The 43,231-nt window shown below is 60.1% G+C and carries 26 protein-coding genes and 15 pseudogenes; 22 read left to right on the top strand and 19 right to left on the bottom strand.

Annotated elements, in window-relative coordinates; all coding sequences use genetic code 11:
* Positions 1 to 1,141, top strand: a 1,141-nt coding sequence (locus ACLFKU_RS36160) for an ATP-binding domain-containing protein (RefSeq protein ID WP_410852353.1), incomplete at its 5' end; no start/stop codon positions are given.
* A gap of 328 nt (positions 1,142 to 1,469) precedes the next feature.
* A complete protein-coding gene (locus tag ACLFKU_RS36155; RefSeq protein WP_410852352.1) occupies positions 1,470 to 2,189 on the top strand; it encodes an IS6 family transposase in 720 nt (239 codons plus the stop codon).
* 33 nt (positions 2,190 to 2,222) lie between these two features.
* Here the strand turns inward: ACLFKU_RS36155 and ACLFKU_RS36150 are convergent, their stop codons facing one another.
* Both ACLFKU_RS36150 and ACLFKU_RS36145 read right to left on the bottom strand, forming a co-directional pair.
* On the bottom strand, positions 2,223 to 3,146 hold the full coding sequence (locus ACLFKU_RS36150; RefSeq protein ID WP_410852351.1) for a hypothetical protein: 924 nt from the start codon (positions 3,144 to 3,146) through the stop codon (positions 2,223 to 2,225).
* Positions 3,147 to 3,819: 673 nt separating this feature from the next.
* A pseudogene (locus ACLFKU_RS36145) lies at positions 3,820 to 4,299 on the bottom strand (IS6 family transposase); the annotation flags it as partial.
* Between the two features lie 42 nt (positions 4,300 to 4,341).
* On the opposite strand from ACLFKU_RS36145, the gene ACLFKU_RS36140 reads away from it, so the two are divergent.
* From ACLFKU_RS36140 to ACLFKU_RS36120, 5 genes and pseudogenes are all read left to right on the top strand, one after another.
* Positions 4,342 to 5,087, top strand: a protein-coding gene (locus ACLFKU_RS36140) for an IS6 family transposase (RefSeq protein WP_410852350.1) whose coding sequence is annotated in 2 segments (ribosomal slippage) — positions 4,342 to 4,912 and positions 4,912 to 5,087 — 747 coding nt in all. Because the reading frame shifts where the segments join, the coding sequence is not laid out codon by codon here.
* A gap of 55 nt (positions 5,088 to 5,142) precedes the next feature.
* A pseudogene (locus ACLFKU_RS36135) lies at positions 5,143 to 5,379 on the top strand (ATP-binding protein); the annotation flags it as partial.
* A 218-nt stretch (positions 5,380 to 5,597) separates the two neighbouring features.
* Positions 5,598 to 5,834, top strand: a complete 237-nt coding sequence (locus ACLFKU_RS36130) for a hypothetical protein (RefSeq protein ID WP_410852349.1) — start codon at positions 5,598 to 5,600, stop codon at positions 5,832 to 5,834.
* Complete coding sequence (locus tag ACLFKU_RS36125; RefSeq protein ID WP_410852348.1) at positions 5,831 to 6,091, top strand: hypothetical protein; 261 nt, start codon at positions 5,831 to 5,833, stop codon at positions 6,089 to 6,091. Before ACLFKU_RS36130 ends, ACLFKU_RS36125 begins: the two co-directional genes overlap by 4 nt.
* A gap of 104 nt (positions 6,092 to 6,195) precedes the next feature.
* Positions 6,196 to 6,543 (top strand): HU family DNA-binding protein, encoded by a 348-nt coding sequence (locus tag ACLFKU_RS36120; protein ID WP_410852347.1) that lies wholly within the window; start codon positions 6,196 to 6,198, stop codon positions 6,541 to 6,543.
* Between the two features lie 36 nt (positions 6,544 to 6,579).
* On the opposite strand, the pseudogene ACLFKU_RS36115 reads toward ACLFKU_RS36120, so the two are convergent.
* Positions 6,580 to 6,949 (bottom strand): annotated as a pseudogene (locus ACLFKU_RS36115) (calcium-binding protein).
* Positions 6,950 to 7,188: 239 nt separating this feature from the next.
* Here ACLFKU_RS36115 and ACLFKU_RS36110 point away from each other — a divergent pair.
* From ACLFKU_RS36110 to ACLFKU_RS36090, 5 genes and pseudogenes are all read left to right on the top strand, one after another.
* Positions 7,189 to 8,289 (top strand): annotated as a pseudogene (locus ACLFKU_RS36110) (IS5 family transposase); the annotation flags it as partial.
* Between the two features lie 197 nt (positions 8,290 to 8,486).
* Positions 8,487 to 10,706: pseudogene (locus ACLFKU_RS36105) on the top strand (Tn3 family transposase); the annotation flags it as partial.
* Between the two features lie 251 nt (positions 10,707 to 10,957).
* Positions 10,958 to 12,073, top strand: a complete 1,116-nt coding sequence (locus tag ACLFKU_RS36100; protein ID WP_410852346.1) for a tyrosine-type recombinase/integrase — start codon at positions 10,958 to 10,960, stop codon at positions 12,071 to 12,073.
* 20 nt (positions 12,074 to 12,093) lie between these two features.
* Positions 12,094 to 14,145 carry a tyrosine-type recombinase/integrase gene (locus tag ACLFKU_RS36095; RefSeq protein ID WP_410852345.1) on the top strand — a complete coding sequence of 684 codons (2,052 nt, stop codon included), beginning with the start codon at positions 12,094 to 12,096 and terminating at the stop codon, positions 14,143 to 14,145.
* A pseudogene (locus ACLFKU_RS36090) lies at positions 14,118 to 14,915 on the top strand (Tn3 family transposase); the annotation flags it as partial. The gene ACLFKU_RS36095 and the pseudogene ACLFKU_RS36090, both read left to right, overlap by 28 nt.
* Before the next feature lie 168 nt (positions 14,916 to 15,083).
* On the opposite strand, the gene ACLFKU_RS36085 reads toward ACLFKU_RS36090, so the two are convergent.
* From ACLFKU_RS36085 to ACLFKU_RS36065, 5 genes are all read right to left on the bottom strand, one after another.
* Complete coding sequence (locus ACLFKU_RS36085) at positions 15,084 to 16,586, bottom strand: tyrosine-type recombinase/integrase (RefSeq protein ID WP_410852344.1); 1,503 nt, start codon at positions 16,584 to 16,586, stop codon at positions 15,084 to 15,086.
* Positions 16,583 to 17,572, bottom strand: coding sequence for a DNA-binding protein (locus ACLFKU_RS36080; RefSeq protein WP_410852343.1), 990 nt, complete (start codon positions 17,570 to 17,572; stop codon positions 16,583 to 16,585). Before ACLFKU_RS36080 ends, ACLFKU_RS36085 begins: the two co-directional genes overlap by 4 nt.
* 443 nt (positions 17,573 to 18,015) lie before the next feature.
* Entirely contained in the window at positions 18,016 to 18,534 is a 519-nt protein-coding gene (locus ACLFKU_RS36075; protein WP_410852342.1) for a DUF6398 domain-containing protein, read from the bottom strand.
* Between the two features lie 21 nt (positions 18,535 to 18,555).
* Positions 18,556 to 18,909, bottom strand: a complete 354-nt coding sequence (locus ACLFKU_RS36070; RefSeq protein WP_410852341.1) for a hypothetical protein — start codon at positions 18,907 to 18,909, stop codon at positions 18,556 to 18,558.
* 28 nt (positions 18,910 to 18,937) lie between these two features.
* Positions 18,938 to 19,651, bottom strand: a complete 714-nt coding sequence (locus tag ACLFKU_RS36065; RefSeq protein WP_410852340.1) for a UPF0149 family protein — start codon at positions 19,649 to 19,651, stop codon at positions 18,938 to 18,940.
* Positions 19,652 to 19,908: 257 nt separating this feature from the next.
* Here ACLFKU_RS36065 and ACLFKU_RS36060 point away from each other — a divergent pair, with 257 nt between their 5' ends.
* A complete protein-coding gene (locus ACLFKU_RS36060; protein ID WP_410852339.1) occupies positions 19,909 to 20,610 on the top strand; it encodes an IS6 family transposase in 702 nt (233 codons plus the stop codon).
* A 408-nt stretch (positions 20,611 to 21,018) separates the two neighbouring features.
* Here ACLFKU_RS36060 and ACLFKU_RS36055 read toward each other — a convergent pair.
* Positions 21,019 to 21,954: pseudogene (locus ACLFKU_RS36055) on the bottom strand (IS4 family transposase); the annotation flags it as partial.
* Positions 21,955 to 22,088: 134 nt separating this feature from the next.
* On the opposite strand from ACLFKU_RS36055, the pseudogene ACLFKU_RS36050 reads away from it, so the two are divergent.
* Positions 22,089 to 22,544, top strand: a pseudogene (locus ACLFKU_RS36050) (ISAzo13-like element transposase-related protein); the annotation flags it as partial.
* 91 nt (positions 22,545 to 22,635) lie between these two features.
* A pseudogene (locus tag ACLFKU_RS36045) lies at positions 22,636 to 22,770 on the top strand (IS5/IS1182 family transposase); the annotation flags it as partial.
* 22 nt (positions 22,771 to 22,792) lie between these two features.
* Here ACLFKU_RS36045 and ACLFKU_RS36040 read toward each other — a convergent pair.
* Positions 22,793 to 23,026, bottom strand: a pseudogene (locus ACLFKU_RS36040) (IS5/IS1182 family transposase); the annotation flags it as partial.
* 194 nt (positions 23,027 to 23,220) lie between these two features.
* Here ACLFKU_RS36040 and ACLFKU_RS36035 point away from each other — a divergent pair.
* Positions 23,221 to 24,446 (top strand): annotated as a pseudogene (locus tag ACLFKU_RS36035) (ISL3 family transposase).
* 127 nt (positions 24,447 to 24,573) lie between these two features.
* Here ACLFKU_RS36035 and ACLFKU_RS36030 read toward each other — a convergent pair.
* From ACLFKU_RS36030 to ACLFKU_RS36015, 4 genes and pseudogenes are all read right to left on the bottom strand, one after another.
* Positions 24,574 to 27,636, bottom strand: a complete 3,063-nt coding sequence (locus ACLFKU_RS36030) for an efflux RND transporter permease subunit (RefSeq protein WP_410852338.1) — start codon at positions 27,634 to 27,636, stop codon at positions 24,574 to 24,576.
* A 12-nt stretch (positions 27,637 to 27,648) separates the two neighbouring features.
* On the bottom strand, positions 27,649 to 28,800 hold the full coding sequence (locus ACLFKU_RS36025) for an efflux RND transporter periplasmic adaptor subunit (protein ID WP_410852355.1): 1,152 nt from the start codon (positions 28,798 to 28,800) through the stop codon (positions 27,649 to 27,651).
* A gap of 94 nt (positions 28,801 to 28,894) precedes the next feature.
* Complete coding sequence (locus tag ACLFKU_RS36020) at positions 28,895 to 30,382, bottom strand: efflux transporter outer membrane subunit (RefSeq protein ID WP_410852354.1); 1,488 nt, start codon at positions 30,380 to 30,382, stop codon at positions 28,895 to 28,897.
* A gap of 1,267 nt (positions 30,383 to 31,649) precedes the next feature.
* Positions 31,650 to 32,153, bottom strand: a pseudogene (locus ACLFKU_RS36015) (IS6 family transposase); the annotation flags it as partial.
* Between the two features lie 413 nt (positions 32,154 to 32,566).
* Here ACLFKU_RS36015 and ltrA point away from each other — a divergent pair.
* Both ltrA and ACLFKU_RS36005 read left to right on the top strand, forming a co-directional pair.
* Entirely contained in the window at positions 32,567 to 33,874 is a 1,308-nt protein-coding gene (gene ltrA / locus ACLFKU_RS36010) for a group II intron reverse transcriptase/maturase (protein ID WP_410852337.1), read from the top strand.
* Positions 33,875 to 34,022: 148 nt separating this feature from the next.
* Positions 34,023 to 34,412 (top strand): annotated as a pseudogene (locus ACLFKU_RS36005) (IS4 family transposase); the annotation flags it as partial.
* A 404-nt stretch (positions 34,413 to 34,816) separates the two neighbouring features.
* Here the strand turns inward: ACLFKU_RS36005 and ACLFKU_RS36000 are convergent.
* From ACLFKU_RS36000 to ACLFKU_RS35985, 4 genes and pseudogenes are all read right to left on the bottom strand, one after another.
* A pseudogene (locus tag ACLFKU_RS36000) lies at positions 34,817 to 35,182 on the bottom strand (helix-turn-helix domain-containing protein); the annotation flags it as partial.
* Positions 35,183 to 36,027: 845 nt separating this feature from the next.
* Positions 36,028 to 36,774 carry a hypothetical protein gene (locus ACLFKU_RS35995; RefSeq protein ID WP_410852336.1) on the bottom strand — a complete coding sequence of 249 codons (747 nt, stop codon included), beginning with the start codon at positions 36,772 to 36,774 and terminating at the stop codon, positions 36,028 to 36,030.
* A gap of 9 nt (positions 36,775 to 36,783) precedes the next feature.
* On the bottom strand, positions 36,784 to 37,443 hold the full coding sequence (locus tag ACLFKU_RS35990) for a hypothetical protein (RefSeq protein WP_410852335.1): 660 nt from the start codon (positions 37,441 to 37,443) through the stop codon (positions 36,784 to 36,786).
* 17 nt (positions 37,444 to 37,460) lie between these two features.
* Entirely contained in the window at positions 37,461 to 38,069 is a 609-nt protein-coding gene (locus ACLFKU_RS35985; RefSeq protein WP_410852334.1) for a hypothetical protein, read from the bottom strand.
* A gap of 632 nt (positions 38,070 to 38,701) precedes the next feature.
* On the opposite strand from ACLFKU_RS35985, the gene ACLFKU_RS35980 reads away from it, so the two are divergent.
* Positions 38,702 to 38,995, top strand: coding sequence for a hypothetical protein (locus ACLFKU_RS35980; RefSeq protein WP_410852333.1), 294 nt, complete (start codon positions 38,702 to 38,704; stop codon positions 38,993 to 38,995).
* Between the two features lie 460 nt (positions 38,996 to 39,455).
* Here the strand turns inward: ACLFKU_RS35980 and ACLFKU_RS35975 are convergent, their stop codons facing one another.
* Entirely contained in the window at positions 39,456 to 40,118 is a 663-nt protein-coding gene (locus ACLFKU_RS35975) for a hypothetical protein (protein WP_410852332.1), read from the bottom strand.
* 288 nt (positions 40,119 to 40,406) lie between these two features.
* Here ACLFKU_RS35975 and tnpA point away from each other — a divergent pair, with 288 nt between their 5' ends.
* The 3 genes and pseudogenes from tnpA to tnpC all read left to right on the top strand — a co-directional run.
* Positions 40,407 to 40,910 carry an IS66-like element accessory protein TnpA gene (gene tnpA / locus ACLFKU_RS35970; protein WP_410852331.1) on the top strand — a complete coding sequence of 168 codons (504 nt, stop codon included), beginning with the start codon at positions 40,407 to 40,409 and terminating at the stop codon, positions 40,908 to 40,910.
* Positions 40,886 to 41,239 carry an IS66 family insertion sequence element accessory protein TnpB gene (gene tnpB / locus ACLFKU_RS35965; RefSeq protein WP_027821158.1) on the top strand — a complete coding sequence of 118 codons (354 nt, stop codon included), beginning with the start codon at positions 40,886 to 40,888 and terminating at the stop codon, positions 41,237 to 41,239. Before tnpA ends, tnpB begins: the two co-directional genes overlap by 25 nt.
* A 31-nt stretch (positions 41,240 to 41,270) precedes the next feature.
* Positions 41,271 to 42,290 (top strand): annotated as a pseudogene (gene tnpC, locus ACLFKU_RS35960) (IS66 family transposase); the annotation flags it as partial.
* Positions 42,291 to 43,231 lie beyond the last annotated feature (941 nt).

Raw genomic sequence — 43,231 nt, 5'->3', positions numbered from 1 at the left:
CCAACGTCCTGGAGCCGGAACTCGACCAGAACTGACAAGGAAATCTACAATCGACACCGCGCAACGCCCAACCCCGCCGAATCGGTCACGTTCCCGAAATCGGCGGTCACGTTCGCCGAAATCCGCAAAAGCGGCCGATTGGCTGCGAGACGGATTGCGTCCGTATGTTGGGCGTCTGTGGAGTGAGAGCATCGATCCGCGCGGCCGCAGTGCGATTATTCCTGACGTCTACCTGAAGGTCTGGGCGCAAACGGACCCGTGCATAGAATCTGATTTCATCCTGTTCGATGAGGCACAGGATAGCGACGGAGTGATGCTGTGGCTCCTTGATCGACAACGGCACGCGCAAATCGTCTTCGTTGGCGATCCATATCAACAGATATACGAATGGCGTGGTGCAGTTAACGCAATGGCGCAGATAAATGCACCCGAATACGCCCTGACAGAGTCGTTCCGTTTCGGTCCCGCGATTGCCTCGCTGGCCAGTCGGCTGCTGGCATTGATGGGCGAGCAAACACCCGTTCGCGGCCAGGAAGCGATCGGCTCGATCGGGGTTGAAGACCCGTCTGTCTCACCACCCGTCGATGCCATCCTATGTCGCAAGAATGTGTCAGCAATCTGGCATCTTGCCGCAGGGGTAGAGGCAGGCCACAGACCGTCGATCCGCATGAGTTCAGCAGAAATCGTCGCGTATGCGGACGGCGCCGATGCACTGCTCGCGGGACGTCGTGCTTTCAGGCCTGCAGCGTTTTCCCTGTTTGAGACGTGGAAGGACGCGCAGTCTTTCGCTCGCAGTGTGGCTGGTGCGGATCTGCTGCCGATCGTGCGAATTGTGGACGAGCTGGGAACAGGTTATCTGCGCTCGTTGGCGCAACGGATAGCGCCCGAGACAGATTCCGACTACGTTATCTCAACCGTGCATAGAGCCAAGGGTCTCGAATGGAAGCGGGTCAAGGTCGTCAATGATTTCTTGTTCAAGTACGTCGACGGCCGTCTGACGGTCGAGGACGACGAACTGCGACTACTTTACGTCGCCTTCACACGCGCTCAGCACTTGCTGGATGTCTCGGATCTTCGCGAAGAACTCTTGCGGCTGCTTGCATCGCGGCGACAGAATCTCAAGCTGCAGGAGGGCGAATAACCCGTCCGTTTGCATTGAGCCTCCCTAGCGGCTCGAGGCTTCGCAAGTAACGACGCGACCGCGGGCACTTTCCGTTTTCATCACCTGGTTAAATCGGACGGCTAGGCAGGAATCGACTTTGCTGCTCGTGGTCTCATCATCGGGAGGTTAGAAATGACTTACGGAAAACCAGACGAACTCCTCCGGTTGACTATCGGGAACCGGCCCCTACCGAAAAACGACCTGGGTCACACCGCGCTGGACGACTTTGACCATTTCTGGGCTCTGGTGCAAATAGGGCCGGCGAATGGGTTAGAGTTGTCGGAACAAAACGAACCGACGAGCCGCGATGAGCAAGCTGAAGAGTCCGGAGAAGTTGTTCGACGGACGCCATTTTGATCGGGAGATCATCATTCTGTGCGTTCGCTGGTACCTGCGCTACAAGCTCAGCTTTCGCGATCTGGTCGAGATGATGGCCGAACGGGGATTGTCGCTGGCTCACACGACGATTCTGCGCTGGGTGAGGCGTTATACACCCGAGTTCGTCAAACGCTGGAACCGCTTTGCTACACCTGCGGGTCGCTCGTGGCGTGTCGATGAGACTTACCTGAAGATTCGCGGCAGGTGGGTCTACCTGTACCGGGCAGTGGATCGGGCTGGCCAGACGGTGGACTTCATGCTCAGAGCCCGACGCGACGTGGCTGCGGCCAAAGCCTTTTTCAGCCAGGCTATCAAGCGTCAGGGCCAGCCGCCGGAGACCATCACGCTCGACGGCTATGCCGCATCGCACCGCGCGGTGCGCGAAATGAAGGCCGATGGTCTGCTGCCTGAAGACACGAAGGTCCGGTCCTCAAAATATCTGAACAACGTGATCGAACAAGACCATCGCTACATCAAGTCCAGAACGAACGTGATGCTTGGGTTCAAGCGATTCGGGAGCGCCGCGAGCACGATTTCAGGAATCGAGTTGACGCATCGCATTCGCAAGGGGCAGTTCGATCTCGCGAAGCTCGGCCTCAAGGAGGCCGCTGCGCCCGCCGTATGGAATGCGGTCCTGTTTGATCGATAAGCTTTCCTACCTATATGAGCTTTCTCAACCCGCCTACCTATTTGCACCAGAACCGGCGTAATCAATACCAGTGAGCACCCCAAGATGGGCAACCGTAGTGAAATGCGAGTCATGGTTCGTATCGATGTCCAGCTCGCGGACATTGCCGTCCAGATCGGTCACGAAGGCACGGCGCCTTCTCCAATCTAAGCACACGCCAATTCCTTCCTTAAGTCCCCGCGCAACCACTTCACGATCTGCCAGTCCCAGCGTTGTGATCCTTGCACGATTCAGTGTATTTCCGTCGTCCGCATCATCGCCGCGATCTGTCCAATAAAGCATCGCGTCGCGGTGATCGATATCGAGATCAATAGGCTCCGGCAATTTGGCAAGCAAACATTCAACGTCCGACCGTCTATCGGGAACTGCATTAGCCGGTAGCTCAATGCCTGCCCTAAAGATACGCCCCTGTCCGCCGTCGGCAGGGCCCTTCTGAGACCAGTAAATGTGCCCGTTTTTCTTATCGAGCGCGATACCCACACAGTGGCGTGTCGCATCCGGAGTGTCTTCCGGGAAATTCCCAGTCCGCACGAGCACCGTGACCTCAGTTCCATCCAGCCGGGCGCGCATGACTCGCATGCCTTCACGATCGCACCAGTACAGATGGCCGGTTTCCCTATCCAAGGCCAGTTCCTTGGGTGTTCCTGCGATTCCGGAAGGCACAAGCACTCGATGCCCGCTACCGTCAAACTTCGAGCATTCGATCGTGCCATCATTCGATGGCGGTCCCGGGAGCACCGCGTCACCGTTAACCAGATGGATGCCGCTGCCCATGTTGCTCCAGTACAATAGTCGGTCCTCGGCATCCACCTTTATGCCGTCGGGTGTATTCGTCAGGTCCGCGATGACGAGCTGGTGCGAACCGTCCGGGGATAAAGCAATGATTGCCGGGGGGCGTGCCTGGATTACATACAGCATACCGCCCCCACGTCTAGCCACAATGCCACCTCCGTCGAGTCTGACCATATACGTGCACAGTGGCCGCGGCGGTGCGCTGCGCTGCCATTACCGACCCATTCGCCTGGAAAGCGCTTGAATTAGGCAATAACATGCAAGTGAGCGATCCCGTTCCTTGAACGTAGCGCACTTTCTGAACTACCCATCGGAAAAGCCAGACCTTCCGGATCAGGTGATCACCAGCAGGAACATCGTTGGCCGATAACGGCCAGCGAGATTCTCCTGTCACATTCGAATCGACATCCGGCAATAAAATCGTCGGAGCCGTCCAAACCCTGATGGATCGCCCAAAAGCATTCGCAGTAAGCAGATCGAGAATAATCGCTCGCCGCAAGCACAGGATACGAGCAGAAGCCTTAGTAGCATTTGACCGAGATCATATCTCTCTCAGATCCCGAAGGCTGACGGGTATTGCCAACCTGTTCGATGCACGGACGAGCGGAGGTGTTGCCGAACGGGAGTTCCCCCGCTTACCTCGCCAAGCGGGCGCACGAGGCCCTTTCCCAGGCCGCGATGGCCTGGGAAAGGGCCTCACGTTTCTGCCGGTTCAGTCGCGCCAAGGCACTGAGCTAAAATTGTGGTTCTGTCGCAGTAAGAGCGAGAGGTCGGCCAAATCCGATATGGTATGGATTACTTATCCAGCCAGCGAATAGAATTGCTGTGCGGGAGTTTGACCAACCCCGCCATCGTCGATCTGCCCCTTGACGATCATGTGCATAACTTCGATGCCGCCCAACAGGATGCGGGCACAACGAAAGCTTTTGAACCCAAGCATCGGTCGAGTTCGGCGCTTGATCGCCCGATGATCCTGTTCGATGATGTTATTCAGATACTTTTTCTGGCGGACCTTGATCGGCACCTCCCGTGGGGCGTTGATCGCCCACAAGGCAGCCAGATTCGAACCGCTCTTGTCGATCGTCACGGTCTCGGGTTCGCCATTCTGGTCGATTGCCTTTTCGAAACAGGCCCGGGCCGCAGCCTTGTCCCGTCGGGCTCGCAGCAGAAAATCAACGGCGTTGCCTGCCTTGTCGACACCCCGATAGAGATACCGCCACTCACCCCTGATGCGAATGTAGGTCTCGTCCATCCTCCAGCTCTTGCCGACCGTCCGTTTGCGTGGTTCTGTCGCGCTACGGAGGTAGCGTAAAATCAGAACATGAAAAATTTGTCCGAAGCGCCGGTGAAGAAACAACGCATTTCCCGGAAGACGTTGCCGCTGGGGATCGCGAAGGTCCTGAAGCGGCTGCATTTCCCGGTGGACGTGATTCTGCTGTGCGTACGGTGGTATGTGGCGTATTCGCTGAGTCTGCGTGATCTCGAAGAGATGATTGCGGAACACGGTATCGAGGTCGATCATTCGACCGTGCACCGATGGGTGATCAAGCTGGTGCCGTTGTTCGAAAAAGCCTTCCGCAAGCACAAACGTCCGGTCGGCAAAAGCTGGCGGATGGACGAGACGTACATCAAGGTGCGGGGCCAGTGGAAGTACCTGTATCGGGCGGTGGACAAGGCCGGAGACACGGTGGATTTTCTGTTTCGGGCCCGTCGGGACAAGGTTGCCGCGCAACGATATTTTGAAAAGGCGATCGACCAGAATGGCGCGCCGGAGACGGTCACGGTGGATAAAAGCGGGTCCAACCTTGCGGCGCTTCAGGCCGTCAATGCCGAGCGGGAAACGCCCATCAGGATTCGCCAATGCAAGTACCTGAACAACATTGTTGAGCAGGTCACAGGACCATCAAACGTCTCGTCAAACCGATGATGGGCTTCAAGAATTTTCGGTGCGCACGCATCATTCTGTCTGGCATCGAGACCATGCATATGATTCGGAAAGGCCAGATGCGGGTGAAAAAAGGCACCCACCCGTCAGCCGCCGAGCAGTTCTACTCTTTGGTTATGTAACCCATCCTAATTATATCGACCAGGCTCGTCCGTCCACCGTTACCGCGACAGAACCGCCTGCATTGAGGACATCGAATACCGGCAGAGCCGTGGTCTCGACAAGGGTATCGTCGCCACGCTCGCCAGCTGTGACTGGATCCGCAACGCACAGAACCTCATCCTCACAGGGCCGACTGGCGCCGGAAAGACTTGGGTCGCCTGCGCCTTCGGCCAGCAGGCCTGTCGACAGGGCTTCTCCGTGCTGTACGTGCGCGTCGCGAGGCTGTTCGAGGAATTGAAGATCCGGGCGGGATTCGTTATCCGAAGCCCTCAGATGAGCTTTTACTCATCGCGCCAAATCAGGCAGAACGTGGCCGAAAGTGAACGTTCCCCGCATCACGCCTTGTTACCATGACGGACAGGCGTCCTTTTCACGCCAGTGAACTGCCCCGGCGTGAAAAGGACGGAGAACGCTACCGATGAAGCTGGGGCCGGAATCCCGGCCGCAAACAACCACAGGGAAAATGGGCGATGCCTGAGATGGAAGTTGCTGGAAAGGAGCTTATGGCGGGCGATGAAATCACCGCCGCGTCCATTGGGTACGGACATGCCGCCGGTCAACGCCTGACCGTGGTGGGCATCACCCACCTTGGCACCTTTGTGAAAATTGAAACCGGGCCCGGTAACAGTCACATGGTGCCCGTCAACCGCACCATCACCGTGTGGCGGCCGGAACCGGTCGCCCTCCCCGATCCGGAGCAAACATGACGCTACTCAAGAGCCGTCTCGCGGCGACCGACGAAAAAGTGAAGGCGCTGAAGGAGGCGCGCAAGACCGCCGATCGCGAGCGGCGCAAGGCATACCGGCAGAGCCGCGCCGATCGTGAGCGCAAGGTCATGCTCGTGGGCGAAGCCGTACTCCATCGCCTCGAGCGCGGCGAATTCGACGAGGCCGAGTTCCACCAGATGATGAACGACGCGCTCACGCGCCCTGCTGACCGCGCACTCTTTGATCTCGACGAATAGGGGGCGTCGGTGCAGGGAGGCGACATTGTGTGCAATGAGTCCCTCGCACCATGGGCAAACCGCGCGGATGCGCGGCTGGACTACCTCAAGCCCGGAGCGAGGCAATGAAGAGCGACTCGCCCGTCATGCAGACGGCCGGCGCTGCTCACACGCGCACGGTCAGGAAGGCCGAGCTGGTCGTCGCACTGTGTGATCGCGTGGGACTCAGCAGGCAGGAAGCGACCGAGATGGTCAAGGCGTTTTTCGACATCGTGCGCGACACGCTGGCCCTCGGCGACGCAGTCAGGCTTGCCGGATTCGGGGTCTTTGAGTTGCGTGACAAGCCGCCACGCCCTGGGCGTAATCCGCTGACCGGCGTTGCCGCACCCATCGCGGCGCGGCGAATCGTAAAGTTTCGCGCCCGCGCGCAGCTGCAGGTGCGCGTCAAGCGGTGTCAGCGGGCGGCGTTATAGAGCCAATTCGGGGGCGGCGTAAAGGAGCCGTATCCGTCAGCGCAACCCGCCAGAAGTCTGAAGCTCAGAACGCATAGCTTTGATCGTGCCAGTAATGCCAGTCCGCGACTGCCACCTGTGTTGACTTGTCGCTGTTCAACGAAACAAGCTGGGCCAGCGGTGCCACCACGTCTCGTTCACCCCACCGGGCCCAGACGAAGATGCCAACCCGACACAGGTCTTCATGAGCGAGCGCGGTGACCGATACCTGTTCACCTGCGGGCAGCGGCGAAGAGGCCATCGCCTTGCGAACGTTGGCCAGGAATGGAAACGAGAGCTGTTCTTCCAGGTAGTAGTACCACGACAGCGCACGCTCTTCCTCGGTATCCGGGGTCGCTTCAGGAAACGGGGTCCCCGTGATTTGCATGCGGTTTACCGGCTTAGCGCCATCCAGGCGCGACAAGGGTTTCCGGCCTGTCGCCATATAGAAGATTCGGTAAATCAAGGACTTGCTGTTTGCTCTATGGGAAGGGCGCAATGCCGTTGATCCCAATTGTCATAGTGTTGGCGTAGCCTAACAGGCTGTTGAAATTTGATCCCGTGTAAACGGCGTTCCGGGGCCAAGCGTTATGGATATCGTGTTCATGATCTTTGGCAATGAATTCGATGCGCGGAATGGATGAGATGCAGGAAGCCCTCTTCACGACGGTCAAGCTTGAGGACTTTGTTCCAGCCGACCATCCGTTGCGCCCCATCCGGTTGCTGGTCAATCAGGCGCTGAAGCGACTCAACGGACTGTTCAGCGTTATCTATGCGGACAGCGGTCGGGCCTCGATTGCACCGGAGAAGCTGGTGCGTGCGCTGCTGTTGCAGGTGTTCTACTCGGTGCGCAGCGAGCGCATGCTGATGGAGCAGATGCAGTACAACCTGTTGTTTCGCTGGTTCGTCGGGCTGGCCATCGAGGACACGGTGTGGAACCACTCCGTCTTCTCGAAGAACCGCGACCGGCTGCTCGAGCATGAAGTCGTGGAGTCGTTCTTCACGGAAGTCATGAGGCTCGCCGATAAGCAGGGTCTGCTGTCCCGGGAGCATTTTTCGGTCGACGGTACACTGATTCAGGCATGGGCGAGTCACAAGAGTTTTCGCCGCAAGGACGGTTCTGACGATCCGCCGGCCGGCGGTGGGCGCAACGCCGAGGCCGACTGGAAGGGCGAGCGGCGCAGCAATGACACGCATGAGTCGAGCACTGATTCGGATGCACGCCTGTTCAAGAAGAGCAGGCAGAGTCCGGCGATCCTCTGTTACCAGGGGCATATTCTGATGGAGAACCGCTCGGGGTTGGTGGTCGGCGCCGTGGTCAGCCATGCAGATGGCTTTGCCGAGCGTGCCAGTGCGCTGCGACTGCTTGACTGCGTGCCGGGCACTCACGCCAAGACAATCGGTGCCGACAAGGCGTACGACACGCATGATTTCGTAAACGATTGCCGGGCGCGAAACGTGACCCCGCATGTCGCACGCAATGACGCCCGCCCGGGTGGCAGCGCGATCGATGACCGTACATCGCGGCACGCGGGATACCAAATGAGCCAGGTCATCCGCAAGCGTATCGAGGAGCATTTCGGCTGGGGCAAGACGGTCGGCCGGATCCGGCAGACCGTGTATCGCGGCATCAAGCGGGTCGACCAGCACTTCAAGCTCACGATGGTGGCGAGCAACCTCACGCGCATGGCGCGAATAATGGACGCTGTGCTTACGGGAGCGGTGCAACGAGCCGCCATGGCGCACGGACCGAGGCGCATAGCACCGCCGCACAGGCGCGTTGCCTGCACAAACTGACTGGCGCAGCTGGATTTCAGCTGAAAATCGCACGCGAAACACTCCTGAACATTGCTTCGGTCTTCATGGCGAGGCGCTTTTCAACAGCCTGCTAAGCGGTCCCTCTTCCGGCTGCGGAGCGGACGGCAATGGAATACTGGCGGCAGGCCTATCTCGGGATGCGTTCGATCCCGTACACGCTCAACGAGTTTGAACTCGCCACGTTCTTCACGTTTTCGGCGAAGGAGTGCGTGCTGATCAACGCGCGTCGCCGACACCTCTACCGCCTGGCGCTGGCCATTCATATCGGCTTCGTGCGCATGACCGGTCGTACTCTCGACGCGTGCCGATACGTGCCGCACAATCTGTGGCAGCACCTTGGGCAACAGCTCGGCATCGAGCCGCCCGATCTCGGAACGATGACGTCCCTGTACGACGGCCACACCGACACGCTCATCGAACATCAGGTCTGTGCATACCAGGCGCTCGGCTTCGGGCCCATGACCGAGCATCAACGCCGCTATGTGATGCGTTGGCTGAAATCCACACTTTCAGGCCGGCAGGATCGCAACGGTTTGCTGCACGAACTCAAACGCTGGCTGTACGAACACCGGATCCTGCTGCCTCGCGACCGCACCCTTCGGGAGTTGATCGTACAGGCTGTCCGGGATGTCGAGGCGACGCTCACGGGCGAACTGACACAGGCCTTCGGCGAGACCACACTGGATCGGTGGGGCAAGCTTCTCCCGAAGCCGCATGGCGAGGCCTCGAGCCTGCAGCAATGGCTATGGTCGGTGCCGCTGCGCAATTCGACGCGACAGATGAGTGAACTCTTCCGCAAGGTCGACCATCTGGTTGAACTCGGCGTGCGGGCGACGTGGCCCGATACATGTAACGAAGCCATCGTGCGGCATTATGCGCGGCGCTGTGCGAACCGCAAACCTTCGGTGAGTCACCGTATCCAGTCCACCATACGACGGCTCGAGGCGGCCTGCTTCATGCGCTACGCGTTGTGCTCGGCAACCGACCAGCTCCTGTCGATGCTCGGTGACCGGATCCGCAAGGCGATCAGGACTGCAAATGACAGGGTCGCTGCTTCGCGCCCGGATCTGAAGGCGCAACTGCAGGATTTTGCTGAGGCAGTCAAGGCACTCGCCGGTAGCAGGGACCTGACGCGCGATGCGCTCGTCAAGCAACTGTGCGACCTGGCCGACGCGGTGCTCAAACAGGATGCCCCCAGCCGGACCAGTCTCATGCGGGCGCAGCTCGTCTCGAAGCGGCGTGTAGCGCGTGCATTGCTCGCGAAGCTGCTCAGCCTGCCTTTCCAGGCACAGAGCGCCCATCCGGTCATGGACGCGCTGGTGCTGCTGCGCGAACTCTACGCAGTCACGGCAGTCGAGCTGCCGCAGGACACCGCGATTGCGCTCGGGCGGGCCTGGCAACGCATGATCGCCAGCGAGAACCGCGGCGACGCGCTGATCGCCTTCGAATGGGCGACGCTCTTCGCCTTGCGGGTCGCCCTGCGCAATGGATCGGTCTACGTCGAACACAGCTTTTCGTTCCGCAGCCTCGGCACGCTGCTGATCCCCGCCGAGGACTGGCAACGGCAACGCAACCACTTCTACGGGCAACTGGGTTTGCCGCAGGATCCGAAGGTCTTTCTCGAACCCGTCATCAAGCATCTCGACGAAGGCCTCGAGCGTCTGCGCGAAGCAGTTGAACGTGGCGAAGTCCGCGTTGACGACGCGGTTCATCTCGATGCCGTGAAGGCCGAGCCGGAGCACAAGGCCGTTGAGGACCTGCGCCGGGCCCTGTTCGCGTCACGTCCGGACGGACAGTTGCCCGAGATCATCCTGCAGGTGGACAGCGAGGTGCGCTTCAGCTGGCTCCTGCTCGGGCGCGAGCCACGCACCCGCAGTGAACTGCTGATGGTCTACGCCGCCATCCTCGCGCATGGCACCTCAATGTCCGCCGCCGACATCGCGCGCATGGTGCCCGAGCTGTCGGCCGAGGCGATCCGCCAGATGATGCGTCACATTGCCGATGAACGACTGTTGCGTCAGGCCGCCGATACCGTGCTGCAGTTCATGCACCGGCATCCAATCACCCAGTACTGGGGGCGGGCCGATCTCGCGTCCTCGGACATGATGTCGCTGGAGACGGCCAGAACGGTCTGGCAAGCCCGCGCCGATCCGCGCCGGCGTACGCGCTCGATCGGCATGTACACGCACGTGCGAGACCGCTGGGGCATCTTCTACGATCAGCCCATCCTGCTGAACCAGCGGCAGGCGGGCGCCGCGATCGAGGGCGTCATTCGCCAGGACAGCATCGACGACGTCACGCAGATCGCAGTGGACACGCACGGATTTGTTGTTACATGGACACCGTCATCGTTTTGCCACTGGGATCGGGCATATAAGCAGCGATGGTCTGATCGATCCTTTGGCCGGCAGGTCCGCGCAGGGCGTAGCCCGAAGCGGACCTGCCGGCTGCGCGACGTTGGCACGCCAGATGCCGGCTGCTGGCAGCCGCGTCCGCGGTCGGTGCCCAACTGGTTGTCCGAAAGGAGACCGCCATGGTTGTTCGTTCCGTACCTCTGGGCGGGCAGAGAAGCGTTGAGTTGCTCGACGACGCCGGCGAACCCGTTGCGGCCGTCAATGCCTACCTACGGCACCTGGCAGCACGCGACTGTTCGCCGAACACGCTGGTCGCCTATGCGCACGACCTGCAGCACCTGTGGCGCTTCCTGTCACAGCAGCATCTGGACTGGCACAAGTTCAGGGTCTGGCATGCCGTTGAATTTCTCGGCTATCTGAGATCGCTCAAGATTCCCTTGTCACCGCGCCGGCGTTCAATCGCCGAGGCAGTCACCATCGACGGCAAGCCAATGGCGCAACTGGCCCCGGCCACTGTCAACAGGATACTGGCGGCGGTGTCGTCGTTCTATGATTTCGCCATTCTCTCGGCTCAGCTCGAGAGCGCTAACCCGCTTGAGAAGACACATGACCACCAGCAGCAGCGGGTGACGAGCAGGCATCGACCGTTCATGGATGGTGCGAGCCGCCAGCGGCCGTTGCGAAGGCGACTGTCGGTGAAGACCGTGGACCGGCTGCCGCGCCCGATGTCGGACGAACAGATCAATGCCCTCTTTGCAGAACTGCATTGCAAGCGGGACCACGCTCTCGTGCGATTGATGTTGGATGGTGGCTTGCGACCGGGGAAAGCGCTCGGCCTGCACCTGGAAGACATCCGATATGGCCAGCGTCGTCTCATGGTGCGATATCGGAACGATCACCCGAAGGGTGTGCGGGCCAAGTCTCGCTTCGAGCGGGTCGTGGATCTGCATGATCCTGCCACGCTGGAAGCAGTGAATACGTACATCATGACCGAAAGGCCAAAGGATGGCGACAGTCCCTTCGTGTTTCTGGTTGGGGGCGCCGGAAAGCGACGACTGGAGCCGCCTGGCTACCCAGCGTTGTTCAAGCTGTTTATACGTGCCTGCGAGCGCGCCGGAATTCGGGAGCCCTGGGTAACGCCGCATAGCCTGCGGCATACCCATGCTACCCGGATGTGGGAAGCCGGCATGCGCGAGCTGACGCTTCAGAAGCGGCTGGGTCATGCCTCCGCGGAATCGACCCGCACCTATACGCGAGTATCTGATCGCGAGGTTGTAGCCGACTACCGACGGGCACTGGGTCTTGATCGCGTGGAATCATCGGCTGAAGCTTCGGCCTGAGCCTTTCGGACCTAACGTCCATGCTGCAACCAGGAACCTTCAAGGCCCCCACAATCGACGTACCGCGTCGCGCATGCGAGTATTGTTCCGAGCCGGAATATGCGGAGTTCGCCAATTCGCTCCCCGGTTCGGCTACCCGGAGCGCCCGCAAGCTCAATGATGTGCGTCGCTTCATGCAGCGTTGGCCCGATCTTCAAATGTGGTTCGAAGAGCCGTTGGCGATCCGCGTCGGCAATGTGCCGGCGAGAAGGCAGTACGGGCTGGATCCAAAACTCTCTCATATTGCCAAGCCGTATCTTCTCTTCCTGGGGCTTCGCGGGTTCGTGCAATTCGATTACCCATGGTTGCTTGCATGCTCTCCTCTGTTCGTTCCGGAGGTAGCGGATCATATGGGCGTTGATCTGGGTATTGACGCGCTGCGGGCTGATGCAAGAAGACTCGGTTTTGGCAAATTCGGCATCGACGCAACTTTGCGCTGGACCCTGAGCCGCGTGTTGCTACACACGGGGTGTCCGCACGCATCGAAACTGAATGCAGAACACGTGCACGGCCTGCGTGAAGCGGTCGGGGCATTTCTGGACAGCCCCGATCTCGTGGAATTTTATCCGAGTGCGTCGAGCAACTTCGAGGCCTTCCGTAAGAGTTGGACGCTGCGCGTGAATCAGCTCGAGCTACTGCTGTTTCATCGGGGCCAGGTGGACACCCAGCCAAGAAAGTTCATGCGCAGCATCAAGGAACGCAAGCCCGTGCCACCGCGCATGCAGGTAGTCGTGAACCGCTGGTTGGTGGCCCGCAGCGTCACAGATCGCCCGCTAACCGTTCAGCGACTGGAGCTTGCACTATATCGCTTCATGGTGTGGCTCAGTCTGGAGCGACCCGCGATTTCGAACTTTACTCAGGTTACGCGGGACGATGTCTTGCAGTATCTAGTTGTACTATCTGAACAGCCGAGCCCGCGGACGGGGCAGCCTCTCGGAGCATTGGCTCGGCGCGGGCATGTCTCCTCGATATCACAGTTCTTTCGCAATACCGCCGCGTGGGAGTGGGAAGATACACCGCGTCGCCCGCTCCTGGGCGACGGAGATATTCCGAAGATACCGATGCGCGTGCCTCGGTTCATTCCCGCAGATGAGCTTGCGCGTCTGATGGTCGCTGTCAGCAATCTCGAGTGTCCCTATCAACGTACCGCTCTGCTGATCGCCCGGTGGACGGGTGCGCGAAAAGGAGAAATTCAGCGACTGTCGATCGACTGCCTTGATACCTATCCGGACGGCACATCTCGCCTGCGTTTACCCGCAGGCAAGACTTACCGCGAGCGCGTCGTGCCGTTGCATGAAGAAGCGGCGAAGGCCCTTCGGGATTTGATAGGGCGTCGAGATCAGGGACGCGAGCGCGCTTTCACGGACGAGCTGACCGGAACTGCAACACGATATGTATTCATGGCGCACGGCAGGCTGCTTTCGTGTACGTATCTCTTCCAGATTTCACTGAAGCGCGCATGCGAAGCCGCTGGCGTTGTCGATGCAAACGGCCGTCGCACTATCAGCGCTCACCGTTTCCGCCACACTGTCGGCACGCAACTGGCCGAGCGGGGCGCGAAGCTGCATACGATCATGAGCATACTGGGACATCGCAGTCCAGCCATGTCACTGGTCTACGCGCAGATCAGTGACCGTGAAGTGCTTCGAGACTACAAATCCGTTCTAGAGCCGGGCTCAGTGATCGCGGGCCCGGCGGCTGCGCAGTTGCGCAGTGGGGTCTTGCCGAAATCCGCCGTCGATTGGCTGAAATGCAATTTCTTCAAGACCGAGCTGGAACTGGGGCACTGTTTGCGTCTGCCTGCGGAAGGCCCTTGCGAATGCGACATGTATCTGACCTGTGCCAAGTTCGTAACGACGCCGGCGTACGCGCCGCGCCTGCGCGAGCGCCGCAAGCTTGAAATCGTTCTGGCTGACGATGCGCATGCGCGTGGGTGGCCCAAGGAGCGAGAGCGGCATCTCTCGACCGCCAACCACCTGACGCGGCTCCTGACCGAGCTAGGCGAAACGATCGAAGATCCGGAACAAGGCTGAGTCGACCAATTGGAACGATGATCGATCGGCAAAAATACCGACATGTCCATATAAATACGGATTTCGCAATGGCTCTCGCACGTGGAGCCGGCTTTGATCTGTGCCCCCGGCTGGCGCATCTGCGGGACCGGCGTCTGCACGTGCCCGTCGGCCACGCGGTGTCCGAATTGCTGAAGGACGTTACCGACTGCGATGTGCGCGTGGAGGCGATCGAGGCCATCTGGGATGATTTCGTGCGCGTGGTCGCTTCCGTCTACAGCGGGCGCTGCACGGCCGTCCAGGCGCTGTCGCGCTTCGCTTCCGATGCACGCGGCCAGCCCCTTTACGATGGCGGCGTGCATCTGGGTCGACTGTTTCGTTCGATCTTCCTGATCGACTACTTCACCACGCCGGCGTTTCGCCGCGAGCTGCACCACGCGCTCAATCGCGGTGAGGCGGTGCATACCGTGCAGCGCGCCATCCATCAGGGCAAGATTGCGATTGAACTCGCGCGGCAGCCGCATTCGCTGCTCGCGGTCTCTTCCGCGCTCACGCTGCTCACCAACGCCGTCATGGCCTGGAACACGCAGCACATGCAACACGCACTCGAAACCGTTGAGCGGCTTGGCCAGAAGCCTGTCGTCGCGGAACACATGCGGCGCATTGCGCCCACCGCGCTGGAAGGCATCAATCTGCGCGGGACGTTCGATTTCCCGGTCGCGCAGTACGTGAGCCGGCTCATGCCCAGTACCGCTGCAGTTCCGGTATCGGGCCTCGCCCGCGCGAGGTAACATGCAGTGGTCGTGCCTCCGGTAATCACCATGGCTCATCCAGGATCGACAGGTTGTTCGCTTGCACGCAGGCGAAGCTGCGCAGGCATCCAGGGCTCACGACATGCCGATCTTGCGCGATCTCATGAAGCACACAGGTATCGTCGCTTCCCCTGATCTTTTGCATTCCTATCCGCGTTGTCGCGAAGGCGCCCCGACGTCGAAGCTCGCGTCAACAAAGCCGCGCAATTGCGAGAGATCGGTTTTCGCGTACGCGGCAGTCGTTTGCACCGAGGCATGACCCAGCAGCGCCTGCGCGGCGGGCAATGGCACCTGGTGATCAACGACCAGTTGCCGCGCGTAGGCATGCCGCAACCAGTGTGGCGACGCCTGCCGCAGACGCGCGGCGCCGTCGGGGTCCGCGTTCGCGAGCCGTTCCGCCGCCGCCACGAAGATCGCCTTGACCTCGTCGTACAGACCGGAACCCTTCAGCGTGTCGCCCCTGAGCCCGTGGATTAGCGCCGCGTGCTCAATGAGCGGTGGTTGCGGTGGCAGGCCGCGCAATTCACGGTAGGTCCGCAACACAGTCACGCAGACCGCTGGCAGGGGAATCGCGCGCGTCTTGCGTCCTTTGCCGAGCACAGTCAGCGTCCAGCTGCCGTGGTCGTCGACGTCGAGCTTCGGCAACTGCGCCTCGTCCGACCACACGAGTTCGACCAGCCGCACACCGGCATAGCGGTACAGCGCCCAGATCGCGCGACGTCGCGCGCTCACCAGAGAATCGCCGACCGCGACGGCTTCGTCCACCCACGCATCGCACGCAGCCAGCAGTACCGAAGGCAGCATGCGCTGCGGCGCGAAGCTCGCCCGCGAGCGCCCACCCCGTACCAGACCGGCCGCAGGATTCGCGGTGAGATAGCCGGTTTCGGTCCAGTAGCGGAACAGGCTCGCAACGACAGCCAGCGCACGGGACTGCAGCGCTTCCGACAGCCTGCGCGTCGTGTCGCCCACCGTGTCAGAGGCCGGCTGGCGCAGCGCCTGCCGGTAGGCGAGCAGGTCATGGCGCGTCAGGTCGGAGAGTGGACCGAGCTGTCGCGACTCGCACCAGCCGACGAGCCGGCGCAGTTCGGTGCGGTACGCGCGCAGCGTATGCGGGGAGCGGCTCGCCCGGTCGCGCAGGAACAGCGCCACCGCCTGGGCGTCGTCACCAACGCCCAGCGTATTCGTTGCGCCTGCAACGGCGGCGAAGCGCCCGGCGCGAGCCAGCCACACGACCAGCGGCTGGGGCAAGGACATCAGGGCCGTCGCCTCCCGCTTCAGCTCACCGGTCGCGACGGGCCTGGCGGCCTCGGTGGCCGGTTTGAAGCGCCGGCGATGCGTATGCAGCACGCGGGCCAGCACGACATCGGGCGCTGGCGCCTCACCGGCGGCAACCGTGCGCACGCGGCCGCGGTCCCAGTATTCGACGGCCGCCTCGTGATCAAGCAGCACGCGCATGGTGGCTGGACGGACTGCCTTCGCGTCGGCGAGCGAGGCGTAATGCTGCCGGATCATGGCGAGTGTCCAGCGCGTATGGACAACGTGACCCAGTGCGTCGGCCACGTACGCGATGGCAGCTTCCACGCTGGCGGGTACATGCTGCGGGGGCGTCGTGCCGTGATCGATCCAGCCGGCCGGATGCAGCGGCTTCATGCTTTCTTCGCCCGCGTGGCGTTCTTCGGCCGCACGGCGCCGCCGCCTTTCGGCGTGGACTTCGTGCGCCGGGCCGTCGCGGGACCCGCGGAGGCGGCCGGCGCCCGACGCGGCGCCTCGCGCGCCGACACCACGCGCATCAGCTCGTCGAGCTGTGCATGCTGGCTCGAGTTGACGGCCTTCAGCGCGAGCGCCTCGCCGACCGCCTGCTGGCGTGTCGCGCGCTCGCTGGCGAGCTCCGCCTCGAGCCGCTCGTGCTCGCCTTCGAGCGCGGCAATGCGCCGCTCAGCAAATTTCAGCTGCGACACGAACTGCCCGTGTTCCTTTTTCAGGGCCTCGCGTTGGTGGGCAGTTTCCTGCAGCAGCTGTTTCGATAGCGCTTCGTATCGATGCTGGCTCTGCGCCAGGCTTTCTGCGTGGGCTCGCTCGAGCGTCGCCCGTTCGGCCACGGCCGCCTCGAGCCGGGCCTGTCGCTCCCGCTGCGCCTCGTCGAGCGCGACACAGCGTGCCTGGATATGGGAGTGCTGCGCCCGCAGGTCGGCCAGTTCCGCATCGCGACCAGCGAGGGTCGAACGCAGCTCGCTCACTTCCTGCCGCAGTAATTCGACGCGCAGCTCGGCGTCGGTGCGCGCCACATCGGCCGCGGCGATGGCCTGCTGTGCCTCGGCCTTCAGGCGTACGACGTCATCAAGCTGGACCGTGACGGCCGCCTGCCACAGCGCACCCATCTGCTCGGCGATGTCGGATGGAATGCCGGGGATCGCGATATCCGCGAGGCCCGCGCGCACGACTTCGGCCTCGATTGCGTTGAGCGTGCGCGAGAGGGTGGCGGGGTCGCCGGCACCGAGCCGCGCCCGGAGCTTGCGAACCGAGATGACCTTCCGGAAGCGTGCGCCCGTCACGGGCGTGGCGTCGCCGGCCTCGGCGAGCATCGCGAGCACGGTGGAACGGATCTGCTCAGGGGTGGTGGTGGCCGGACGGGACATGGCGGGCTCCAGGCGGGAAATGGGCGATTTTTCGGGCTATTATTTCATACATGTATAACGGTAGAAAAGCCGTTTTAGAAATGAAAACAGAATGCTGCCGAGGATAAAAACTATTATCAGCGGAGTGTGCGCCCAAACAGACCGTCCAAGACCCCGGACCGCCGGAGAAGGCCGTCTGGGGAGGTGTTCATGTGACACAGAAAGACCAGACAGCAGCGTATTGATTTAAAAGGATATTGTTTTGGGGGCCGACCGCAAAGCCTTGTCGCGCCTAGAGGCCGCTAACCCGGTAAACAGCACGAAAATCACGGGGACCCCGAAACGGAAAATAAAGCACGTTTAGCCTGAGCCAGGGGGCGGAGAACCCGACCAAGCGTAAAGGGAAATTGCTACGTCGCAGCGTCGCAAGCGAAGTACAAACGGGGCTCGGGATTTTGCGCGAACTAGCGTTCTTCGCTTGGAACGAACGGGATGACACCCAGCCGGAAGGCTTCTTCCTGCAAATTGCGCGGGATGCGGCGCGCATCGACGATCATGCCATTGATTTCGATAAGCCAGACGAGCGGATTTCTGTCGAGCTTACTGGGAAGTGACCAGCGAGGATCGAGCTGGCCGATCTTCAGAAGGTTCAGAATTGCTCCTGAGCGGGCCGAACCGGTCTGGGCGCTTAGCCCGAAATGCTGGCACAGTGCATCGGCACGCATGTGGGGCTTCTGGGACTTGTCGAAAACGAAGTTGACTCTCCCGATCGCGTAGGCCGCGCCGCAGGCCCAGGAGCGCGCTGGACCAGTCACCAGTGGCGATGGCCGCTTGCGGCACAGGGTGGCAACGAGACGTCGGCAGAGGTCGCGGTATTCATCAGTCAGGTGTTGCGCACAAAAGGCGTCGGTAAGCGCAATGATCTCGTCATACCGGTCTTGCATGGCGGCTGGCACCCGTTCGCCGCGAAAGGTTGGCTTCATGGGATTCGCGATCCGCATGCGTCAGTTGCCCAGTTCGGCGAGCCCATGAACATCGCCCTCCCGCTCGATCAGGCGCAGCCACGTTTCCAGCTTCTCGCTGCTGCCGTCAAGTAACCGGTCAATCAGGGTCTGGTCGTTCGCCTTGCCGAGCATGTTATGTAGTCCCAGGTATGCCACGAGAAGGTGATGCATGGTGCAGCGCAAATCATCACGTTCCCCCTGACAGCGTCGGGCATGGCGATGTAGATCCTCAATGGCAAGCCCAAGTTTCTCGCCGACATACGACAGCGGTATGCCGTCACGATCCTGTCGCGACGTGTACGCTGGGCCGTTGGCGTTCAGGGGAAGATCTGCATCATCCGGAATCTGGGGCATTACGTGTCTCCGTTGCTGTGCTGCCTGATCAGTGAAACGTCGGCGAACTGGCCATGCAGCAATGCTTGTACTTGCGGCCACTACCGCACGGGCACGACTCGTTGCGCCCGATCTTCGGTTCTTCCCGGCGCATGGGCATACGCGCCGGGATGTGCGCCAGTGCCCGCCGATGCGGCTCGAAGTAACGGTAGATATGGGTCAGTCCGGCGATCATCGTTTCCAGCAGTTCCTCGCGCTTTTCTGCAGGGATCTGTGGTGGCCGCATCTGCGGGTCGGGATTGTGCTCATGATGCAGCATCATGATCGGGATCATCGGTCCACCGTGGTCCTCGTCATGGATCAGCTCACCCCAGCTCGCGGGACGCATCTGTACGCCGCGCATGAAGCCGTGCGCCCAGTCGTTGGCCGGGGCAACACCATCCTCTCGCTCGAGCAACACAGGCAGGTACACGTTCGGCTCATGCAGCGTTTGCTGCAATTCCGTGCTGATCGTGTTCCAGTGACGCATGAGCAGCTCGACGATTTCTGTGGCCTGTCCGTCACTTTCAAACGAAAAATCCTCCCCCCAGATCTGCGGCAGATACTCGCTGGGCAACACGATGTCTGGCCCGCAAATCAACGCGACGAAATAGCCGTCGAGCGTTTCGATGTTCATCGCTGCATCGCCGATGGAGTCGAGAAACCCGGCGAGACGGGCGAAATCGTCGTCGGCAAGCGGTTGTTGGGACATCAGGTTATTCACGGCAGATTTTCTCTTCGCGAGGTCGAGGCGGCTATAGGCGATGATTATACGATGTTGAGCTCGTCGGGTATGGTCGCAGGATCGATCGCCCCTGTGGCAGTTCACGAGGGGCGCCGAATGCGCGGCTCTGTCCCCGGCAGCGGCCGCAGCGCCCTGAATTTGCCGGCCTGAAGCTTTCGGTCCTGTTGCCAGACATAGGGATCTGTCGCAATAAGGCGGTCTGCTATGCTGACGGGCTTTAATGCGTGACGTGATCGATGACCGAGAAGCTGAGTCCGGGTGAGGGAAAAGTACTCAAACGCTTGCATTACCCGCTGGACGTGATGTTGCTGTGCGTTCGGTGGTACGTGGCTTATCCGCTGAGCCTGCGCCATCTTGAACAGATGATGGCCGAGCGCGGGATTGCGGTCGATCATTCGACCGTTCATCGTTGGGCACTCAAACTGCTGCCGGTCCTGGAGAAGGAGTTTCGACGACGCAAACGGATGGTCGGCAAGAGCTGGAGGATGGACGAGACCTACATTCGCATCAGGGGTGAGTGGCGGTATCTCTATCGGGCTGTCGACAAGGCAGGCAACACCGTTGATTTTCTGCTGCGAGCCCGACGGGACAAGGCTGCGGCCCGGGCCTATTTCGAAAAGGCAATCGACCAGAATGGCGAACCCGAGACCGTGACGATCGACGAGAGCGGATCGAATCTGGCTGCCTTGCGGGCGATCAACGCCCCACGGGAGGTGCCGATCAAGGCCCGCCAGAAAAAGTATCTGAATAACATCATCGAACAGGATCATCGGGCGATCAAGCGCCGAACTCGACCGATGCTTGGGTTCAAAAGCTTTCGTTGTGCCCGCATCCTGTTGGGCGGCATCGAAGTTATGCACATGATCGTCAAGAGACAATTGAACGATGGCGGCGTTGGTCAAACTCCCGCACAGCAATTCTATTCGCTGGCTAGATAAGGAATCCATACCATATCGGATTTGGCCGACCTCTCGCTCTTACTGCGACAGAACCATTTCTCCGCCGGATGCCGAGGGCTTCTCCAGTTTCCACGTCATCCTTCACACCATGTCGCCGCTGATACCCCGCCGGTGAGTGTTGCCGCATCGGACCCGTTTCGGACAACACTTGCTGCTTTCGCGCGTTATAGACCGTCTCAGCCACCGGAGTTTCGTGTGACGAGGCTACATCTGCGTTCACTGCACGTTGCAACCTGGTGCGTTGCATACACTCCTTTCTGAGCATACTGTCGGAGGGCTCCGTCATCTTGCTTTCGCGCCATGACGCCTCCCAAGCTACGAGGCTTGAGTCTTTTGCCTCGGTCGGACTTTCACCGACTGGATAACGTGTCCTTACCTGGACACACCTATCTCCCACCTGGCTCTGTACCAGTCGATGAGTTCGACCAAATCGTCGTGTCCGACCGGCGCACGGTTGGTCAGCAAGCGCCACTCGACCGGTTTGACGCCAGCAGGCGGATCAACTTCCTTCGCGATGACGCACGTCACCGTCACACCGCACGGCAACGTCACGCGCTTCATGCGCAGCACCTGTCTGACCGTGCGGGCCTTCTGACCCACGCGAGCGGCCATCATGAACTGGACCTCGCCCACGCCCCTCGCCTTGAGCACCTTCGACCAGAGCTTTTCGCCACCATCCAGGCTACGATTGTGCGACGAACGAATCAGCCAGTCCGCCGGTGTCCCGAGTTCGTCGGCGCGCAGCATCAGCGCCGCGATATCCGCCTCGCGATCGGCCACGTACACCAGTCGCGTGCCCGGCAACTGGGCGGCAATCTCGGCGATGCGCTCGTAACCTTCAACCCAGCGCGTGCTTTCCGTGATGCCGCCACGGCGGCCATCGGCATCCTTGAACTCGCGCGCCCACATCCACGCATCGATCACGCCCAGCGCCACGCGATCCGTAGTGACGGCGTAGGTCGGATGCAGATACATGCCGCGCTGCGCCTCGTAGCTCAGCGGCCCCAGGCCACTGATTTCCTGTCCGTTAAAGTCCAGCCCCGTGGTGTCCTGGATGCACAGCACGACATCGTGCTCGCGCATGCGCTCCTGCGTGCAGTTCCAGTGCGGCTCCATGATGTCGCGCCACTCGACCGCCTCGTTTTGCATGAACCTGTAGGCTCCGTGCGTCTCGCTCCAGCCACGGCACGCGCCCGGAATGCTCGCCGTCGGCTTCTCCGCGAGTCGTGTAAGCACAGCCTTCGCGCGTTTATTGCGCCTCACGTCATCCAGATCCACGCCTTCCAGTTCCTTGTACGCCCAGCCATCGGACTCTCGCGTCATTTGTCGTCGCCGCAAATTGCAAGAGTAAACGCGCATTCGCTTCAGTTAACAACCCCGAATTCCTGCGTCAGATCAAACTTCAAGCCTTATCTGACGGGGCTTCGCGGAGATGTGTGTAACGAGGTGAGTTTGCCTGCGACAGCGTGGCGCACTGGTGGGAAAAACACGGGCGCGCCGATTATCCCCAGGGCAAACGGTTACTGCTGTTGTGCGATGGCGGCGGCAGCAACCCGAGTAATTCGTGGCTTTTCAAAAGCGACCTGCAAAATCTGGCAGACCGGCTCGGACTGGAAATCCGGGTGGCCCACTATGCGCCGTACTGCTCGAAACATAATCCAATCGAGCACCGCGTGTTCCCACACATTACGCGAGCCTGTGCTGGCGTAGTTTTCAGCAGCGTCAGTCTGGTCCGTGAACTGATCGAAAAAGCCTCCACAAAAACCGGTCTGAAAGTGACCGCTGACATCCTTGACGGAGTTTACGAAGCCGGACGGACGGTCACCCGCCACGCCCGCGCATTGCTCAACATTGAGTACGACTCAACCCTGCCTTCGTGGAACTACAGCATCCGCTCGAGGAGCGCCGCATAGCGGGAAGTTATTTCGAGCGCGTTCCTTAGGCACAAGACTATCCCTTATTTTAAGAGAGTCCTCGTGTCCTCAGATACGTGGGGCTGCTCCAATCGATTCGACCATTGCGCGTGCACATCAGCATCCGTCCGGAGCTCGAAAGAAAACCGGTGTGTAAGCACTCGGCCACTCACGAGGTGGACTGACCACCAAATTACACATTGCCGTCGATGACGCCGGACGCCCCTGCGGCTGATTAGTAGCGAGTGGGCGACACGACGAAAATGTTCAATATTACTGAAAAAGCGGTCGATGATGTTTCGGGCCCAATACAGCCCGCGGCGATAGCGACGCCTGATCTTTCGAATCGACCGCGGTGGGATCACGACCTTCGCACACGTAGCGCGGATGCTCTCTACAAACACGTTCGATTCGTAGCCCTTTTCAGCGATAACCGCACGGGTGCGCAAATGCTAAACCAGTTCATTCTCGCACGCAATATCGGGAATTTTCCTCGGTGCGACAAGCTGGCAGGGAACTATCTCGCTTTCGCTTCGCTTGCCTGAGCCTTTTGAACGCTCGTGAGAATGCGCACAGACCCCTGTCATATCAGGCGTAGCTTATACTTGTAAGCCTCTGTTGAATTCCGAGTGGGTGGTTTCGTCCGGTTTTTTGCATAACAAGACGAAGGGAAGTCATGCATAGCCAGTTGTTTGAAGCCGCATTGGGTGTGAGCGATCCGTGGTTTGTGAGCGGCGTTGATTTCGACGCGGCCGCCAAACGGCTGACGATTCAGATCGACTTCACTGCCGGCACTCGCTTTCCGTATCCGGAAGTGGCTGGCGCGCATCCCGTGCATGACACTGTCGTCAAGCGCTACCGGCACCTGAACTTCTTCCAGCATGACTGTTATCTCGAAGTGCGCACGCCGCGCGTGAGGCTGCCCGATGGCCGCGTCGCGCTCGTCGAACCCAGTTGGGCCGCCAAGCTCAGCGGCTTCACGCTGCTGTTCGAGGCGATGGTGCTCACACTCGCCCAGCAGATGCCTTTTGCCGCCGTGGCCCGCGCCGTCGGCGAGTCGTGGCACCGCGTACACGCGATCTGCAAGCGCTACGTCGAACTGGCGTTGGTCGAGATTGATCTGTGCGACGTGACGAGCGCGGCCGTCGACGAGACCTCCTATAAGCGCGGGCACAACTATCTGACGCTCGTGGCCGACGCCAAACAACGCAAGGTCGTGTTCGTTACCGAAGGCCGGGACGCCGCCACCATCGAGCAGTTCGCCGCCCATCTGCAAGCGCACAATGCCACGCCCGGGCAAATCACCTCGGTCAGCATCGACATGTCGCCTGCCTTCATCAAGGGCGTCAGCGAGCACCTGCCCAACGCCCGCATCACCTTCGACAATTTCACGTGGTCGCTCAGGCATCGTTTGCTCTGGACAAGACGCGGCGGCTCGAACAGAAGAGCGACCCTGAACTCAAGGGCCTGCGCTGCGCACTGCTCAAGGACCGCGACCGGCTGAGCGTGGCGCAGCGTGCCGATCTGGACGCGCTCGTTGCCAACGTTACGACCAAGCGAACCGCCCGGGCTTGGCTCTATCGCGAGCAATTGCGCGACATCCTCGATCGCAAGCAGATCAACGTCGTCTCCAGGATGCTCGACCAGTGGTGTATCAACGTGATGCGCTCCAAGGTCGAACCCATGAAGGAGGTTGCGCGCATGATCCGCAAGCACTTCGACGGTATCGTTGCCTGGACCCAGACGCGTCAGACCAACGGCTTCCCGGAGGCTCTCAATGGCCTGTTTCAGGCCGCCAAGCGACGCGCGCGCGGTTACGCCAACCTCACGACCATGCGTACCGTGCTGTTCCTGATCGCTGGCAAGCTCGACTTCACTTCGATCAACTCGCATGCGGCATAACCCACTCAAATCTCAACAGAGCCACTTGTAATCATTATCGCGACAAAACCGTCACGACACCAGGATAGTCAACCCAAACATCAACGCTAGGACTTTTGCAGCCCCTCCCTACCTCTTCCTCCTCGCGTCATTTTACTGTCTCTTCCCGTGGAGCTCGCAAAGCCGGTCGATGATCTACTGCTAACCATATGTACGTCGCCGGTACGACGAAGAGCGTGAACAGCGTGCCGATTGAGAGCCCTGTGAAGACTACGAGCCCAATCGCGTTTCGCCCTGCTGCGCCCGCGCCGGATGCGGTGACGAGCGGCACTACTCCGAGCACCATGGCGACCGTCGTCATCAAGATTGGGCGCAGGCGAGCGCCTGCCGCTTCTTCGATGGCATCGCGCTTGCTGCGGCCTGTACGCTGTAACTCATTGGCAAACTGCACGATGAGAATGCCATGCTTGCTGATAAGCCCCATGAGCGTGACCAGTCCGACCTGCGTGTATATGTTGAGTGTGGTAACGCCGATGTTGATGAAGATCAGCGCACCGAACAACGCCAGCGGCACCGATACCAGAATGACGATGGGATCGCGAAAGCTCTCGAACTGGGCTGCCAGCGCGAGGAAGCCGATGATTGCCGCGAACATGAGGACGATAGGAAAGCCGCCGGACTCCTGCATGAACTGACGGGAAAACCCTGAGTAGTCGATGTTGTAGCCTGCTGGAGCAACGTGTTTGGTGACTTTGCGCACGAAGTCCAGCGCTTCGTCCTGTGAGATGCCGGGTGCGATCACGGCGAAAATCGTCGCCGAATTCAGTTGCTGGAAGTGGTTGAGGGATTCGGGCACAACCGTCGACTTCAGATGCGAGACAGTCGAAGCAGGAATCATACTGCCGTCCGAAGTGCGCAGGTTGTAGTCTAGTAGCTGCGATGGGTTCATTCGGTCGACCTGCTGAAGCTGCGGAATCACCTTGTACGAACGGCCGGCGATCGAGAAATAATTGGCGTAGTTGCCACCGAGCGCAGCTCCGAGCGCCTGCCCCACGTCGCTTTGCGTAAGGCCGAGCGAGGCGACCTTGTCACGGTCGACCATCAGAACGGTCTCGGGCTTGTCGATCTTCAGGTCACTGTCGACAAAGAGGAACATGCCGCTTTCGCGCGCCTGTTGCAAAACTGCTTGGGTCACTTCGTTGAGGTTATCGAAAGGCTCAGTCGTGTTGATCACGAACTGCACCGGGAAGCCTTGCGCACCGGGCAGGGGTGGAAGCTGGAAAGCAGCGACTCGCGCGCCGGCGATGCCATTCCACTTCTGTTGAAGCTCCTGTTGCAACTCGGAGGCACCTCTCTTTCGCCTGTCCCATGTCGTGAAGAGCACGCCGCCGAAGCCCTGATTCAATGTCGGCGCGCCTGTCAACTGAAACATCTGCGCATACTCCGGCAATTGCTTAGATATCTGGAACACCTGGTCGGCATACCTCTGCATCTGTTGGATCGTCGCATTGGGTGGTCCCTGGATCAGCGACAGTACGATGCCTTGGTCCTCCTGGGGCGCGAGTTCGGACTGTGACGTCGCAAACAAATAGATGGTCCCGCATAACAGTATTGCACCCATCACGACGAATACGATCCATGTGTCCAGTATCGAGTGCAGGAGCCGCATATAACCCCGATGCACTTTCTCAAACTGGTGATGGACAAAACGGTTCAAGCGTCCGGGTTGCTGCCCGTTGCGAAAGAGTCGCGAGCACATCATCGGTGATAGGCTTAGCGCGACCACGCCCGACATAGTGACCGCGCTTGCCAGTGTAAATGCGAACTCCGTGAACAGTGTACCCGTCAGTCCGCCCTCGAAGCCAATGGGCAGATAGACGGCAATCAAAACAACAGTCATTGCGAGTATCGGGCCACCGAGTTCGCGCGCAGCGATGAGCGCGGCATCGAAGGGACGCTTGCTTTCGGTCGTCAGGTGTCGGTCGAAATTCTCAACCACGATGATCGCGTCATCGACCACGAGTCCGACCGCAAGCACCAGCGCGAGCAGCGTCAGTAGATTAACGGAGTAGCCGAGCAACTGCATCATGAAGAATGTGCCGATCAGCGACAGCGGCATCGCGATCAGGGGCACTATCACCGTGCGGAAGCTGCCGAAGAACAGGTAAATCACGACCGTGACGATCAGTAGTGCCTCGACGAGCGTCTTCACCACTTCGTCGATGGCACTCTCGATAAAGTCCGTCGCATCATAGACGATGTCGCTCGACACCCCCGTGGGGAGCTGCTTCTGCAGGTCAGGGAACACAGCTTTGACGCGTTTCGCTACGTCGAGCAGGTTCGCGTCGGGCGCGACCTTGATCCCGATGAGCACGCAACGCTTTCCGCTAAACGCGACGTTGGAGTCGTAATTGTCCGCGCCCAACACGACATTGGCGACGTCCTCAAGGCGCACGATCGCGCCGTTCTTCTGCTTGATAACCAGCTTCCTGAAGTCTTCGACGGAATGCAGATCGGTACCAGCGTTTAGGCTGACGCTGGTCATCTCGCTTTTGGTGGTGCCGAGCGTTGCAAGGTAGTTGTTGTTGACGAGTGCCGTGTAGACGTCGGTAGCCGTGACGCCGTGCGCTGCAAGCCTGGTGGAATCAAGCCATGCGCGCAACGCGAACTGACGGTCGCCGAGAACCTCTGCCGTTTGCACGCCCTGAATTGAATCGAGCTTCGGCTTGACAACACGCAGGAGGTAGTCGGTGACGTTGTTGCCTGGCAGCACATCACTGTAGAAGCCCGTATACATCGCGTCGGTGGTCTGACTTGCCTGCATCGTCAACACAGGCTGTTGTGCCTGGGGTGGCAACTGGTTGCGCATAGACGCGATCTGGGTATTGATCTCTGTGAGCGCGCGGTTCGAATCGTAGTTCAGGCGCAGGGTCACAGTGATAGTCGAGACACCCGAGCTACTTGTCGACGACACGTAGTCGATGCCTTGCACCTGTGCGATCGCGGCTTCGAGCGGCTGAGTAACGAAGCCCGCCATCGTCTCGGCGCTAGCACCATAGTACGAAGTGGTGATGATCACGACGCCGGTGCCGGTCTGCGGATATTCGCCAAGTTTGAGTGTCGACAGCGAACGTAAGCCTAGCACCAGGATGAACAGGCTGAGCACTGACGCGAGGACTGGCCGTTTGATAAAAATATCGGTGAATTTCATCTCGCGGGGGTCTTATTGTTCCTGGGGCGTCGGAGCAGGACTGTCTGCCGGCAACACGCGATTGTCGATTACGAGCGGTGTGCCGTTCTTCAGCTTGAGCTGGCCGCTCGTTACCACTAGTGCGCCTTCGTCTAAGCCCTTCAGGATCGCAACCTGATCGCCGCGCGTGGGTCCTGGCGTTACGAAGATCTGTTGCGCAACGGGCATCGTTTTGCCGCGTGCGTCCTTATGCTCGCCCGGTTTGATGACGAAAACTGTTGCCCCGTAGGGATTGTAAGTGATTGCCGTTTGCGGCAGTGTCAGGTAGCGCTGCTCGTGACCAACATCGACTTTTACGCTCGCGTACATCCCCGGCAACAGTTTGCGCTCGCGGTTGTCGAGGGCCGCTTCGACCTCCACGTTGCGCGTCGTGCTGTCGAGGCGCGGGTTGATAGCGCGGATCTTGCCCTCGAAGCCGCGGCTCGCGAATGCACTTGTAGCTACGGCGACGCTCTGTCCCACCTGCAGTTGACCGAGTTGCTGCTGGGGCAGGTGAAAGTCGACGTAGATGGGGTCAATAGCCTGCAACGTAACGATGGCGTCGCCCGGATTGACGTACTGGCCTGGATTGACTGTCGTGATGCCCACGCGTCCCGCGAAAGGCGCGCGAATCGTTTTTTTCTCGACCAGTGCGGCCTGCTGTTCGACTTGTGCTCGCTTGCTTCTCAGGTCGGCGGCATCAGCATCGACTTGCGCCCTGGCGATCGCCTGAATGTCGTACTGTGCCGTGTCGCGGTTATAGACGGTTTGCGATAGGTCGGCGGCAGCTCTTAGCGAGGTGAGCTGCGCGCGGTCCGAGCGGTCGTTCAGACGCACGAGCACCTGTCCAGCCTTGACTTCCTCGCCAGACTTGAATGCGATCTCGCGAACGAGTCCAGCCACTTCAGTCGTCACGTCGACACCGCGCACGGCACGCAGGCTGCCCACAGCGGCAAGCTGTGGCTGCCATATCTGATAGCTCACGACGGCGGACGTGACGGTAGCAGCCGGCACCGCATTGTGTGCCATGAATTTCCGGATCATATGCGCCTTGTACAGGTTGAAACCGATCAGCGCGCCAAGCAGAACGCCCATGCAGATCAGCATGGTGATCATCCGTTTTGCTGTTGGTTTATTTGTCGTCATCGTCGTGTCCTTGCACGGCAAACTGATATGGAACAGATCCCTTTGGACGCGCAGCATTGGAAACCATGCGGGGCGCGGCAAGCAGAAAGAGGGTTCACTGCGGGTTGATATCGGAGTCCGCCTGTCCTGTCTGGATCCTGGCCGCGTCGCTCCACCAGCCGCCACCCAGTGCTTCGAACAATGCGGCCGTGTCTGCGTAGCGTGCAGCGCGCGCCTGGGTGAGATTGACGATGGTCTGCTGGTATTGACGCTGCGCATCGAGCAGAGCTAGATAACTGACACCGCCGGCACGAAACTGGCCACGCGTCAGCTCGAGCGAGCTGCTGGCTGCACGCCACGCTTCGGTTTGCGCGGCGAGTGCGGCTGCATCGTGATCGAGTGCGCGGAGCGTATCCGCGACATCTTCGAATGCAAGCAGTATCGTTTGCCTGTATTGCCCGTTGGCCTCATCGAAGGCGGCTTCCGCCGCGCGCTTTTTAGCGCTCAGTTGGCCTCCGTTAAAGATCGGCTGCGTGAGCCCCGCGCCGATGTTCCAGATCATGTCCGCGTACTTCAGCATGCCCGCTGGCGTTAATGATTGCGGGCCGTAGTTTGCGGACAGCGTAAGCTGCGGATACATGTTCGCGGTTGCGACGCCGACCTGGGCGCTCGCCTGACGCAGCAGGGCTTCCGCAGCCAGGATGTCCGGACGTTGACGGACGAGCGACGAAGGGAGGGCGACGGGTAAGGTCTGCGGTAGGGTGAACATCGACAGCCTGAACTCGGGAACGCTGTTATCGCTAGGCGGTTTACCCGCGAGCACGGCAAGCTGATGTCGCGCCCGATCGAGAGACTGCCGCAGTGGCGGCAGGGTAGCGCGCGTTTGTGCGAGCAACGTTTCCTGCGAGAGCACAGCCACGCGACCCACCCCGCCGAACTCAAGTTGCTTACGCAATACACCGAGCTGAGTCTCCTCATCCGCGGCGATACGCTCGGTCGCGTCAATCTGCTCGCGGAGGGAAGCTTCCCGGACCGCAGCGGTGACGATGTTCGCTGACAGCGCCAGGTATGTGCCCTGTAGCTGCAAGTTCTGGAAGTCGACCTGCGCGCCCAGTGCCTCGAGTTCGTGGCGTGCAGCCCCGAAGAGATCCAGGTTGTAGGAAACGTTCACTGACGCGTTGTACAGACTTAGTATTCTGTTCAGGCTGGGCTGGCCTAGCGTCGTGCCATTGAGCTTTTCGCGAGTAGCATTGAGCTTCACATCGATGGCGGGATATAGATCGATCCCTGTTTGCGCACGCAGATTTTCGCTCGCCTGGCGCAGCGCCGCGCTGGCTGCAGCGATATTCGGGCTATTTGAGAGGGCCTCGCGTATCAGCGCGTCGAGGGGCTCGCAACGGTAAAGGGTCCACCATTGTGCAGGCAGCTCGCCGCCAGCCTTGAACTGCTGCGCAAGACCCGTCGCACCGGGCGACGAAACCGTGTGTTCGGGTAGGGCCGTCGGTGTATAGCTGTCGGTCGCGGGCGGCGCGGGAGTGCGATATTCCGGGCCGACTGTGCAGCCGGAAAGTGAATAGACTACTGAAAGCAGGACCCCGATCAGGGCGGCACGGGCAACAACCTGACGTGCCGTGCAACGGAACACGCTGTCATACGCGTGCTGAGGCAAACGGCTGTGACTATGACATGATGGCTCACCTACATACCTTGGTTCAGTTGCTCGAAGAATATTGGGGAAGGACATGTGTTGAGGGATGGTGCAAGGTGAATTTGCGCTTGCTCTCGTCAACGTTAGTACCTTTGATATAGAGCAAGCGATCAATGAGCTTCCTTGAAAGTTCGCCTTCCACGAGGTCGCATGCAAACGTAGCCGGCTCAAGAAAGCCGTCGCGCAACGAATCAAGAACGGGCGCGTGGGCGCCGTGACCGCGCTGGGTATGTCGACGCAGGCCCTGCGCAACTGGCTAAAGGCTTTCGAGACCGGCAAGCTGGCCATTGACGTTCATGAATGAAGACGCACCGCAGCGCCAGTACGAAGTAAATCGCGGTGGTTCTGGAGAGGTGCACGTTGCAGTCCACATGGGAAAGCGGGCCACGCGCGGATTACGGTGGTCGCTAGCGCAAGCGGGGTGGCGAGGTCCACTTGGCCGTCGACAGCTTGATCTGCTGCTGGCAGTGCGGGTCAGGAGTGCGCGCGGGTTGCCCCTCTCGCCTGCCAGGTTCAGCAGGCAACTTGGTAAACCGTAAAAGCGGCGTCTGTGGAGGCTATATCGACCAAAGGCTGAACAGGAGGACGAAGACATAGAACTGTAGATTATCAAGCTGAGGCAGCGTGGCAAAGCGCCGTGCTGCCGGGTCGATGAGTGGTCGAGCAGGCTCGGTTCGCCAGATCTCCTTGGCAGCGGGCTGAAGGTTGCCAGCGCCTGCCCGAAAACCCTCTGACTCTGTACTTTATCGTGTTCGCCATGGCTATGTTTGTTCATGTCGCACCAAACTTCCGTAATATTTAGAACTGGTAAGCATGAAGAATGCCAGTCAGAAGTTGTATGAAAGCGCTAGATGGCCTGAAGCGCCGCGTAGTGACGGCACGAGCGGCTATAGCGTGTGCCCGCCGCGGGAAATGGGGGGGGCGCGGCCTTCGCAGTGCGAGTTGAACTACAATCCGTCCTTTGTTCGACATTTGTAGTTAATGGGACAAGAGATCAATCAGACAGTAGCGCTGCCTAGATTGAGGAGCGGTTCTCAGAGAGCGTCTCTCCTACGCCAGTGGCCGGTCGGCGGCGTGAGACTGCTCAAGGTCGAGGATCAGATATCGGGTTCTGTTGCAGTAAGGGTGTCGGGACGAGAAATGGCGATATAATAAGTATTGCTTATGACACAAGGGAGTAAAACTGCTGGGAAGCAGACGACGGGTCTTTGCCCGCACATTTCATCTGTCCTTTCCTGATCATGTGCATTACCTCGATGCCGCCGAGAATGACCCTCGCACGGTGGAAGTTCTTGAATCCCAGCATCGGCCGGGTCCGGCGTTTGATAGCCCGATGGTCCTGTTCGACAATGTTGTTCAGGTACTTGATCTGACGGACCTTGATCGGCGTCTCGCAATCGGCATTCACCGCATCCTGTGCGGCCAGATTGGAGCCTCTTTTGTCGATGGTCACGGTCTCTGGCGTACCATTATGGGCGATCGCCTTTTCAAAGAACCGCCGGGCCGCGACCTTGTCCCGCCTGGCCCTGAGCAGGAAGTCGACCGTGTCGCCCGCCTTGTCCACCGCCCTGTAAAGATATTTCCACTCGCCTTTGATCTTGATATAGCTCTCGTCCATTCGCCAGCTTTTCCCAACCGGACGCTTGTGCTTGCGGAAGCCCCTTTCGAAGCCCTCCGACAGTATGCTCAGAAAGGAGTGTATGCAACGCACCAGGTTGCAACGTGCAGTGAACGCAGATGTAGCCTCGTCACACGAAACTCCGGTGGCTGAGACGGTCTATAACGCGCGAAAGCAGCAAGTGTTGTCCGAAACGGGTCCGATGCGGCAACACTCACCGGCGGGGTATCAGCGGCGACATGGTGTGAAGGATAACGTGGAAACTGGAGAAGCCCTCGGCATCCGGCGGAGAAATCCCGTCGAGGAGATGTTCGCTATAACCGTGAGTGGGAAGTGCGGACATAGGTGCCAGGGTGACGGATCGGGTTGTAGTACTGTCGATGGGCGTGCACCAAGACGCGCCCGGAGGGAAGGACCCGGACCGGTGAGTACTCCGTCCAACAAGGTGAGGCAGGGATGAGATGACAAAGACATCCGGCAGTCTGCAGGAACTGAGAAGGCGGATCTATCGCAAGGCGAAGTCTGACAAGACTCATCGCTTCTGGGGGCTCTTCGCGCATATTGCGAAGAAGGAAACCCTCGAAGAGGCCTACCGCATCGCCAAAAGAAACGGCGGGGCTCCGGGCATCGATGGTCTGAGCTTTGCAGACATCGAAGCATCGGCACCCGGCGTATTTCTCGCGGAGATACAGGCAGACCTCAAAACAGGCAGGTATGAGCCCAAGCCGAACCGACGGGTTGAGATTCCCAAGAGCAACGGAAAGGTCCGTATACTTCAGGTTCCTTGCATCCGCGACCGCGTGGTACAAGGCGCACTGAAGCTGATTCTCGAAGCGGTATTCGAGGCGGACTTCTGCCCCAACTCATACGGATTTCGACCGAAGCGGTCGCCACATCGCGCACTGGCGGAAGTCAGACGCAGTGTGTTGCGGCGCATGTCGACGGTGGTTGACGTGGATCTGTCGCGGTACTTTGACACGATTCAACATTCAACCCTGTTGGACAAGATCGCGAAGCGCATCCAGGATCCCCAGGTACTACGCCTGGTCAAGCAGGTTATCAAGGCGGCAGGCAAAATCGGCGTCCCGCAAGGTGGCCCGTTCAGCCCGCTTGCCGCGAATATCTACTTGAACGAGATCGACTGGATGTTCGACGAGATCCGCCGCAGGACGGCGCAGGGACCCTATGAGGCAGTGAACTATCACCGGTTCGCCGACGACATTGTCATCACCGTCAGTGGCCACCATACGAAACGCGGCTGGGCAGAGCGTGCCCTGTTGCGTCTGCATGAACAACTCGTGCCACTCGGCGTCGAGTTGAACACGGAGAAAACCTCGGTGGTGGACACGCTGCACGGAGACGCCTTTGGGTTCCTGGGGTTTGACCTGCGTCGCGTGCGCAAACGAGCGGGGAACGGATATTTCATCAGGATGACCCCGAAGAAGAAGGCCCGTCAGAGCATCAAGGCGAAGATCCGCGACATCATCCGGCATGGAGGCTCGACTCCGGCTGTGAAGCTGATCGCGAAACTCAACGCTGCGGTGGCCGGATGGGTCAACTACTTTCGGATCGGCAACGCCAGTCGCGCCTTCAGTGAGGTCCGCGATTATCTGGAAATGAAGGTTCGAACCCTGCTGACGCGGCGCAAGCGACGCCAGAAGCGGAGTATCGGGTGGCGACGATGGAGTAACGAGTACCTCTACGGCGTCCTGGGCTTGTACTGGGACTGGAAGCTGCGCCCGCTGTCGGGGGCGGAGGACTTCACGTGAAAGTGGGTGCCATACCGACGGGACGCATAACCCTTGCGATGAATCTCACTGGGTGAGCTGCTTGAGGGAAAACCTCACGATCAGTTCTTATGGGGAGGGGCTGGAAACGGGCCGGGTTCGCCGCGTACCGCGCCAGTTCCTTACCCGCCAGATTTACTTCAACATCCTGAAGAATGGTTGCTGCGTCGAGGAATTGCAGTTGGGCCGCGTTGATCGCATTGAGCGGGCGCTTGCGCTGTTCATGATCGTGGCATGGCGTATTGCGTATCTGATGCGTATGGGCCGGACATGACCCGACCTTGATGCGACGCTGTTCTTCGATCCTGACGAGATTCACGGTGCCCACCTGCTACTGAAAATACGACGACCGTCGAAACCGCTCGGACTCAACGAAATGATCCGACTGGTGGCGCGGTGCGGTGGCTTCCTCGCTCGCAAAGGCGACGGCAAACCGGGCGCAAAGACGATATGGCAAGGTCTGGAGCGCGTCACGACGGCAGCGGAAACTCTACGCGGACTGCGCCATGAACTCGCGTAGTCCGAGATGTGTATAACGCGGTGCCCTAAGCCGCCCTCGCCAGCGATGAGGCGTACTCGTGAGAAATCGTCGTCCAACCACGACCAGAGTTCTCCTATGTCGTCCTTTCGACCGACGAACTTGGGACAGATTAATGCACGATCCGGCAGATTATTTTCGATAGGATCCGTGGTTTCAGAAGTAGCTGTTAGCAGATCCAGGGAGGGGGGGCGACGTTCGGAATGTAGGAAATCAAAGTCCTCCGCTGCGCGCGCCACGGCATTGCTTTCCAAACGGCGAAAAACGACGTCGCCTTTCTTGAATAATGGCTTCCCAGACTTCTCGTCAGGCCCATTGCGCGCGAAGCGCACTGGCCGCTCGCCGAGCCCCCGTTTTGCGACCCAAAGTGCTTCGAGGTAATGGTCGGACATCTGCATTGTCAAGACCTGTATTCTCAGATCAGTCTCGCAGTAAGATCGCGTGAGGTCTCGAACCTTGTTTATCTGGAGCACCGTCGGCTCGACGCCGACAATTTCGAAGGATCGGTCTTTCTCCAACTCAGAAATTCCGAAAACGACGAAGCCGCCATAAGAATTGTGCAGCGCAACCAGATCCCGCATTAACTTTAGATACTCGACATCGCTCTCTGGCAACCGCCTTTTGAAGTCAAGCACTTCACACTCGTTGATGCACGATGGGTATTCCGGAAGCTGGGCGAAGAGGTCGCTATCGAGCGAGCCCGCGGCAACTGCCTGATGAAGTTGTGTAACGATTTGCGCCGCGCCATCCATGTGCGAACCCCGCAGTCTTATTTTCCGTGTTGAACGTTGAACGATTGAACAGTCGTAGTTTAACGTCGTCATGCCGGCAACGTCGTGTGAGACGAGGCGGAACCGGGGTCGATCTCCGGAGTCAGCCGGAGCGAAACTGACGACTTCACCGAGGCGCTCCAGCTGCGATGGGATCGGATGCTCATCAAGTGCCGGCGCGCCGTACCCGCTCGACGACCGCACGATGCGCTAGCGGCTGCCGCGGCTCACTCCACAAAGTCGTTTCGCTCATTCTGCCATCGTAGACCGCATTAATTTCTGTGGTTCCACTGGCGATGACGGGCTGGGTCCGCGTCCGCCCTACGCAGGCGTCTTGCCGACAGCGAGGAAATCTTCGGGCGGGTCCGTTCGCAGACTGATGTATTCGAGTCGCCACTGATCGACCCGTCGAAGATCTGGCGGTGAGACATGTGTATGGGCGACGGCGACACAATTCTCGAGAGCGATTTCCGTAGCGTCCTCGGGCTTGCCACAGACGCTCGTGAACGGTTCGGAAATCTCGCTCGCGGCCTTTTCGGCTGCGCACGCGCAACCGGGCAGCCTTCCGTGGCATTATATGCAACGGTTATGTGCAGGATGTAAGGCTCACCGCCTCCGAGGTCCTGAAAGCGCGCTGCATCGAGGTCAAGAAAACGTCCGCCAGCAGGCCGGCGCCGCAACGCCGTGGCCGCGGAACTGCGGCACTGTGCGACCAGCTGTCCGGAGATCAGCGGTGTCGCGCTGCCCTCCACTGCTCCGGCGCCGGTCATTAGTCCCGCCGCAATGTCCGGCGCTGACGTTGCAGTTCGCCGTTGCGTGAACGAGCTTCATCGCTGATCGGCGTCGTATTCGCCGGGATTCTCAGGACGATCACTTGCGTCTGGCGCTGCAGTACGCATCGGATCGTTCATATAACGGCGATAGATGTCCGAACCCCTGAACGGCTTGGTATCGATTTTTGCGTTTCTAAACAGATCGTCGACCGCCCAATCCGCGATCGCGAGCGCCTGTTGTCGCTTGACAATCCGCGACGGATAGACGAAGCCATCGGGGCGGTCAACTGCGGGGAGCATTATCATCGCCTGGCGTACACGCAGCCCGAGCCAGTGACACGCATAGTGGTCGCGGTTAGAAATGATGTCAGCAACGCCCAGGCGGCTGCAGTGGTCGTCCGAAAGGTTCCACACCCTCAACTCTCGCGCGAAACGGATCGTCGCGAGAAGGCCAGACTGCTCCGCTTTGAGCGTGACATGGAAGCCCTTGCCTGCGCCGCGATTGTTTTTGATCATCCGGCTTTCCCAACTTGCTACCATTGCATCGAACGCCAAATACAGCCACGTATGCGGCAATGTACCATCGGCATTCATAAGCGCGAGCGGGGGGCCGAAACGATGTGCGGTCGTCGGTGATGCGCTTGCCACGTATTTCACTCTGTCGACCGCACGGATGAACGCCGTATCGATCGGGTAACGATCCATGTTACCGCCCAGCGCTCTAAGGATTTCCTGCGCCGTCGGCACAAGGCCGAGGAGATCTTCTGGCAGCTTTTCTGCTTCATCGTCTTTGCTGGGCATTTTTATATTTCAGTCGGTGTCGGCAACCTCCATCGTGGCGAGCGCGATGACCATACCCACCCGCTTCTCTTCCGGCATGGCGAGCATGCGGGATTGTTCGGGCGCGAGGTCCGATCGATCCTCGAACGGCAAGCCTGCCAGCATTTCGGCAGGCGTCAGTTCGTTCAGCGCGTCCTGCTCTGACACGAAGAAGGCATTGACCTGTATTCTCGATTTTCTGTTGAGGACCGCGAGCACGCGCGGCAGGTGCGTCGGGACATCACCCTGGAACTGCCACGCGGGAAATGCGCGGCGCTTCTGCATACCGGCCGGGATCACGCTGTAAAACTTCACGTGATCGGCACGGTACAGGGTCGTCTTCGACATACCGGTACGTGCGAGTACCTCGTCAGGGCTCAGCTTGGCAGCCGACAACGTTTTTTCCCGGCTCTCGTCCGCGTCGTCGCGGAGGAGTAGGACCTTCAGCTCGTGGGCGAAGGCTCGACAGACAGATTTGTTCGAGACAAACGCTCGCTGGAGATCCGGTGCCAGACTTTCGGATGCGCTCTGCAACAGGTCCTGCGCAAGCCAGTCAAGAAGCTTGCCGGGGTCGCCCGAGTACATTCCGTTCACCAACGCGCGGAGATCCGTCTTCGCGTTGGCTTTATTCCGTTTCGTTGCCAGTTCCATGTTCACTCCTTTGCAACTCAGCAAAACGCGGGCGGCGCACTGATCGGCGCAACAAGGCGGGATTGCGCAGCGGCACTGCGCGTGACGGTCGGCTTCGGCGTCTGATCAGGACGAACGCCAATCGAACGCGCTCGCCGCGACGCGCACGCCCGGCGATGCAGCGACGCGAAATAACGCGCGACGCACATCTTCCGAACGAACTGACGCCAATAGATAGGCTTTCGTGGCGTTGTTTCGGCAGAGGACGCAGAAGTATCAAGACCGAACATCCGGCCTACCATCAACATGTAACTGTTCGTCGAATGCAGATAACGCTCGTCCGTGAGCGGACCCACAAGATCAGTCCCCCTCACGCGGTACTTACCGACGGTGTCGACGACGGGATTCACGATCACGTTCATCACCACCCGCGTCACCCGTTCCCTGCGGAGCGACATAACTTCTGAGAGGCGGGCACGGACGCGCAGGAGCAAAACCATCCGCTCAGAGTTCGGCTCCAATTTCGACAGAACCGCTTCTGTGGCCTTCAACTGGTCGAGAAGCCGGTCGAGGTCAGCCGTCGCCAGCTTTATCGCGTGCTGCCGTTCCTTGATGGAGACCGCTATAAGTTCTTCATACTGCGCCATACGTTGCCCCTTAAGGCCGAGGGTTGATGAGGACCATTATATACCATTTATCCCGTTTGTCCCATATGTCCCATTGATCCCCGCTGGTGCATGCGGAAACATCAAAGTCGAGTCAGCGGGCGCGGCCCTGTCATCGAACTCAGCGGTGCGCTGCGTCCGCGGTCCGTGACTCAGCCGGAGTCACGGGTGCGGGCGGCGTCTTGCGGTGTGCTCAAGAGCCACGGAGATGACCGCCGCGCCCGGACGAAGGGCCAATCAGTCGACGTCAATCCCGGTAGCGGCTCGGTCTGCGAGACTCTGGGTCGTTTCGTCGGGACCTGCACCCGCCGTGCCCCTTCCAAAACTGATGAACTGAAGCCTGACGGACAGACTGTTCAGAAATGAAGGGAATGAAAGCCGTAACTTCATACCCTCCGTTTCAAACCTCTCTGTTGTCCAGAAACGAAGGGGCGGATAGCCCCACCTATCCGACCATTCACTTTTTGCCCGGAAAGCCCATGCGCACATATGCCCGGGATGAGCGTTGACAGTCGCTGTCGAGTGGGCGTCCGGCCAGCCCCGCACGGGTTGCTTGAAAATTCTCCGGATACTGTATATAAATACAGTATGGATATACAGTCATCGGAGGCCTCATGGAACATCTGGTGCGCGTACAAAACGAGCGGGACCGTCACACGCTGGCGTGGCTGCGGGCGCACGTCGGCGACGCGGCGATCGCGGCCGCGGTGCAGCGGTGCAGGGGCTCCGCGAAGCCGTACCTGTCCACGCTCCGCGTGACGGCGCCGCGGTTCATCGAGCCGCGCGCGCAGGTGGCGAGTGTGATGGCCGAACAGTCGCTGGCGACGATCCGGCACATCTTGGCATCCCGCAGCAGCCCGCGGTCACCGGAGTCCATGGCGGTGGCTGCGCCGATGCGGCGCCCGTGAAAAGCCGCCGGCGCGCGCCGGCGCCGTGACTATCATGTAGGTGGGTCCGTGTTCGCAGCACGCGACCGCACGCGCGGCAGGGCTGGCCGCCCGCCTAGGCCCCTGCACACCGGGTCCGCAACAGGCGGACCTTTTTTGCGCCGCTTCAATCCTGATGATCGTTATGGGCTAGATTGCGTTTAATGGCCAAAATAAAGCCAGGCGGTTTTTACGTAGAAATTCCAGCATTCGCGGCATCGGGCGACTCGATCGGGCAGCGAACCAGCGCGATGCGGTGCTATTTCGAAGCCGCAAGTAGGCGACAGGCCGCGGAATCCGCGGGAACGGAACTCGCGGAGGCGGCGTTGGTTCATTATCCAGTGCACTGTGGGAAAGGGTCGGCGACGAGAAGCAGGCGCGGGCGCCCAAGCACCCTTCGATGGCCGGACAGCGTGCTCGCAAATGAACAGACGGGCGGGACCTAAACGACAGCGCCGCGATCGCAACTAGAACTCACGGGCGCCTGCCGCGAGGTCGGCTGCTCGGACGTTATTTTCCGACGGCTTTCCCGTGCGGCGACGCGTTCGTCGAGTTGGCGCTCAAGATCAGCCTCCGCGGCACCCGGATGCCACGGTGCAGCACCATGCTTCCTTCGGGTCAGGCGCGACAATTCGAGCGCGCGTTTGGCCAGGTTCGCGCACTGGAATGCCGACTCGTCGCAGACATCCGGAACAGGTGCGTATTCCGACGTCGTGGTGACATATTCACGCGCGTAGTGAACGGCCGCCGGGAAGTCGCGTAACACGGACGTTATTTTGTGATCCAGCCATCCCCATTCGACCGTGGGATAGGTGAAGTCGGGCACCTGAATGCCAATCACCGGCTGACCGTTGTTTCTGCGAATAGTGTCCTTCGATACCCAGTCCGCCCGGTGCATCGTCGCGCGACAGGTTCGCACGTATTTTTCCAGCGAGAGCGCCACTTCCAGTGCAGCGTTCCGCCGTTCGCGACGATGGACACGACGGTCCCTGCAGGAATTCCAGCCGATCGCCACGATCGAGCTGATGACAGCCGGAGGCAGGGCGACCCTGAGCGCGCTCTGCCAGTCGAACAGCCGTATCACATCAAACCATACCAGTGCCATGTCCTTCGCTCTCCGACGCATGTCCGCGTTTCCTGGTTCGCGTCCGTTTTGCGAAGGATTGTACGGGGAGCGCGCGCGGCAGAGGTTGTGAAAAAGCTGCACCGGTGCGCGACGAACCGCGTCCCGGAAAGGCTCACCTTCGTGCGTCCTGCCCGCTCCCATTCGTAACTGGCGCGCGTTTCCATGATTGGTCGTTTGAGCGTAAGCGGTCAATAAAAGACGCCCTTCCATCGAGGGGCAGAAGGTCAGAAGCTAGGTGTCCACGTGGACACCTGCACACTGACACTGATGACAGAGAACAAAGACCTGAAGAGCCGTCTGGTCATTGGCGAGAAACGCGACGGCCGACGCGAGTATGACGAAGGCGCACGCGACGAGCTGGTCACGATGTGCCTGAAGCCCGGCGTGTCGATCGCGCGTACGGCCATGGAACATGACGTAAATCCGAATCAGCTTCGCAAGTGGATCACTCGTTACCGTCAGCAGCGAATGGCGCAGGCTCAGCAGATCTCACCATCAGGGGCGGATGGTGTGCTGATCGATACTCCGACACCGGTACGCCCGAGCGTGGCGCGCGAGGCGCCGGCATTCATTCCAGTCGTCACCGCACCATCGGCACCGCCGGCTGCGCCCCAAGGGCCATCGCAGGCCTTGCCACTGATGGTGGCCGCACTTCACGTGCGCTTGCCGAATGGCGTCGAATTTGAACTCGGCAACGCGAGTCTCGACGAACTGGCGACGATCGTCCAGATGCTGGGGAGGCTACCGTGTTCCGGTTCGACGATGGGCTGAGGGTCTACGTTCACCGCGATCCCGTTGACTTCCGGATGGGCATCAATGGCTTGTCAATCCTCGTCGAGCAGGCGATGTCACTAAACCCGCTGGACGAGGCCCTGTATGTGTTCGGCAACCGGCGTCACGATCGTATCAAGATCATTGCCTGGGATGGCAATGGGTTCTGGCTTCTTCTGAAGCGGCTCGAAGGTCATGATCGCTTTGCGTGGCCCAGCGATGCGGCCGTCGTGACGCTGAGCACCGAGCAATTGGGCTGGCTTCTACAGGGCGTCGACCTCGCCGCCATCAAGAAGCACCCAATGCGATATTACGCCCGTGTGAGCTGAACGCCGACGCAGCATGCCTGTCTAACTGGGCATGCCGATCAATGTCACGATCACCGCCGAGGAACTGAAGGAGTTGCTCGCCGCACGCGACGCACTTGGTGCCGTTCAGCAGGAGCGTGACGAACTGCGCGGCACACTACGGATGGTGACAGCGGAGCGGGATCTCGCGGAAGAGCGGTTGCGAGCGTACAAGCGCGAACTGTTTGGCGCGTCTAGCGAATCGCGCGAATCGGACCAGCTTGGTCTGTTCAATGAAGCCGAAGCGCTCACGGTCTCCGGAGGACAGCCCGCGCAGGAAGATACGGCAGATACGGCGGTGTCTGCCCACACACGCAAGAAGCGCGGCCGCAAGCCGCTCGATCCGCGCCTGCCACGGGAGGTTGTCCGGCACGAGCTGCCCGAGTCCGAGCGCTTCTGTGGTCACGATGGCCACGCGCTCGTGGAAATCGGCGTTGAGACCAGCGAGCAGCTCGACGTGATTCCAGAGCAGATCCGCGTGATCCAGCATCAACGCGTCAAATACGCGTGCCCGTGTTGCGATCTCGGGATCAAGGTGACGCCACCACCACCGCGAATCATTCCGCGCGGCTTGTTTACCGAATCGGCGCTGGCGTGGATCATCACCGGCAAATACCAGTTCGGTATGCCAATCTATCGTCAGGCCGGGCTCTTGCGACGCTTCGGCGGCGACATCTCGTCGAACACGGTTGCCATCAGCGTTGTGCGGGTTGGGCTTGCGACCCAGCCGGTGATCAACCTGATGCGCGATACGTTGCTCGAAGCAGATCTGATCTATGGCGACGAGACGACCTTCCAGGTGCTCAAGGAGCCTGGGCGCCGACCGCAAACAAAGAGCTACGTCTGGGCGCAAATGAACGGTTCGGGACCACCCATTCGATTGTTCACTTACACGCCCGGGCGCGGTGCAAAACACGCCGCGCAACTCTACGCCGGCGTCAAACCAGGCGCGGCGTTGATGACCGATGGGTATGAGCTGTATAGCGGCATCGCGCACGACCATCAACTCGTCCATCTTGGATGTTGGGCTCATTATCCCAAGTTGGGTTTTATGTTGTGACGCAGTTGGCCGGCAGCGGACTGTCGTGATCGAGGTGACGAATTACTCGGCATAATATTCGTCGCAACGCTGCACGAACAGGGTGTCCAAACGGGAGCAAGCATGCAGATCCCGCTGCGAACGCGATCGAGTGCCGAGCAGTATATCGTCAGGCGCGAATGGGTCACCGCGCGTCTCGAACAATGTCCATTGCACCCTTTGGGCGGATGCGGGTTTGCTCGCCATGGAACCTACCGACGCGTGACGCCATTCGGGACACGCATCGCGAGGTGGTACTGTCCTCGGGGACATAAGACCTTTAGCCTTCTACCCGATTTCCTCGCTGCAAGGTTGCCTGGACTGCTCGATTCAATCGACGCTGCCGTCGCAAGCACTTCAGGCATGCGAAGCGTAGAATCCGCGGCCGATGCGCTGCGATCGGATGATGTGAGTTTGCCCGCAGCCGCACGCTGGTTACGCCGCCGTCTGCGAGCGGTTCGAGCAGTAATGCGTGCGCTCAACAGTCTGCCGGGAACAGCGCTCGGCGCCAGGCAATCGTCGCGGAGCGACGTATGTGGCTCGCTTTTCGCACTGCGGCGCACGCTTTCGCGCGATAGCCTCAGCAAGCTGCCGGCGCCACTGGGTTTCTTGTCATCTCGCCAGGAAGCTGAGCATCACAGCGCAACTGTCCAACAAGAGACGGGGCATGACAGCAGTCGTGATCGAATTTACGGTGGTTCTGTTAAGAGCAAGGGCGCCGAATGCGACATCAATCTGCCGACCGCTACCCATTCGGGGCATCCCCGACGACGTCCGAGATCGTTCGCGTGTGGCACGACGACCGTTCTGTAGGAGACGGCAGTGCCATGCTGTACCTCAGATGGATACGGTATTTCAGGGACTACTGTGAGCAGTGCGGGCTTGACGAACGCGCT

It is taken from the genome of Paraburkholderia sp. EG304, from assembly GCF_046543485.1.
Lineage (GTDB): Bacteria > Pseudomonadota > Gammaproteobacteria > Burkholderiales > Burkholderiaceae > Paraburkholderia > Paraburkholderia youngii.
This window is presented reverse-complemented; position numbering and strand designations above follow the sequence as displayed.

What these genes read in the sequence shown, in the direction of transcription:
- ACLFKU_RS36070 (WP_410852341.1), bottom strand. Translation starts at nt 18,909, where the DNA reads ATGCCCCAGATTCCGGATGATGCAGATCTTCCCCTGAACGCCAACGGC.
- ACLFKU_RS36080 (WP_410852343.1), bottom strand. Translation starts at nt 17,572, where the DNA reads ATGTCCCGTCCGGCCACCACCACCCCTGAGCAGATCCGTTCCACCGTG.
- ACLFKU_RS35985 (WP_410852334.1), bottom strand. Translation starts at nt 38,069, where the DNA reads ATGGCGCAGTATGAAGAACTTATAGCGGTCTCCATCAAGGAACGGCAG.
- ACLFKU_RS35995 (WP_410852336.1), bottom strand. Translation starts at nt 36,774, where the DNA reads ATGCCCAGCAAAGACGATGAAGCAGAAAAGCTGCCAGAAGATCTCCTC.
- ACLFKU_RS35990 (WP_410852335.1), bottom strand. Translation starts at nt 37,443, where the DNA reads ATGGAACTGGCAACGAAACGGAATAAAGCCAACGCGAAGACGGATCTC.
- ACLFKU_RS36025 (WP_410852355.1), bottom strand. Translation starts at nt 28,800, where the DNA reads ATGACGACAAATAAACCAACAGCAAAACGGATGATCACCATGCTGATC.
- ACLFKU_RS36075 (WP_410852342.1), bottom strand. Translation starts at nt 18,534, where the DNA reads ATGAAGCCAACCTTTCGCGGCGAACGGGTGCCAGCCGCCATGCAAGAC.
- tnpA (WP_410852331.1), top strand. Translation starts at nt 40,407, where the DNA reads ATGACAGAGAACAAAGACCTGAAGAGCCGTCTGGTCATTGGCGAGAAA.
- ACLFKU_RS36155 (WP_410852352.1), top strand. Translation starts at nt 1,470, where the DNA reads ATGAGCAAGCTGAAGAGTCCGGAGAAGTTGTTCGACGGACGCCATTTT.
- ACLFKU_RS36125 (WP_410852348.1), top strand. Translation starts at nt 5,831, where the DNA reads ATGACGCTACTCAAGAGCCGTCTCGCGGCGACCGACGAAAAAGTGAAG.
- ACLFKU_RS36120 (WP_410852347.1), top strand. Translation starts at nt 6,196, where the DNA reads ATGAAGAGCGACTCGCCCGTCATGCAGACGGCCGGCGCTGCTCACACG.
- ACLFKU_RS35980 (WP_410852333.1), top strand. Translation starts at nt 38,702, where the DNA reads ATGGAACATCTGGTGCGCGTACAAAACGAGCGGGACCGTCACACGCTG.
- ACLFKU_RS36085 (WP_410852344.1), bottom strand. Translation starts at nt 16,586, where the DNA reads ATGAAGCCGCTGCATCCGGCCGGCTGGATCGATCACGGCACGACGCCC.
- ACLFKU_RS36030 (WP_410852338.1), bottom strand. Translation starts at nt 27,636, where the DNA reads ATGAAATTCACCGATATTTTTATCAAACGGCCAGTCCTCGCGTCAGTG.
- ltrA (WP_410852337.1), top strand. Translation starts at nt 32,567, where the DNA reads ATGACAAAGACATCCGGCAGTCTGCAGGAACTGAGAAGGCGGATCTAT.
- ACLFKU_RS36130 (WP_410852349.1), top strand. Translation starts at nt 5,598, where the DNA reads ATGCCTGAGATGGAAGTTGCTGGAAAGGAGCTTATGGCGGGCGATGAA.
- ACLFKU_RS36060 (WP_410852339.1), top strand. Translation starts at nt 19,909, where the DNA reads ATGACCGAGAAGCTGAGTCCGGGTGAGGGAAAAGTACTCAAACGCTTG.
- ACLFKU_RS36095 (WP_410852345.1), top strand. Translation starts at nt 12,094, where the DNA reads ATGCTGCAACCAGGAACCTTCAAGGCCCCCACAATCGACGTACCGCGT.
- ACLFKU_RS35975 (WP_410852332.1), bottom strand. Translation starts at nt 40,118, where the DNA reads ATGGCACTGGTATGGTTTGATGTGATACGGCTGTTCGACTGGCAGAGC.
- ACLFKU_RS36150 (WP_410852351.1), bottom strand. Translation starts at nt 3,146, where the DNA reads ATGCTGTATGTAATCCAGGCACGCCCCCCGGCAATCATTGCTTTATCC.